At 64.9% G+C, this 57671-nt stretch carries 42 protein-coding genes (2 of these 42 cut by a window edge); 25 read left to right on the top strand and 17 right to left on the bottom strand.

The features are described from left to right. On the top strand, window positions 1–373 hold the 3' portion of the coding sequence (locus ACQ4WR_RS19020; protein WP_102298271.1) for a YceI family protein. Its footprint begins 194 nt before the window's first position; 373 of the gene's 567 nt are visible here — the last part of the coding sequence; the start codon falls outside the window, past its left edge; it ends in the stop codon at window positions 371–373. Window positions 374–833: 460 nt separating this feature from the next. On the opposite strand, the gene ACQ4WR_RS19015 is transcribed toward ACQ4WR_RS19020, so the two are convergent. Next, a complete protein-coding gene (locus ACQ4WR_RS19015) occupies window positions 834–2642 on the bottom strand; it encodes an NAD(P)-binding domain-containing protein (RefSeq protein ID WP_436489207.1) in 1809 nt (602 codons plus the stop codon). A gap of 144 nt (window positions 2643–2786) precedes the next feature. Beyond that, window positions 2787–3938 carry a sigma-54-dependent Fis family transcriptional regulator gene (locus tag ACQ4WR_RS19010; RefSeq protein ID WP_436489205.1) on the bottom strand — a complete coding sequence of 384 codons (1152 nt, stop codon included), beginning with the start codon at window positions 3936–3938 and terminating at the stop codon, window positions 2787–2789. A 210-nt stretch (window positions 3939–4148) separates the two neighbouring features. Here ACQ4WR_RS19010 and ACQ4WR_RS19005 point away from each other — a divergent pair, with 210 nt between their 5' ends. From ACQ4WR_RS19005 to ACQ4WR_RS18990, 4 genes are all read left to right on the top strand, one after another. Beyond that, window positions 4149–5645 carry an alginate export family protein gene (locus tag ACQ4WR_RS19005; RefSeq protein WP_436489203.1) on the top strand — a complete coding sequence of 499 codons (1497 nt, stop codon included), beginning with the start codon at window positions 4149–4151 and terminating at the stop codon, window positions 5643–5645. Between the two features lie 118 nt (window positions 5646–5763). Continuing rightward, on the top strand, window positions 5764–7053 hold the full coding sequence (locus tag ACQ4WR_RS19000; protein ID WP_436489265.1) for a serine hydrolase domain-containing protein: 1290 nt from the start codon (window positions 5764–5766) through the stop codon (window positions 7051–7053). Window positions 7054–7118: 65 nt separating this feature from the next. Further along, a complete protein-coding gene (locus tag ACQ4WR_RS18995) occupies window positions 7119–8729 on the top strand; it encodes an EAL domain-containing protein (protein ID WP_436489201.1) in 1611 nt (536 codons plus the stop codon). A gap of 75 nt (window positions 8730–8804) precedes the next feature. Next, window positions 8805–10346 (top strand): CHASE2 domain-containing protein, encoded by a 1542-nt coding sequence (locus ACQ4WR_RS18990; RefSeq protein WP_436489199.1) that lies wholly within the window; start codon window positions 8805–8807, stop codon window positions 10344–10346. Window positions 10347–10633: 287 nt separating this feature from the next. Here the strand turns inward: ACQ4WR_RS18990 and ACQ4WR_RS18985 are convergent, their stop codons facing one another. From ACQ4WR_RS18985 to ACQ4WR_RS18975, 3 genes are read right to left on the bottom strand one after another with little or no spacing between them, the layout of a single operon-like run. Next, window positions 10634–13429, bottom strand: a complete 2796-nt coding sequence (locus ACQ4WR_RS18985; RefSeq protein ID WP_436489197.1) for an Hsp70 family protein — start codon at window positions 13427–13429, stop codon at window positions 10634–10636. Between the two features lie 2 nt (window positions 13430–13431). Continuing rightward, window positions 13432–15300 (bottom strand): Hsp70 family protein, encoded by a 1869-nt coding sequence (locus ACQ4WR_RS18980; protein WP_436489195.1) that lies wholly within the window; start codon window positions 15298–15300, stop codon window positions 13432–13434. After that, window positions 15297–15893: a DUF2760 domain-containing protein gene (locus tag ACQ4WR_RS18975; RefSeq protein WP_436489193.1), complete on the bottom strand. Its 597-nt coding sequence runs from the start codon at window positions 15891–15893 to the stop codon at window positions 15297–15299. Before ACQ4WR_RS18975 ends, ACQ4WR_RS18980 begins: the two co-directional genes overlap by 4 nt. A 322-nt stretch (window positions 15894–16215) precedes the next feature. Between ACQ4WR_RS18975 and ACQ4WR_RS18970 the strand changes: the two genes are divergently transcribed. The 6 genes from ACQ4WR_RS18970 (at window position 16216) to urtE (ending at window position 22886) form a co-directional block, all read left to right on the top strand. After that, window positions 16216–17022, top strand: a complete 807-nt coding sequence (locus ACQ4WR_RS18970; RefSeq protein WP_436489191.1) for a DUF4349 domain-containing protein — start codon at window positions 16216–16218, stop codon at window positions 17020–17022. 211 nt (window positions 17023–17233) lie between these two features. Beyond that, window positions 17234–18487 carry an urea ABC transporter substrate-binding protein gene (gene urtA, locus ACQ4WR_RS18965; protein ID WP_436489189.1) on the top strand — a complete coding sequence of 418 codons (1254 nt, stop codon included), beginning with the start codon at window positions 17234–17236 and terminating at the stop codon, window positions 18485–18487. Between the two features lie 162 nt (window positions 18488–18649). Then, window positions 18650–20236: an urea ABC transporter permease subunit UrtB gene (gene urtB / locus ACQ4WR_RS18960; protein ID WP_436489187.1), complete on the top strand. Its 1587-nt coding sequence runs from the start codon at window positions 18650–18652 to the stop codon at window positions 20234–20236. Further along, on the top strand, window positions 20233–21354 hold the full coding sequence (urtC, locus tag ACQ4WR_RS18955; protein WP_436489185.1) for an urea ABC transporter permease subunit UrtC: 1122 nt from the start codon (window positions 20233–20235) through the stop codon (window positions 21352–21354). Before urtB ends, urtC begins: the two co-directional genes overlap by 4 nt. Next, window positions 21351–22181 (top strand): urea ABC transporter ATP-binding protein UrtD, encoded by an 831-nt coding sequence (gene urtD, locus ACQ4WR_RS18950; RefSeq protein ID WP_102295979.1) that lies wholly within the window; start codon window positions 21351–21353, stop codon window positions 22179–22181. Before urtC ends, urtD begins: the two co-directional genes overlap by 4 nt. Window positions 22182–22187: 6 nt before the next feature. Continuing rightward, window positions 22188–22886 carry an urea ABC transporter ATP-binding subunit UrtE gene (urtE, locus tag ACQ4WR_RS18945; RefSeq protein ID WP_102295981.1) on the top strand — a complete coding sequence of 233 codons (699 nt, stop codon included), beginning with the start codon at window positions 22188–22190 and terminating at the stop codon, window positions 22884–22886. Window positions 22887–22902: 16 nt separating this feature from the next. On the opposite strand, the gene ACQ4WR_RS18940 is transcribed toward urtE, so the two are convergent. The 3 genes from ACQ4WR_RS18940 to ACQ4WR_RS18930 all read right to left on the bottom strand — a co-directional run bounded on the left by ACQ4WR_RS18940 (window position 22903) and on the right by ACQ4WR_RS18930 (window position 24348). Beyond that, complete coding sequence (locus tag ACQ4WR_RS18940; RefSeq protein ID WP_436489182.1) at window positions 22903–23487, bottom strand: chromate transporter; 585 nt, start codon at window positions 23485–23487, stop codon at window positions 22903–22905. Beyond that, window positions 23484–24083, bottom strand: coding sequence for a chromate transporter (locus tag ACQ4WR_RS18935; protein ID WP_436489180.1), 600 nt, complete (start codon window positions 24081–24083; stop codon window positions 23484–23486). The genes ACQ4WR_RS18940 and ACQ4WR_RS18935 overlap by 4 nt, the downstream gene beginning before the upstream one ends. Window positions 24084–24159: 76 nt before the next feature. Beyond that, entirely contained in the window at window positions 24160–24348 is a 189-nt protein-coding gene (locus ACQ4WR_RS18930; protein WP_102295987.1) for a hypothetical protein, read from the bottom strand. A gap of 252 nt (window positions 24349–24600) precedes the next feature. Between ACQ4WR_RS18930 and ACQ4WR_RS18925 the strand changes: the two genes are divergently transcribed. Then, the gene (locus ACQ4WR_RS18925) at window positions 24601–24822 is read left to right on the top strand and encodes a hypothetical protein (RefSeq protein WP_102295988.1); all 222 of its coding nucleotides are present in this window, start codon (window positions 24601–24603) and stop codon (window positions 24820–24822) included. A 416-nt stretch (window positions 24823–25238) separates the two neighbouring features. Here ACQ4WR_RS18925 and ACQ4WR_RS18920 read toward each other — a convergent pair whose 3' ends face one another. Together ACQ4WR_RS18920 and ACQ4WR_RS18915 are read right to left on the bottom strand one after the other, a co-directional pair. Next, a complete protein-coding gene (locus ACQ4WR_RS18920; protein ID WP_436489177.1) occupies window positions 25239–25841 on the bottom strand; it encodes a response regulator in 603 nt (200 codons plus the stop codon). A 363-nt stretch (window positions 25842–26204) separates the two neighbouring features. Continuing rightward, the gene (locus ACQ4WR_RS18915; protein ID WP_102295990.1) at window positions 26205–26753 is read right to left on the bottom strand and encodes a phosphohydrolase; all 549 of its coding nucleotides are present in this window, start codon (window positions 26751–26753) and stop codon (window positions 26205–26207) included. Window positions 26754–26954: 201 nt separating this feature from the next. On the opposite strand from ACQ4WR_RS18915, the gene ACQ4WR_RS18910 reads away from it, so the two are divergent. Together ACQ4WR_RS18910 and ACQ4WR_RS18905 are read left to right on the top strand one after the other, a co-directional pair. After that, window positions 26955–30092 carry an NAD(P)-binding protein gene (locus ACQ4WR_RS18910; RefSeq protein WP_436489175.1) on the top strand — a complete coding sequence of 1046 codons (3138 nt, stop codon included), beginning with the start codon at window positions 26955–26957 and terminating at the stop codon, window positions 30090–30092. A gap of 45 nt (window positions 30093–30137) precedes the next feature. Beyond that, window positions 30138–31040, top strand: a complete 903-nt coding sequence (locus tag ACQ4WR_RS18905) for an alpha/beta hydrolase (RefSeq protein ID WP_436489173.1) — start codon at window positions 30138–30140, stop codon at window positions 31038–31040. On the opposite strand, the gene ACQ4WR_RS18900 is transcribed toward ACQ4WR_RS18905, so the two are convergent. Further along, the gene (locus tag ACQ4WR_RS18900) at window positions 31037–33946 is read right to left on the bottom strand and encodes a hybrid sensor histidine kinase/response regulator (RefSeq protein ID WP_436489171.1); all 2910 of its coding nucleotides are present in this window, start codon (window positions 33944–33946) and stop codon (window positions 31037–31039) included. The genes ACQ4WR_RS18905 and ACQ4WR_RS18900 overlap by 4 nt on opposite strands. Before the next feature lie 170 nt (window positions 33947–34116). On the opposite strand from ACQ4WR_RS18900, the gene ACQ4WR_RS18895 reads away from it, so the two are divergent. After that, window positions 34117–34746 carry a LysE family translocator gene (locus ACQ4WR_RS18895; RefSeq protein WP_436489169.1) on the top strand — a complete coding sequence of 210 codons (630 nt, stop codon included), beginning with the start codon at window positions 34117–34119 and terminating at the stop codon, window positions 34744–34746. Here ACQ4WR_RS18895 and ACQ4WR_RS18890 read toward each other — a convergent pair. Both ACQ4WR_RS18890 and ACQ4WR_RS18885 read right to left on the bottom strand, forming a co-directional pair. Next, complete coding sequence (locus tag ACQ4WR_RS18890; RefSeq protein WP_436489167.1) at window positions 34709–35491, bottom strand: YceI family protein; 783 nt, start codon at window positions 35489–35491, stop codon at window positions 34709–34711. The two genes, ACQ4WR_RS18895 and ACQ4WR_RS18890, sit on opposite strands and share 38 nt — an antisense overlap. Window positions 35492–35611: 120 nt before the next feature. Continuing rightward, a complete protein-coding gene (locus ACQ4WR_RS18885; protein ID WP_436489165.1) occupies window positions 35612–36505 on the bottom strand; it encodes an alpha/beta fold hydrolase in 894 nt (297 codons plus the stop codon). A gap of 110 nt (window positions 36506–36615) precedes the next feature. Here ACQ4WR_RS18885 and ACQ4WR_RS18880 point away from each other — a divergent pair, with 110 nt between their 5' ends. Next, window positions 36616–37497, top strand: coding sequence for a LysR substrate-binding domain-containing protein (locus ACQ4WR_RS18880; protein ID WP_436489163.1), 882 nt, complete (start codon window positions 36616–36618; stop codon window positions 37495–37497). Window positions 37498–38334: 837 nt separating this feature from the next. Here the strand turns inward: ACQ4WR_RS18880 and ACQ4WR_RS18875 are convergent. Next, complete coding sequence (locus ACQ4WR_RS18875) at window positions 38335–41058, bottom strand: M1 family metallopeptidase (RefSeq protein WP_436489161.1); 2724 nt, start codon at window positions 41056–41058, stop codon at window positions 38335–38337. Between the two features lie 207 nt (window positions 41059–41265). Between ACQ4WR_RS18875 and ACQ4WR_RS18870 the strand changes: the two genes are divergently transcribed. Together ACQ4WR_RS18870 and ACQ4WR_RS18865 are read left to right on the top strand one after the other, a co-directional pair. Further along, complete coding sequence (locus ACQ4WR_RS18870) at window positions 41266–41964, top strand: glutathione S-transferase family protein (protein ID WP_436489159.1); 699 nt, start codon at window positions 41266–41268, stop codon at window positions 41962–41964. A gap of 34 nt (window positions 41965–41998) precedes the next feature. Beyond that, on the top strand, window positions 41999–42622 hold the full coding sequence (locus ACQ4WR_RS18865; RefSeq protein ID WP_102296001.1) for a glutathione S-transferase family protein: 624 nt from the start codon (window positions 41999–42001) through the stop codon (window positions 42620–42622). Window positions 42623–43142: 520 nt separating this feature from the next. Here the strand turns inward: ACQ4WR_RS18865 and ACQ4WR_RS18860 are convergent. Both ACQ4WR_RS18860 and ACQ4WR_RS18855 read right to left on the bottom strand, forming a co-directional pair. Continuing rightward, complete coding sequence (locus ACQ4WR_RS18860) at window positions 43143–45248, bottom strand: prolyl oligopeptidase family serine peptidase (RefSeq protein ID WP_436489157.1); 2106 nt, start codon at window positions 45246–45248, stop codon at window positions 43143–43145. A gap of 215 nt (window positions 45249–45463) precedes the next feature. Next, window positions 45464–45889, bottom strand: coding sequence for a RidA family protein (locus ACQ4WR_RS18855; protein WP_102293180.1), 426 nt, complete (start codon window positions 45887–45889; stop codon window positions 45464–45466). A gap of 145 nt (window positions 45890–46034) precedes the next feature. On the opposite strand from ACQ4WR_RS18855, the gene ACQ4WR_RS18850 reads away from it, so the two are divergent. Beyond that, window positions 46035–47030: a LysR family transcriptional regulator gene (locus ACQ4WR_RS18850; RefSeq protein WP_436489155.1), complete on the top strand. Its 996-nt coding sequence runs from the start codon at window positions 46035–46037 to the stop codon at window positions 47028–47030. Here ACQ4WR_RS18850 and ACQ4WR_RS18845 read toward each other — a convergent pair. Then, window positions 46972–48756 (bottom strand): CehA/McbA family metallohydrolase, encoded by a 1785-nt coding sequence (locus ACQ4WR_RS18845; protein ID WP_436489153.1) that lies wholly within the window; start codon window positions 48754–48756, stop codon window positions 46972–46974. The genes ACQ4WR_RS18850 and ACQ4WR_RS18845 overlap by 59 nt on opposite strands. Window positions 48757–49224: 468 nt before the next feature. Here ACQ4WR_RS18845 and ACQ4WR_RS18840 point away from each other — a divergent pair, with 468 nt between their 5' ends. The 6 genes from ACQ4WR_RS18840 to cysC all read left to right on the top strand — a co-directional run. Beyond that, a complete protein-coding gene (locus ACQ4WR_RS18840) occupies window positions 49225–50520 on the top strand; it encodes an MFS transporter (protein WP_436489151.1) in 1296 nt (431 codons plus the stop codon). Between the two features lie 10 nt (window positions 50521–50530). After that, window positions 50531–53083 carry a nitrite reductase large subunit NirB gene (gene nirB, locus ACQ4WR_RS18835; protein ID WP_436489149.1) on the top strand — a complete coding sequence of 851 codons (2553 nt, stop codon included), beginning with the start codon at window positions 50531–50533 and terminating at the stop codon, window positions 53081–53083. Window positions 53084–53095: 12 nt separating this feature from the next. Further along, a complete protein-coding gene (gene nirD, locus ACQ4WR_RS18830) occupies window positions 53096–53449 on the top strand; it encodes a nitrite reductase small subunit NirD (protein WP_436489263.1) in 354 nt (117 codons plus the stop codon). Beyond that, complete coding sequence (locus tag ACQ4WR_RS18825) at window positions 53446–54684, top strand: NAD(P)/FAD-dependent oxidoreductase (protein WP_436489147.1); 1239 nt, start codon at window positions 53446–53448, stop codon at window positions 54682–54684. Before nirD ends, ACQ4WR_RS18825 begins: the two co-directional genes overlap by 4 nt. Window positions 54685–54706: 22 nt before the next feature. After that, the gene (locus ACQ4WR_RS18820; RefSeq protein ID WP_436489145.1) at window positions 54707–57376 is read left to right on the top strand and encodes a molybdopterin-dependent oxidoreductase; all 2670 of its coding nucleotides are present in this window, start codon (window positions 54707–54709) and stop codon (window positions 57374–57376) included. Window positions 57377–57438: 62 nt separating this feature from the next. Next, a protein-coding gene (gene cysC / locus ACQ4WR_RS18815) for an adenylyl-sulfate kinase (RefSeq protein ID WP_436489143.1) crosses the window boundary here: on the top strand, window positions 57439–57671 show its 5' portion. The gene runs 304 nt beyond the window's last position; the window shows 233 of its 537 coding nt (coding positions 1–233); the start codon lies at window positions 57439–57441; its stop codon lies beyond the right edge, outside the window.

Here is a 57671-nt window from a genome sequence, read left to right as displayed (position 1 = left end):
CGCCGTCGAAGTGCTGATCGACACCAAGTCCGTCGACACGGGTTCGACCCTGTTCAACTCGCACATCCAGGGCGAAGACTTCCTCGACACGGCCAAGTATCCAGTGGCCACCTACAAGTCGACCAAGTTCAATTTTGACGGCGACAAGCTGGCATCGGTGGAGGGCAACCTGACCCTGAAAGGCGTGACCAAGCCAGTGACCCTGACCGTCACCTCGTTCACCTGCGCCCCGCACCCGATGCTGAAAAAAGACGCCTGCGGCGCCAATGCCACCGCCAAGATCAAGCGCTCGGAATTCAACGCCGGCAAATATGCGCCAGCCGTCAGCGATGACGTGACCCTGACGTTTGCGATCGAAGCCATCAAGCAGTAAAACGTTTGGCAAAATCTGCTGCGCGTCGCGCTTTGCGGCCTGCGGTGCTCACCGCCTCGGCGGCCCCGTGCAAGCACGGTTGCGCTTCTTAGCCGCAAACCATCGCCGCTCGCTAGGATTTGTGTCAGACGTTTGTGTGGTGTTAGATGGATATCACTGCAAACCAAAAATGGCGGCGGACTTCGGTCCGCCGCCATTTTTTTGTGCGTGGTAGGTCGGATTAGTGCGGCGCAGCCGCGCGTAATCCGACATGCGCCGGTATGCGGCGACATGGGCCGGTTGCCAGCAATGTGTCGGATTACGCGCGTACCGCGCTAATCCGACCTACGCGGTTTTGCGTGTATCACGAGAAGCGGCGGACGTCGGTCCGCCGCCATTTTTTGTGCGTGGTAGGTCGGATTAGTGCGGCGCAGCCGCGCGTAATCCGACATGCGCCGGCATGCGCCCACGTGCAAGACGATCAGGCCAGGTGATGCACCTGCTGCTGCCCATACACGGGCGTCGCCAGCCCTTCCATGCGCGCCTTCAGCTGCAGCGACAGGTATTGCGAGTAGTGGCGCGACTGGTGCAGGTTACCGCCGTGGAACCACAGCGCCTGCTGCTGCGTGGGTTTCCACATATTGCGCTGCTCGCCCTCCCACGGACCCGGGTCCTTGGTCGTGCTTGATCCCAGTCCCCATACCTTGCCCACCTTGTTCGCCACTTCCGGCGAGATCAGGTCGGCCGCCCAGCCATTCATCGAACCATAGCCGGTGGCGTACACCACCAGGTCGGCTGGCAGTTCGGTGCCGTCGGACAGCACGATGGAACGGGCTTTGAGTTCCTGCACGCCGACACCGCTTTTCAGCTTGATCTTGCCGTCGGCGACCAGCTCAGAGGCGCCGACGTCGATGTAGTAGCCGGAGCCGCGCCGCAGGTATTTCATGAACAGGCCCGAATCGTCATCGCCAAAATCGAGCATGAAGCCGCGTTCTTCCAGGCGCGCATAAAAGTCGGCGTCGCGTTCGCGGATGGCCTGGAAGACGGGCTTCTGGAAGTCGGCCAGGATCTTGTACGGAATTGAAGCGAAGGTCAGGTCGGCCTTGGCCGTCGTCATGCCGGCCGCCAGCGCCCGCTCCGAATACAGGTTGCCCAGGGCCAGGTCCATCAGGGAATCGGATTTGACGATGTGCGTCGACGAGCGCTGCACCATGGTCACGTCCACGCCCGCTTCCCACAGGGCGGCGCAGATATCGTGCGCGGAATTGTTCGCGCCGACCACCACCACCTTCTTGCCCACATACGCGTCCGGGCCCGGATGCTGCGACGAGTGCTGCTGCTCGCCCTGGAACACGTCCATGCCCTTGAACTTCGGCATGTTCGCCTTGCCCGACATGCCGGTGGCCAGTACCAGCTGCTTCGGCTTCAGCGTGACGGGCTGGCCGTCGCGCAGCACCTGCACCGTCCACTCGCCGGTGGCTTCGTCGAAGCTGGCCGATTCACACGTGGTCGAACCCCAGTAATTGAGTTCCATCACCTTGGTGTACATTTCCAGCCAGTCGCCGACCTTGTCCTTCGGCGTGAAGACGGGCCAGTTGTCTGGAAACGGGATATACGGCATGTGGTCGTACCAGACCGGGTCGTGCAGGCACAGCGACTTGTAGCGCTTGCGCCAGCTGTCGCCGGGGCGGGCGTTTTTCTCGATGATGATGGTCGGGACGTTCAACTGGCGCAGGCGCGCACCCAGCGCGATGCCACCCTGGCCGCCGCCGATGATGACGCAGTAGGGCTGGCGCGCGTAGCCCAGTTCCTTTGCTTCCCGCTCGCGGTTTTCCAGCCAGCTGCTGCGGTCCGTGCGCGCGCCATGTTCGGCGCCCATGGGCCGGCGTGCCCCTTTCGCTTCTTCAAAACCCTTCAATTCGCCCATGGTGGTGAGCAGGGTCCAGATCTTGCCGTCGCGGATGCGGATGAAGCCTGCGCCGCGCCCGGCACTGGTCTCCACATGAATCCAGCATTGCAGCACGCCGCCTGCCTCGCTGGCATGTTCGCTGTCGGCGATGCGCATCGCCACCGGCTGCACGGCGCCCAGCTGCGCTGCCAGCATGGCGGCAATCTGTTCGCGGCCTTCCAGGGTTTTCAGGTTCCAGGTAAACAGCACCAGGTCGCGCCAGTAGCCGTCTGGCTCGAACAGCTGGGCGGCGCCGGTGCTGTCATTGGCGCGTAAGGTAGCTTCGAGCTGCTCCAGGATGCTGGCCACGGCCAGGTCGTGCGGGTTGCTATCGGTGTGCATCGTGTCTCCTCCAAGTCTGATGACTTTATGATGGGATGCGGCTGTGCTGCCGCTGACGATGTTGTAACACCGGCGTTTTGGCCACGCATCCTGCAGCGCAGCATGGCGGCTATTGAGACGGAAGTCTCAGTCCTTTTTACGTGTTCATTGCCGGTGCGGCGGGACGATTTTCAGGTGCTTGATGCGCCGGTACAGGGTGGCGCGCGACAGTCCCAGCATGGCTGCCGCCTGCAGCGGGCGCCATTTGGCGGCATTCATGGCGTGGACGATGCGCGTGCGCTCGGCCAGTTCCAGCGGCGTGTAGGCGTCCGTCGCCACCGGCTCCTGCGGCGCCGCTGCCGCACTGCCTGCGCGCGGGCGGGCGCTGGCCTGGCGCAGCGGTACGCGCACGCGCGCATGCAGCCAGGCGCTGCTGCCCGCCACGCGCAGGGACAGCAGCTTGTGGCCGGCACGCGCATCGAACAGGCGCTCGGCGCGCACTTCCAGCACCTCGCCGACGGGGCGGGGCAGGGTATCCATGCCGCCGATGAAGTGCCGCGCGCAGCGGTTGGCGGCCACGATATGGCCATGCTCGTCGACGGCGATCAGCATCTCTGGCTGCACTTCCACAAAATGGCGGTTGCGGTGCGCCAGCAGGATGCAGCAGTGGCCATACGACTTGAGGAAAAAGCCGTCCTCGATCAGGGTCGCGCTCTGGCGCACCAGCTGGTTCACCAGGCGCTGGCTGTCGCGCGCATCGGGCGAATTCAATGCCGACGCATCGAGCACGCCGATCAAGTCGCCGTGCGGCGAAAAGATGGGGGCCGCGCTGCAGGTCAGGCCCGTGAACGCGGCGCGGAAATGGTCGGTCTTGTGCACCGTGATGGCTTCCTGGTCAAGCAGCACGGAGGCGATGCCGCACGTGCCTTCCTCGTCTTCCGACCAGCACGAACCCGGGTACAGGCCCGCTTTCTTGAACTCCTTGCGCTGGTCCGCATCAACCGCGTAGTCGATCGTCACGCCATGCGCATTGGCCAGGATGACGCAGTAGCCGGCTTCGCGCACCATGGCGTGCAGCTGCGGCAGGCACTGGCCCGTCGAGCGCAAGAAATTTTCTTCTGACTGCTGCACCGCGCGCAGTTCGGCGCCAGTCAGGATGCGCGGCCCCGTGGTCGAGGCGGGGTCGAGGCGGTAGTCGTCCAGCGCGCGGCGATACGACGACGCCAGGCGGGCGATGTCGGCGCCCGGATTGACGACCCTGCCGGCAATCAGGTCGCGCACCCTGTCGAGATGGCTGGTCTGGCGGACGTATGGCATGGCACTCTCCCGTCTCTTTGGTATTTTTATGGTCCTTCCAGTTTGTAGCACGAAGCGCCCGTCCATGCATGGCGCGCTGCAGCATCGACTTGCCGTGAGACAGTCGTCTCACGGGACGGCTCCGCACAATAGGATGCTTTACAACAATAAAATAAAGCATCTCTGATAACATTCGCTCACATTGACTGGCCGCTATCGCAAGGGAATCCTATGGCAACGCAAGCGATGTTCCTGCGGCGCCGCTCGGCCGCGCTGGCCCTGCTGGGGTGGAGTGCCTTGTGCGGCGCTGCCGGCCAGCTCGATCCGGATGGCCTGAGCGCGATGGACAAGGAGGCGGCGCGGCGTGCCGCCGTCGAACCGTCCATCGGCGCCGACTGGCAGCTGACGCGCTCCGTCGAAGCGGGCGTGCAGATCGCCGGCGAAGGCAATCTGTTCTGGAAGTTGTCGAACACGCCGGCGCGCGATCCCGATTTTGATTTCAGGCCCTATTGGTACGAGTTCTACGTCAAGCCGGGACTCGGCTTCAAGCGTAACTTTGCCGATGGCAGGCAGCTGTATGCGCGCGTGTCCGCCGTCGCTTCGGGCACCGTGCGCCACGATCCGTTTGGCGCGGGCGACACGGGCCGCATCTCGATCGAGGAATTTGTCGCCGGCATCCGCATGCCGCTCGGCGGCGCCGGTGCGCTTCTGGACCTGTCGGCCGGCGCGCAAAATTTCACCCTCGGCACCGGCATGCTGATCGCCAATGGCGGCTCGAACGGTTTTGACCGGGGCGCGCTGAAACTGGGGCCGCGCAAGGCCTTCCAGAATTCCGTCGTGGCCAAGGTGAGCCAGGATGCTTTCAGCGCCCAGGCGTTTTACCTGGACCCGAATGAAAACCACGACAACGACAGCGGCACGCGCCTGGTGGGCGTGGATGCCAGCTACACGCTGGCCGATGACCGCAAGGCGGGCATCGCGTACGGCAAGGTGCCGCGTTCGCGCGCCGCCTATCCGCAGGCGGCACCGGGCGGCATCGGCGCGCCGCTGGCCGTGCCTGACGCGCGCAAGGATCTGCAGTTCGTGTACGGCTATGCGCGCGTGCCCTTGCTGCCTGCCGTACTGCCGAAAGGCTGGTTCGGCGTCGACGCCGCGCGCGAATGGAATACGCGCCAGCCGATGCGGGCCTGGGGCTGGCGCACGGAAGGGGGCTTTTCGCTGCCGGATGTGGCGTGGACGCCGAAATTCACCCTGGGCTACCAGAGTTTTTCCGGCGATGATCCGCGCACTGCGCGCAACGAGCGCTTCGACCCCCTGTTCTACGAAGGCACGCCGGGTGCCTGGGCCTCGGGCAGCAAGGCCACCTGGGTCTTCGTCAATTCCAACGTGAATGCGCTGCAGGCCACGCTCGAGCTGCACCCGACGCCGAAGGATACCGTGATCGCCTATCTGGCACAGGTGCGCGCCAACCAGATGGGCAGCCCGCTGCAGTTCGGCCAGGCCACGCGCCTCGACGTGCCGGGCGATGCGCCGGTGGTCATCTCGGGCGTGCTGCGCCCGATGCTGGCGAACGATGTTTACCTCAAGTACGTGCGCGTCATCAACACGAATACCTACCTGACCGTGGGCGTGAGCGCATCGTTCGCGCAGTCCGGCGTCAACCAGCTGGTGGGCGGCCAGGCCAGGACCTGGACGGGCTGGCTGGCGAATGTCGTCTGGATGTATTGAGACAGTTGTAGTTGGTTTTATCACAGGAGAACACCGCATGAACGTACTGCCGAATTTACTGCCGCGTATGAAACGCATGGCCCTGGCGGCCAGCTGCATGGCCCTTGCGACGGGCGGCATGCCGACGGGCGCGCATGCGGCCGAAGCGGCTGCCACGGCGAATGCCGCGCCCCTGTCGGCGGGCGCCAGCGATCCCGCTGCATTGAAATGGATGGTGGGTTCGCCGCCGCCGGCCGACAAGATCATCCGTTTCGACGACGGCAGCTATTTCATGTTTCCGCAGTTGCGCTGGAGCGTGTCGCATTTCCGCGAGCTGATGCCGACGGTGAATGTGTCGCGCGGCCTGGGTGCGCCGCTGCCTTTGCAGCGCGCGCTGCGCAAGGACATCGACAGCCTGCGTTTCACGCCGCTGGGAGCGAAGGAAACGATGACATGGGAGCAGTCGCTGGGTGCCAATTACACGGATGGCATCGTGGTGCTGCACCGGGGCCGCATCGTGTACGAGCGTTATTTCGGCGTGCTGAAGGACAATGGCCAGCATGGCGCCATGTCGGTGACGAAGTCCGTCATGGGCACCCTGGGCGCGGCGCTGGTGGCCGAAGGCAAGCTCGATCCGGCCAGGAAGGTGGCCGAGTACATTCCCGAACTGGGCAAGTCGGCGTTTGGCGACGCCACCGTGCGCCAGGTGCTCGACATGACCACGGGCCTGAAATTCAGCGAGGACTATGCCGATCCGGATGCCGAAGTGTGGCAGCACGCGGCGGCCGGCAATCCGCTGCCCAAGCCCAAGGATTACACGGGGCCGCGCAGCTATTTCGAGTACCTGCAAACGGTGCAGCATCAGGGCCGGCATGGCGAGGCATTCGGCTACCGCACGGTCAATGCCGATGTGCTGGGCTGGCTCATCGCCCGGGTCACGGGACAGAACGTCAACGACTACCTGTCCGAGCATGTGTGGAAAAAGCTCGGCGCCGAGCAGGATAGCTACATGAGCGTCGATTCGACGGGCACGCCGTTTGCCGGCGGCGGCTTGAGCGCCGGCCTGCGCGACCTGGCGCGCTTTGGCGAGATGCTGCGCAACGACGGCCGCTATAACGGCCAGCAGATCCTGCCGAAGGCGGCGGTGGCGGATATCCGCGGCGGCGGCGACAAGCAGCTGTTCGCCAAGGGCGGCTACGACCTGCTGAAAGGCTGGAGCTACCGCGACATGTGGTGGGTGACGCACAACGACCACGGCGCCTACATGGCGCGCGGCGTGTACGGCCAGCGCATCTATGTCGATCCGAAGGCGGAGATGGTGATCGTGCGCTTCGCCTCCACGCCGACGGCGGCCAACGCGGCCAACGACCCGACCACCACGCCCGCCTTTGAAGCGCTGGGCAAGCTGCTGCTGGCCAAGCCGAAGTAAGGAACGCCGCAACGCCGAATGGCCCGCGCGTGCGGGCCATTCGCACATTCAACGGGAGAGGTGGATTGAATCGTCGTCAAAAAGTCGTTGCGCTGGCAGTCGTTTGCGCCAGCGCGGTGGTGCTGCTGTCCTTCTGGGGCAGCCTGCATTTTTCCGGCATGCGGGCGCGGGAAGTGGAACAGCTACGCTTGCAGCGCGTGGCCGACAATGCCATGGCACGCGCCAGCAAATCGTTTGACGAGATTGGCACTGCGCTGGAATCGGTTGCGAGCCTGACGATGCGCCCCTGTTCCGACGAGCACATCGCGCTGATGCGGCAGTCGACCCTGGAGGCGCGCGGCGTCGCGGAAATCGATTATTTCGAGGACGGCAAGCTGAAATGCTCTTCCTGGGGGATGGCCGAGAAGGGACGCTCCATCTCCCTCGACAAGCCCGAATTCACCACCCAGGGCGGCGTCGACATCAACACGCGCACGCCACCGTCGGCAGGCAAGGGCATGGGCAAGCCGATGCTCGGCCTGTTCAAGGACAAGCACCGGGTGCTGGTCGATCCGGCCCACCTGGCCGATATCATTGCCGATCCCGACGTGCAGGTCGCCGTCGCCACGGCGGGCGGCGCCATGCTGGGCAGCCAGAACGCGCCGAACGCGGAACTGGTGGGCCGCCTGGTGCGCGACAAGGGCAATGACCGCGCCATCGCCAGCGCCGACAAGATGCAGGCTGCCGTGGCGCGTAAGGGCGAACTGGCCACAGTCGGCCTGGCACCCGAGAGCAGCATGCGCAAGCAGCTGCGCAACGAACAGCTGTACATCCTGCCCTTCGGCTTCCTGCTGGCCGCCGTGGCCATCAGCCTGCTGGTCTGGCTGACGCGCAGCCGCCTGTCGCTGCAGGGAGAAATGGCGCAGGCGCTGAAAAGACGTGAATTCATCGTGCACTACCAGCCGCTGGTACGGCTGCAGGATGGCGTTTGCGTGGGCGCCGAAGCGCTGATACGCTGGCCGCGACCCGATGGCACGATGATGCGTCCCGACTATTTCATTCCGCAAGCCGAGGAAAGCGGCTTGATCGAACCGATTACCGACCAGCTGGTGGAAACAGTGGTGCGCGAAATGCGCGAGCTGCTGCTGGCCCAGCCGCAGCTGCACATCGCCATCAATGTCTGCGCGTCCGATATCCAGACGGGCAGGCTGCTCGACGTGCTGGCCAGGGCGCTCGATGGCAGCGGCATCGCGGTGAGCCAGATATGGCTGGAGGCGACGGAGCGCGGCTTCATCGACGTGGCGGCGGCGCGCCAGGCGCTCGAGCGTGCGCGAGCCATGGGCTTTTCCGTCGCCATCGACGATTTCGGCACCGGCTATTCCAGCCTCGCCTACTTGCAGAATCTGCCCGTCGACGCGCTGAAAATCGACAAGTCCTTCATCGACACCATCGGCGGCGAGACGGTGACGAGCAGCGTGACCTCGCACATCATCGCCATGGCGCAGACCTTGCAGCTGGAAATCATCGCCGAAGGCGTGGAGACGCCGCAGCAGGCCGACTACCTGCGCGCGCGCGGCGTCGATTATGGCCAGGGCTGGCTGTTTTCCAGGGCCTTGCCGCCGGTGGAATTCATCGCTTACTGCGGCCAGCATGCCGTGAGGGAAAGCGGCGCCAGCCGTGCGGCGGCCCGGGCATAATTGCCCTACCATATGCTTTCGTCATTAACAGTTGCCAGATAGTACACTGGCAGCACCACCCGAGGGGAATGCACCGTGGATACCGGCCATCCTGAAAACGCGCCCCTGCCACTCTGGCGGCGCCTGCTGTGGCCCGTCGCCCAGGTCGGATCGGCATTCAAGCTGACAGGCACGCATTTGCTGCACCATGTGATCGGCGCCAGCCTGATCGCCTCGCTGATGCTGGCCCTGGAGGGGTTGCACGTGCTGGAATGGCTGGATGCGGCCATGCTGCGCGCCAGCGCGGAACAGGGCCAGTTGCTGGAGCGGGGCAAGGACCCGGGCGCCGCCTACCGGCCCGGCATCATCGAGATCGACCAGCCTGCGTTCGAACAGGTGTTCGACGAGCGCGAACCGCTGGAACGGGCGCGCCTGCAGCAGTTGCTGGCCAACGTGGCGCGGCGCGATGCCCGGGTGCTGGCCATCGACCTGGATCTGGCGCCGGCCGTCTACGAACAGCACGATGCCGGCGCGCGGCCGCTGGACCAGTTGCTCGACCGTCTGGCCGCGGATGGCCGGCAGCTGGTGCTGATCCTGCCCGAACAGTCTGACCGGAACGCGAACCTGCCGTGGATACGCGCGCGCTGCGCGGCGGGCGTGCATTTCGCCAGCCCGCGCATCCGCGAGCGCATGGGTGCCGTTACGCGCATCGAGCTGAAAAGCCCCGTGCTGGCGGCCGTGGCGTTCGAGCTGGCGCATGGCGCGCAGCAGCAGGAGCGCGCGCAGCCCATGCCTGCAGCGCTGTCCGAACAAAAGGCCGGCTATCGACTGGCGGACAGGGTTTGCCAGCTGGCGCAGCGCACGCGCAGCGAAAAGCAGCTGGCGCGCTGGGCCTTCGAACCCGTCATCCACGGCGACGCCAAGGATGCGGCGGAGCAGAACGCCGTCACGGCGCCATTTCATCCGGCCGCCGTGGCGCCCGCCTTTCTGGACCCCACGCGCAGCGGCGTGCGCCTGCTTGACGGCAAGGCGGGGGTGGCGGCCGATGCGCCGCGCAAGCAAGTGCTGTTTGTTGGCGCCACCTACGATGTGCGCGACCGCTACACGACGGCGGAGGGAGAGCAGGCCGGCTTGCACCTGCATGCGGCGGCCTATACCTCGCTGGGCATCGGCACGGCCGACGTGAATAAATACGTGGTCTTCGTCGCCGATATCATCTTCGGCGTGCTGCTGGGTTGCCTGTTCGGCGGCCTGTGGACCTTGTATGGCCGCGCCGAACTGGCCATCGACAAGCGCATGGAAGACCACGATTTCAGCCGTCTGCACCGCATGGGCACTCTGGCCGAATTCTATGGCATCCGCCTGATGCTGGTGCTGGTGTGGGCCTCGCCGTTTGCCATCGGCGCGCTGGCCATCTATCTGTCGCGCGGCTTGCTGGAGCAGGGCTGGTGGGTCAACCCCGGCCCCCTGATCGCCGGCATGTTCCTGCACGCGATGTCCTTGCGCGACGAGGCGCACCATCCGCACGAGGAGGTACCGGGCCTGAACGTGTGGGCCCAGCTGCGCCGCACGCATCCCGGCATCGTGCTGGTGCAGGCGCCGCTGGCGGTGCTGCTGTTTCTGGTGGCCGTGATCTAGCGCAAAGGGGCGGTTTGGAGGCTACGCGCGCAGCGACGGGTAGGTCGGATTAGGCCGCAGGCCGTAATCCGACAGGCGCCGCTGACAATATTGTCGGATTACGCGCTCCGGGCTAATCCGACCTACGCGCCCAGGGTGGGTACGGTTGGCCGATGGTTAGCTGCCGTATTGCGACGCGCAGCGACCGGTAGGTCGGATTAGGCCGCAGGCCGTAATCCGACAGGCGCCGCTGACAATATTGTCGGATTACGCCCTCTGGGCTAATCCGACCTACGCGATGAATTTTCTTAGCCGATCAGCTTCAGCCCCGGCGGCAGCGCTTCGCCCAGCATGCGCTTGGTGGCCGCCTCGTCCAGCTGCGTCACTTCGCTGACCATGGCGTGCCACAGGGGCGGGGCGCCGACGGCCTTCAGGCGCCCGAGAATCGTGGCGCGCAGCTCGTCGGCGATGTCGCGCGAGCGGTCGCCCGTCATGCGTGCCAAGTGGGTGGCGGCGAAGGCGGCCGGTTCGGTCTTCTTCCAGTCCAGCGCCAGCAGCACCTGCAGCCATTCGGCCACGGTGGCGCTGTCGACCACTTCATGCGCGCTGCCGTGGAAGGGCTGGCGCGCGCCGACCCTGGCCAGCGCCCACAGGGTGTTGGTGTCCGCCGCTTCGCCTTTTTTACTGGCCTTGTCCAGGCGCTTCAGCAGCCAGGCCCCCACTTCCGCCTTGTAGGCGCCGGGGATGCGTTCCAGCGAGGCGCCCAGGCGCAGCATGTCGTCGTCGCTGCCGCCCACCAGGGTGACGGGGCGGTTGCCGCGCTGCGCCGCATCGGCTTGCAGGTTGAAGGCGAAATCGTCGAGCAGGCGCAATTGCTGCTCCACGCTCAAGCCACCGGCCACGCGGCGCCACAGGGTCCACCATTCGGCGCACACCTGGCTATCCTTGTGGTGCTGCACGCCCGCGTCGAACATCGCCCACAGCTGCTCGATGCGCCACGGGTCGAGCGCGTCGCCGTAGCCGGGACGCAAACAATAGCCGGCCAGGTTCAGCCAGACACGCTCATGTTCGGCCGACCGGCGCCGGCCACGCGCGCGCAGCATGAGGGCGTCGAACAGCTGGCGTAGCAGCGGCGTGTCCCAGCTGTCGCGCCCGCCCAGTCCCCGCTCCAGGTGCTGGCGCAGCTGGCGCACCTCTTTCGTTTCGACTTTCTGCGCCTTGCCGCCGAAGATGCGCTCGATTTTGTCGACTGCTTCTTTTATCCGCGGCGAGACTGCGGGGGCGTTGCCGTCGCCACCGCCGGGACCTTGCTCTTCCTCGCTACCGCGTAACTGGAATTCCAGCAGCCAGCGTTGGCTGGCATCCGCTTCGGCCACGCAATGCACTTCCAGGGTGCCCACCTCCGTCATGACGGTGGCCAGCTGCACGGTGATTTCGCGTTTGTCGTTGGCATCCTGTTTGTCGTGCAGCACGCTGGCCAGCGGCGGCAGGCGCAGGTACTCGCCTTCGCCCAGGTCGACGATGTCGCCCAGCTTGGGCGGCGTGCCTGCCTCCGCAATGGAAGAGGCCAGGTGAAAGCGCACGGGCCGGCCCAGGCGCAGCGCAAACAGGCGTTCGTGCAGGCGGATTTCTTCGCCGCTGGCGCTGCCACGGGGCAGGATGCAGACGGCGCGGTTGTCCTTGCCCGGCTCGCCCAGCACGAGGAAATAGCTGCGCGGCGAACCGCCGCCGATGCGCGGCGCCTGGCCACGCCGGGCCAGCGCGTAGGCGACGGCGCCACGCGCCACGGCCACGTCTGGATTGTCGTTGTGCAGGATGGTGAGGGGCGCGCCGCGCCAGTGTGCCAGGGTCTCGGCCAAGCGGCGGGCCAGCGCGTCGGCGCGGAATACGCCGCCGTTCAGCAGCAGCGTATCGGGCAGTGCGCCCTGATGCTGCTGCAAAAAGCTGGCCAGATGGCGCGTGATGGCCGCGTCCTGCGCGTAGGGCAGGCCGAATTCGACGATGCCGGCGCGGCCCTTTTTCGCCGTCTCGCTGATTGCTACCTGCGGGAAGAAGCCGTCGACCACCATGGCCGCCACTTCCTCGCGCGTGACGTCGGCGGAACGGCTGCCTTTGACCAGGCGCGAGCCGGCGCCCAGCAAGGTGACGGTCGCCTTGTCGGGTGCGTCGCTGGAGAGCAGCAGTTCCTTGGCGGCGCGGCAGCGTTCCATCAGCTGCGACAGGCGCGCGGCGGACAGCTTCATGCCGCCTTCGACACCGGCGGCCAGGCGCGTTTCCACCAGGTGCGCCAGCGCCAGGTCCATATTGTCGCCGCCGAGTATCAAATGATTGCCGACGCTGCTGCGTTCAAGCTGCGGTTCGCCGTCGTCATCGAAAGCCACGTCGATCAGGCTGAAATCGGTGGTGCCGCCGCCCACGTCGCACACCAGGATGCGGCGCGTAGCGGCCAGGTCCGCGCGCAGGTTGGCGCGCCGGCGCTGCAGGTAGTCATAAAAAGCCGCCTGCGGTTCTTCGACCAGCCGCAAGGCGGGCAGGCCGGCCATGCGCGCCGCTTGCAGGGTGAGTGCGCGCGCACCCTCGTCGAACGAGGCGGGAATGGTCAGCACCAGTTCCTGCGCTTCCAGGGGCGCGTCGGGAAAGCGCTGGTCCCACGCGGCGCGCACGTGGGCCAGATAGCTGGCGCTGGCCGCCACGGGCGATACCTTGGCCACATCGGCATCCGCGCCCCACGGCAGGATGGGCGCCTGGCGGTCCACGCTGGCATGCGACAGCCAGCTCTTCGCGCTGGACACGAGCCGTCCCGGCACCTGCGCGCCGAGCTGGCGTGCCAGGGCGCCCAGCACGGGCTGCGCCGCGCCGGCCACATCATCCTGCCGCCACGGCAGCTGCAAGTCGCCCGCCGCCAGTTCGCCGGCGGCGGGGTGGTAGCGCAGGGAAGGCAGTAGCGGGCGTGCGCCCACTTCGCCGGGCGCGACCAGCTGCTCGATGGCGAACAGGTTTATTTCAGCCTGCGCATCATTGGCCTTGGCATAGGCGACCACCGTGTTGGTGGTGCCCAGGTCGATGCCGACCAGGAAGGCCGGCTTGTCCACCGCGCTGGCCATGCCTAGTGCTGTGGCGTGCCGCGCACGTCGAATTCCACTTTCCAGCGCTCGGCGCCATCAGGGGAAACGGCCAGCAGTTCCAGGGTGCCCGCTTCCGTCACGCGCGCATGCAGTTTCACTTGCACGACGTCGCCGGCCGAGCGGCCTTCGGCGGATAAGGTCGCCTGGATTTCGCTCAGTTCCTGCAATTCGTCCGGGCCCCAGAAATCGAGCAGGTCGCTGATCTGGTCGTTGCGGCGCGTGGACGAGGCGAAGAAGCGGAAGTGCACGGGTTCGCCCACCACCAGGCCGAATTGCTGGCCGGGCAGTTCCAGTTCGCTGCCTTCTTCCATGCCGAACGGCGCCACGCACAGGGCCTGGATCGGCGGCTCCATGCCGGGGATGGCGGGCATGGCCGATTCGATGGCCACGTAGAACGAGCTGGCCGTGCCGCCGCGGATGCGCACGCCATGGCCGCGCCTTACATAGCTGTAGTAGGCCGCGCCACGCGCCACGGCCAGGTCCAGGTCGGCCCCGGCCAGCATGCGCGCCGGTTCCGCGCCTTCCATGTACAGCCAGTCGTTGACGGTCGCCATGATGCGCTGGACCAGCAGGTCGGACTTGAAGACGCCGCCGTTGAACAGCACGGCCGTCGGGTGCAAAAAGCTGGCGCCCTCCGCCTGGCGGCCGGCAAAGCCTTCCAGTTCGGCCGTTGCCGCCACTTGGCGGCCCAGGAACGCGGCCAGGTGGCGCGTGATGGCCGCGTCCTGCGCATACGGCAAGCCCAGTTGCGTCAGGCCGGCGCGCGTGCGCACGGCAGGGCGGCTCGACGCTTCCACTTGCGGGAAGAAACCGTCGAGGATGAAGGTGGACACTTCCGCGCGCGTCAGTTCCGTGCGGATCGAGCCGCCGATCAGTTTCGAGCCGCGGCTCGGCACGACGATGGGCGCCGTTTCCATGCCGCTGTCGGCCAGCAGGCTTTCCTTGGCGCTGCGGCAGCCGTAGGTCAGCGCGCGCATTTGCCAGGCGTCCAGCTGGGTGCCGTTGGCGGCCAGCTTGCGGGCCACCAGGTGGGCCAGTGCCAGGTCCATATTGTCGCCGCCCAGCAGGATGTGTTCACCGACTGCCACGCGGTGCGGTTCCAGCACGCCGTCGCGTTCCAGCACGGCGATCAGCGAAAAGTCGCTGGTGCCGCCGCCCACGTCGACCACTAAAATGATGTCGCCCGGCTTGACTTCCTTGCGCCAGCGGCCTTCGCTGGTCTGGATCCAGCTGTACAGCGCCGCTTGCGGCTCTTCCAGCAAGGTGAGCGAGGTGTAGCCTGCCGCCTGCGCCGCTTCCATCGTCAGCTCGCGCGCGGCCGGGTCGAACGAGGCGGGAATGGTGACCGTGATTTCCTGCTGCGCGAACGGCGCTTGCGGGTGGGCGTTGTCCCAGGCCTGGCGCAAATGCGTCAGGTAGCGCGTGGCCGCCGTGATGGGCGAAATGCGCGGTACTTCGGCCGGCGCGTCGTTCGGCAGGATGGCCGCGCGGCGGTCTACGCCAGGGTGGCACAGCCAGCTTTTCGCGCTCGACACTAAACGGATGGGCGTGGTGGCGCCGCGGCTGCGGGCCATTTCGCCGACGACGAACGGTGCTTCGGCTTCCTCGGTGACCCAGGGCAGGGCCAGGTCGCCCGCCGCCACTTCATCGGCGTGCGGCAGGTAGACGAACGATGGCAGCAAGGAGAGTTCTTCGACCGTGCCCGGTGCCGACAACTGCGGCACTTTCAGCACGCCGTGGCTGGACTTTTCGCCGTCGCTCTCGGTCAGGTTCACATACGACAGGGCGCTGTGGGTGGTGCCCAGGTCGATGCCGATGGCGTAGCGCGCGGTGTTTGTGGTGCCGTTCACAGTTCCACCTCGGCTGGCGCCAGGATGCTCGCGTCGTGCTGTTCGCTCAGTTTCGGCAGGCGCACACTGGACGCGCGCCAGCCGCGATGGCTGAGGGTACCCGTGAACGGCGCGGAGCCGACCACGTTGCCCGTCAGGCGCACCTGGGCGGAGTCAAAACCTTCCGGCAGCACGATGCGGCTGCCCTCAAGCTCCTGGCGCACGGGGGCGATGGTGAAGTATTCGCGCATGACCTTGGCGCAGCCTTCGTGCACCACGCGGGCCGCCGCGCCGATGTCGGCGTCCGCATGGCTGCCCAGGTTTTCCTGGGTAAAGTCGATCAAACGCGCTTCACGCTGCAGCAGGGCCAGCAACTGCAGGGCCGCATCGGGCGTGGCTTCCTTCAAAATGACGGGCGCGGCGGCCGGCGTCGGCACGGGGGCTGGCGCCGGGGCAGGGGCCACGGGCGCGACCGGAGCGACAGGGGTAACCTCGGGCAAGGACAGCTTTTCCACGCGGGCCGCATAGGCGGCGTCCGACAGGGTGCTGAAGAAGGCGCCGAAGGCCAGCGGGACACGGCGCCAGAACGATGGGTGGGACGATGATGTGCTCATAGGAACTCGTTTCTCTGATCTGTAGGGAGGCGTCGGCGGCCGCCGGGTGGCCGGGCCGCTTCGCAAGATGGTGCATGCGCCGGCCCTGTTGCACAGGCGCCGGCTGGCGTTTGCCCGCATGATACCAGCTACGGCGCCGCTGCCAAAGCCGCAGCGGCCGCTTACTGCGGGGAAAAGTCGGCATTTTTATTGCGCTGGCGCAGAAGAACAGCGGATAGACCTGTCTTTCGACTAAAATCGCCCCTTGTTTTTTCCTTATGGTTTTCATGTGGCAATAAACTTGGCACCAGCAGGAACCCGCATCATTTTAATGAAGGATTTTATGAACAAGCGTCTACACACAAGCCTGCGGCTGCTGGCAATGGCTGGCCTGGTTGTGCTGGCCGGTTGCGCCGGCAAGGGCGAGAGCGGCGGCCAATCCAGCGCCGCGCGCCTCGATGGCAAGGAAAAAGGCAGCGAGTTTCTGGCCTATGAACACAATGTGAGTGTCGACGCCGGCGAAGCGCAGGTGCGCCCCCTGTATGAAAAAGTCGTGGCCGCCTGCAAGGCCGATACGGAAAACGCCTGCCTGTTGCTCGATTCCAGCCTCGACAGCGGCCGCTATGTGCATGCGCGCATCAGCATGCGCGCCAAGCCGGCCGGCATCAGGAAGCTCGTCGCGCTGGTCGCCGCCGAAGGCGAGGTGACGAGCCAGGGCACCAAGGTGGAAGACCTGGGCCGTCCCGTGCTCGACAGCAAGAAGCGCCTGGAAATGCTCAAGCAATACCAGGCGCAATTGCAGGACCTGGAAAAGCGCTCGGGCACGAATGTGGACGCGCTGATCAAGGTAACCAAGGAACTGGCCACCGTGCAGGTGGAACTGGAGCAGGCGACGGCGGCCAACGCGCTGCTGATGCAGCGCATCGACACGGACTTGCTGAACGTGGCAATCAGCGCGGAAGGCAAGCAATCGTTCTGGACGCCCGTCAAGCGCGCGCTGGGCAATTTCACGGATAACCTGTCGGAAGGCGTGGCCAACGCCATCACGGCCATGGCCTACATCCTGCCATGGCTGATCGCTTTCGTGCTGCTGTTCCCGCTGGGACGCAAGGGCTGGCGCCGCTTGAGAGGCGCGCCGCGCAAGGATTAACGGCGCGCACGCACCGTTTTGCCGCATGAATCAACCTGGCTGCACAGTCCTTGTGCAGCCAGGTTTTTTTTCGTGCGGCAATCTCTCACACGCACCAAAGCGTGGCACGCGTGGCATGGCCTTGCGCTGCTGATGCTGGCATGCATTCTGCTTTAACAACATCGTATGCCCATCCATTGATACTCATGCAGTTCTTCACTCAGGAGTCCACATGTCACGACGCATCATCTTGAAAGCGGCAGCAGCAGGCGCACTGGCCTTGACCACCTCCATCTACACGCAGACGGCCTGGGCCGCCGACACGATCAAGGTGGGCATCCTGCACTCCTTGTCGGGCACCATGGCCATTTCGGAAACGTCGCTGAAAGACGTGGCCTTGATGACGATCGCCGAGATCAATGCGAAGGGCGGCGTTCTGGGCAGGAAGCTGGAGCCGGTCGTCGTCGATCCGGCATCGAACTGGCCCTTGTTTGCGGAAAAAGCGCGCCAGCTGGTGGCGCAGGACAAGGTCGCCGTCGTGTTTGGCTGCTGGACATCCGTGTCGCGCAAGTCGGTGTTGCCGGTGTTCAAGGAACTCAACAGCCTGTTGTTCTACCCCGTGCAATACGAGGGCGAGGAACTGGAAAAGAATGTGTTTTATACGGGCGCCGCGCCCAACCAGCAGGCGATCCCGGCCGTGGAATACCTGATGAGCAAGGATGGCGGCGGCGCCAGGCGCTTCGTGCTGCTGGGCACGGATTATGTGTATCCGCGCACCACCAACAAGATCCTGCGCGCCTTTTTGAAAAGCAAGGGTGTGAAAGATAGCGATATCAGCGAGGTCTACACGCCGTTCGGCCACGCCGACTATCAAACCATCGTCGCCAACATCAAGAAGTTTTCCACGGGCGGCAAGACGGCCGTCATTTCCACCATCAATGGCGATTCGAACGTGCCTTTCTACAAGGAACTGGGCAATGCGGGCCTGAAAGCCGCGGACGTGCCCGTCGTCGCGTTTTCCGTCGGCGAGGAAGAGCTGCGCGGCATCGACACCAAGCCGCTGCTCGGTCACCTGGCGGCGTGGAATTATTTTGAATCCGTCAAGAACCCTGTGAATGCCGCATTCATCAAGCAGTGGAAAGCCTACGCCGTGGCGCAAAAGCTGCCGAACGCGGCTTCGGTGGTGACGAACGACCCGATGGAAGCGACCTATGTCGGCATCCACATGTGGGCGCAGGCCGTGGAAAAGGCCAAGTCGACGGACACGGACAAGGTCATCGCCGCCATGGCGGGCCAGAGCGTGAAGGCGCCATCGGGCTTCACCCTGACCATGGATGCGACCAATCACCATTTGCACAAGCCCGTGATGATCGGCGAAATCAAGGCCGATGGGCAATTCAATGTCGTGTGGAAAACCAAGGAACCGATCCGCGCCCAGCCGTGGAGCCCGTTTATCAAGGGTAATGAGGGCAAGCAGAAGTTGTAGGCGCTTGTGCGTCGAATCGTTATCGCAACCCCGGGCAAAGAGCTGGGGTCTGACCCCTGTCCTTCACCAGCAAATGCCGGGGTCGGACCCTGAGGGGCCGACCCCAGTCCTCGCCTTTGGGGTAAGCAATTTGCCCCGTGCAGCCTTTCCTTGGAACTTACAATGAGGTTCATTCCCAAACTGCTCGTCCTCGCCTGCCTGCTGTTCTCCCCGCTGGCGCAGGCAGCCATTCCCCCTGATCTGCTCAAACCGCTGTCCGGCGACGATCCCGACGCCAGGGTTGCCGCCGTGGCGCAGATCGCCGCCCTGGCCACGCCCGAGGCCGCCAAGCTGCTGCAAGCCTTGCAGGACGAGGCCCTGTATGCGGCGCCCGATGGCAAGGTCTACATCGTCGATGGCGAACAGGCCTACGATCCGTCAATAAACAAGAGCGTGCCGCTGCCGGACGGCATCGATGGCGTGATGGTCAACAACCGCTTGCGCTCGGCCGTGGCGGGCGCCTTGTCGGGGCTGAAACTGCTGGCGCCCGAGCGGACCACGCGCCTGGCCGCCGCGCAGGCGCTGCAGCAGTCCGTCGATCCCGCGCAGCTGCCGCTGATCCACAAGGCGCTGGCACAGGAAACCGATGCCGACATCCAGCAAGTCCTGCAGGTGCTGATCGCCAGCGCCAACTTGCACGCGCCCGATGCGGCCACGCGCAAGCAGGCCGTGCGGGACCTGGCCGGCAGCAGCGACGCGCGCCTGCTGCCCGTGCTGCAAGCCATGCTGGAAAAAGGGGGCGAGCCCGACGAAGCCGTGCAGCTGGCTGCCATCGACACCATGGGCCAGATCAAGGGCAGGGTGGCGCGCATGGAATTCGCCGGCAACGTGTTTTACGGCATTTCCCTGGGTAGCGTGCTGCTGCTGGCCGCGCTGGGGCTGGCCATCACGTTCGGCTTGATGGGCATCATCAACATGGCGCATGGCGAACTGCTGATGATAGGCGCCTACACCACTTATTTGTGCCAGCTGTTCTTCCGCACCTACCTGCCCGGCATGCAGGATGTGTATCTGCTGGCCGCCTTGCCGGCCGCTTTTTTTGTCGCCGGCCTGGTCGGCGTGGTGCTCGAGCGCACGGTGATCCGCTGGCTGTACGGGCGGCCGCTGGAAACCCTGCTGGCCACCTGGGGCATCAGCCTGATCCTCATGCAGCTGGTGCGCACCGTCTTCGGCGCGCAAAACGTGGAAGTGGCCAACCCTGCGTGGATGTCGGGCGGCGTGACGGTGCTGGGCGGCCTGGTGCTGCCGTACAACCGGCTGGCCATCATCGCCTTTGCCGTCATCGTCGTGGTGGCCGTGTGGCTCATTCTCAACAAGACACGCCTGGGCCTGTTCGTGCGCGCCGTCACGCAAAACCGCCGCATGGCCGATTGCGTGGGCGTGGCCACGGGCAAGGTCGACATGCTGACCTTTGGCCTCGGTTCCGGCATCGCCGGGCTGGGCGGCGTGGCCCTGTCGCAGCTGGGCAACGTGGGGCCGGACCTGGGCCAAAGCTACATCGTCGACTCCTTCATGGTGGTGGTGCTCGGCGGCGTGGGCCAGCTGGCCGGCACCGTGATCGCCGCGCTGGGCCTGGGTGAAGTCAACAAATTCCTCGAACCGGTGGCGGGCGCCGTGCTGGCGAAGATCGCCATCCTCGTGTTCATCATCATTTTCATCCAGCGCCGGCCGCAGGGCCTGTTTGCCATGAAGGGACGCAGCGTCGAATGATTACCTCCTGTCAAACCAAGCAGGGCCTGTTTACACGGCCCGTCTGGCTGGCGCTTGCCGCATGCACGGTGCTGGCGGCGCTGTTGCCGATTTTTAATCTGGCGTTTGCCGAAGGGCACGCCTTGCACGTGTCCGCCTACACGGTGGCGCTGGTGGGCAAATTCATGTGCTACGCGCTGGCCGCGCTGGCGCTGGACCTGGTGTGGGGCTACACGGGCATCCTGTCGCTGGGCCACGGCGTGTTCTTTGCGCTGGGCGCGTATGCGCACGGCATGTATCTGATGCGCGCCATCGGCGAGCAGGGCCAGTACCACAGCAGCTTGCCCGATTTCATGGTATTTCTCGACTGGAAAACCTATCCCTGGTACTGGGCCTTCACGGAGCATTTCTGGTACTGCATGGCCCTCGTCGTGCTGGTGCCGGGCGTGCTGGCCTTTGTCTTCGGTTATTTCGCCTTCCGCTCGCGCATCAAGGGCGTGTATTTTTCCATCATCACGCAGGCGATGACGTATGCCTTCATGCTCTTGTTCTTCCGCAATGACACCGGCTTTGGCGGCAACAACGGTTTTACGGATTTCAAGACCATTCTCGGCCACGACGTCACGGCGCCCGCCACCAAGGCCGTGCTGTTCCTGCTGACCCTGGCCATCCTGCTGGCGGCATTGATCGGCGCGCGCGCCATTGTCACGTCGAAACTGGGCCGCGTGCTGCAGGGCGTGCGCGACAGCGAAGCACGGCTGATGTTCCTGGGCTACAACCCGCTGTGGTTCAAGCTGTTTGTCTGGACCCTGTCGGCCGTGCTGTGCGGCATCGCCGGCGCCCTGTACGTGCCGCAGGTGGGCATCATTAACCCGTCCGAGATGTCGCCGGCCAATTCCATCGAAATGGTGGTGTGGGTGGCCGTCGGCGGACGCGGTACCTTGATCGGTCCCATCCTGGGCGCCTTCACCGTCAACGGACTGAAAAGCTGGTTCACGGCCGCCTTGCCGGAACTGTGGCTGTTTGCGCTGGGCCTGCTGTTCATCGGCGTGACCCTGTTCATGCAGCAGGGCATGCTCGGTGTGTTGAGCAAGCTCAAACGCAAGAAAGCCGTTGCCGCGGCAGAGGGGGCAGCATGAGTATCCGCATGTTGCCCGGCATGGCCAGCGCCGAAGCGGGCGCCACGTATTCGCGCGTGAAAGGCGAGGGCGTCGACACGACGCATGGCGCCATCCTCTACCTGGAAGACATCAGCGTGTCGTTTGACGGCTTCAAGGCCATCAACAAGCTGAGCCTCGATATTTCCGTGGGCGAGCTGCGCTGCATCATCGGCCCGAATGGCGCCGGCAAGACGACGATGATGGACGTGATCACCGGCAAGACGCGGCCCACGTCCGGCACGGCCTGGTTCGGCCAGACCATGAACCTGGCGACGATGACGGAAGCGCAGATCGCCCACGCCGGCATCGGCCGCAAGTTCCAGCGTCCCACGGTGTTCGAACAGCACACGGTGTTCGACAACCTGGAACTGGCCATGAAGATGGACAAGCGCGTGGCGCCGACCCTGTTTGCCCGCCTCACTTCCGAGCAGGCGGGCAAGATCGAATCGATATTGCGCCTGATCCGCCTGAATGGCCAGGAGGCGCGCCTGGCGGGCTTGCTGTCGCACGGGCAAAAGCAATGGCTGGAAATCGGCATGCTGCTGATGCAGGAGCCGCAGCTGATCCTGCTCGACGAACCCGTGGCCGGCATGTCGGATGCGGAAACGGCGCGCACGGCGGAATTGCTCAATGAGTTGCGCGGCAAGCATTCCATCATGGTGGTAGAGCACGACATGGGGTTCGTGACGGAAATCGCCCAGCAAGGCATCGTCACCGTGCTGCACGAGGGCGCCGTGCTGGCGCAGGGGCGCATGGAGCAGGTGCAAGCCGACGAACGCGTCATCGAAGTCTATCTGGGAAGGTGAGCACACATGCTGGAAGTCGAACAACTGAATCAATACTATGGCTCCTCGCACACCTTGCGCGGCGTCAATCTGGCGGCGCGCAAGGGCGAATGCCTGGCCTTGCTGGGCAGGAATGGTGTGGGCAAGACGACCCTGTTGAAATGCCTGATGGGCGTGCTGCCCGTGGCGCAGGGCAAGGTGGTGTTCAACGGCCGCGACATCACCAAACTGGCACCGCATGCGCGGGCAAAGCTGGGCATCGCCTACGTGCCGCAGGGGCGCGACATTTTCGCGCGCCTGACGGTGGAGGAGAATTTGCTCATGGGCATGGCGGTGAAACGCGGCAGGCACGCCTCGCGCATCGATCCCCACGTGTATGAACTGTTTCCCGTGCTAAAGGAGATGCTGCAGCGGCGCGGCGGTGATTTGTCCGGCGGGCAACAGCAGCAGCTGGCCATCGCGCGCGCCCTGCTGGCCGAACCGCAGCTGATCATCTTTGACGAGCCGACGGAAGGCATCCAGCCGTCCGTCATCAAGGATATCGGCAGGGTCATTTCCCTGCTGAAGCAGCGCGGCGACATGGCCATCGTGCTGTGTGAACAGTATTTCGATTTCGCCCGCGAACTGGCCGATGAATTCATCGTGCTGTCGCGCGGCAGCGTGGTGGCCAGCGGCAAGGCCGAGCAGATGGATGGCGAGGACGTGAAACGCCACCTGGCCGTGTAGCGGGGCGCTGCCGCGGCTAGATGAGCTGCAGCCAGCCCAGCACGGCGCCGCCCGCCAGCAGCCACAGCAAATGAATTTTCGTGCGCCAGATGAGGATGCCGGCCACGATGGACAGGCTCCACACGGGCCAGTCCGTGGCAAGATTGTGGTTGGCGCCGCCCAGGATCATGCCGGTGGAAATCAGCAGGGCGACGACGATGGGCGCCATGCCTTGCTTGAAGGCGCGCACGGCGCGCAAGTCGCGGTTGCGGTAGCCCCACTGGGCCGCCATGTAAGTCAGGGTCGTGCTGGGCAGCATGATGCCGACCATTGTCACCAGCACGCCCAGATACGCGGCCGCATAGCTGCCCGCGTTCATGCCCACGTTCCAGCCCATCAGGGCGACGAACAGCACGTTGGGGCCGGGCGCCGCCTGCGCGATGGCGATCGATTCATTGAACTGGGCCTGCGTCAGCCAGCCGTGCTGCTCCACCAGGAAACGGTGCATTTCGGAGGTGGTGGAGATGGCGCCGCCGATCGACATCAGCGACAGCATCAGGTAATGGCTAAACAGGTTCAGCCAGTCGCCCGTGCTCAGCACCAGCTGCAGCGGTGGATTCATGTGGAAAGCTTTCTATACGTCAACAGGCAGCCGATGCCGCCCAGGCCCAGCAGGATGTAGATGAGGGGCCAGCGGAGGATCGCCACCATCAGCACGCCCAGCACGCAGATGGACAAGGTCAGCCACAGGGGCAGCGGATGCTTGCCCAGCGCGGCGGCCAGTTTGACGCCCGTGGCGGCGATCATGCCGGCCGAGACGGCCGCCATGCCGCGCAAGGCGCCGGCCATCTGCGCATTGTCGCCAAAGCGCGTGTACAGCACGCCCAGCACGAGCACGATGACGAGGGGCACGGCCAGCATGCCGGCCAGCGCCGCCAGCGCGCCCTTCAAGCCGAAATAGCGCCCGCCCACCATCAGCGACAGGTTGACCACGTTGGGCCCGGGCATGATTTGCGCCACGGCCCAGTCTTCCAGAAATTCTTCCTGCGTCAGCCAGCGCTTGCGTTCCACCATCTCGCGCTGGATCACGGCCAGCACGCCGCCAAACCCCTGCAGGGCCAGCCAGGTGAACGAGAAAAACAGGTCGGCCAGCGAACTGGGCCGGGGGCGGGGAAAGTCGGTGCCGTCAGGCAGGGCGGGAGCGTCGGGGGCGGTCATGCCCGATTATCGCCGTGCCGGCTTCGCCTTGTCCATGTCTATTCCTGCAGCCGGTTTTTCGCGCCATGCCCGCGCATCAGGCGCCGCCGATGCCGGCAATGACCACGCCGGTGCCGGCGCACATGGGACAGGCTTGTCCGTCCGCCATGGCGCCCCGGCCCTGGCAGTGCGTGCAGACGTTTTCGCCCGTGCCCGGGGTACCGGGCGGCGCGATGTCGCCGGGATTTTTGGCAGGGTCGGGTGGTGTATTCGGCTTGGTTTCCATGTGCGTCTCCTCATGCCTGCGCCGCGCGACGGCGGCGCTATCCCATGGTAGGCGGGCGCCATGCGCCGTGTTTGATCTGCATAAGACGTGCGGCCTTGAATATCAGAAAAAAACTGCATTGCAATGGCTGGCTGGCATTGACATCGTGCGTTTATCGGCAATACTTTCGCTGTCACTTCCGCGCTGGCGTCCCAGTGCCGGTCCCCGCAGCCGCTTCCCGCCATGTCTGCATTTTCTCAGGAGTCATCCATCATGCCGAGTTCCACCGAAACCTTGCATATGCCCGTCACGCCCATGGTGCGCCATGTGCGGGTCGATCAGAAGATGTGCGATATCGTCAACCTGGGCATTGCCGTCCAGGCGGCCTTCAGTACCTTGTGCGCGCTGGAATACCTGAAGTCATACAATGTCGCACCCGAACTGATCGAAAGAGTGCTGCTGCATCCGGAGCAGCGCCGCCAGCTACTGCACTGACTGGTTGCCGTGGCAACTGTGTTGCCATGGGTCACTGTCGTACGTTGTTGAATTGATCATTACAGCTCAGTTATGCACAAATGATGGGCTAGCGAAATTGCTGAAATTATTTTCTCGTGATTATCTGTTAGATTCTAAGTCATTGATTTTACTCTGTTATTTTTTTGCTGTTTGATTGAGCAGTTTATTGAAAGCCGCACTGGCTGTGGCTTTGAGGCCTGTCAATAGGCGCTTATCCACAAAGATATCCACAGTCCGTGTGGATATCTGAAAAAGCGCTTAACAATCCGCCACTTAGATTATTTTGGCAAATCCGCGCGCGCCTGCGGCCATGGCGAAGCGCCAAAATGGGGCATCGCGCAAGCCTGTATGCCTATCCAGTGCTCTTGTTTTATGACTGAAAGTAGGCGGATGGTTCAGGGCGTGCCTGCCGGTGGCGCCGGTGGCGTGCCGTCGCGCTGGGCCAGCGCCGCGGCGAGGTCGGCCAGTTGCTGCTGCGCTTCGCGCAGGGTGGCATAGGTGCGCAGCGAGGCGATCACGGTGGTGAACAATTTGCGTGTCGTCAGGTCGGTCTTGCACCAGAAATCGTTGATGTCGTAATCGATGATGATGCGGTGCTCCAGCGCCTGGCCAGGCTGGCCCGTGCGCAGGATGATGCGCACTGCGCTGTTGTGCAGATCCTCGCGGATCTGGCGCGCCACTTGCAGGCCGGCATCCTGCGTTTCCATGATGACATCCAGCAGCACCACGGCGATATCGGGTGTGCCGCGCAGCACGGTGAGCGCCTCGGCGCCCGAATAGGCATGCAGAAAGCTCAGCCGGCGCCCCTGGAAGCTGGCCTGGCTGAGGGCGAATTTGGTGACCACGTGCACGTCGACATCGTCGTCGACGATCAGCACGCGCCACGGCGCCGGCGCATTGGCCGCGTCGGACGCCGCGCCGCCACGCGCCAGCGGTTCATCGACCAGCCAGTCGGGTTCGTCCGGTGCCTTGGCGCCGTTATCGGTATCCATAGTCATGCCATTATCCAGCGTTGATGGTGCCCATTCACTCCACACTATGCCAGTCCGCAAGGTTTGTCAAAACAATGCTGTTCTTGCAAGGCCATGCTTGCCCTTGATGCTCAGGGCGTCAAAAAATATATTTTGGTGTTGCTTGAGAAAGTTTGTTCAAGCGCAAATGCGGCATCACAAGTCGTTGATTTCATTGGGATAAAAAATTGCCTGTGAAATCAGCAAATTGTTGAAACCCGCATCAATACTGGTGTTGCGGCTTGTCAAGAGGGGCTTATCAACAACTTTATCCACAGTTGCTGTGGATATCTAAAAAAGCCGTGCAAAAACCGTGGCTTAGGGCGCGGCTGGCAGTGTGGCGCGCGGCACTCAAGCGGCCATGCCTTCGCCGCTCAGTTCGGCAAACGCCTGCAAAAAACGCTGCTTGGCTTCGGCCGGACCCATGGCGTCAATTATACCGGGCAAGGGGGCGATGCCGTCAAGGTAGGCCCAGCGCTCGGCCGAATGCGGCATCAGGTCGCGCTTTTCCGTGGCCAGCGCAATCAGGTCGGCCTGCTTGATGGGCGCGTAGTCGGAAAAGTCCAGGCCGTAGGTGGCGGCGATGATGGCGCTCACCTTGTCTTCCAGCGCGGCAAATTCCGGCAGCAGCACTTTCAATGGTTTCACCATGTCTCCCAGATAGGCTTCGGCCGCGTCGTGCAGCAGGGCCGCCAGGCGCATGCGCGGCGGCACCAGGCTGGCGACGATCAGGCTGTGCTGGGCGATCGAATAAAACACTTGCGTCTGGCCATTGAAACGGCACTGGTAGGCCAGGCCATGCGCGATGTCTTCGATGGCGACCTTGTCGATATGCGGGCGCAAGGGATAAAAACGGTTGCCTGAATAAGTGGAAACATAATCGGTGGTAATCATTGCCATGACAGGGTGCTCGGAACGCTGACGATGCTGCATCGTACACCCGATGCCGGCAGCTTGCCCCGGCCGCCGTGCGCCCGCCGCTTGGCGTCGCAGCCTATGCATCTTGGCATATCCTTTAATTTATTTCATATCATTCATTGTTCTTTCTCAAATACACTATCTCAATCTTGTTTGTCTGAAACTTAAATAGGGAGCAGGGCAATGACGGCGAAACCTTCGGCAAGACCTTCGTATATCTACCAGGGCGGTTCGGTGATGATGCACTCGCCGCTGCAATTGAAACAGTCGGAAATGTACGGGTATTTCGTCAAGGGCGACCTGGCCAAGCTGCAGGCTACCGTCAACACTACCCTGAACCAGGTGGCGGGCCAGCGCATGACCCTGAAAGCCCTGTCGCCGTATGTGATGCTGACCTTTACGCGCGTCAACCATGCGGACTCCGCCAACCCCGTCGACCAGGCCAAGGGCTGGATCACGGAAGTCGACATCGTCACCTGGATCATGGTCGGCCAGATGGATGACGCGGGCAAGCTCGCGCATATCTACTGGTACCCCTGCCATATTTTCGTCGACGACGCCATGGCCCTGATCAACGGGCGCGAACTGTTTGGCTACCCGAAATACTTGTGCGAATACGAGATTCCCGCCGCGGGCAGCGAGCCGCTGCGCTGTTCCGTCGCCGCCAAGGGCTTCCAGCATTTCTCACCGGAAACGAAACTGGCCCTGCACCCGCTGCTGGAAGTCAATGCCACCGTGCAGACGGGGCCGCACAAGCCCGTCAACAGTTTTTTGGAACTGATCGAGCAGGCCTTCAAGATTTTCCTTTCCATCCCCGACTTTTTCGACATGGACCAGGCCGGCTGGGCCGATATCCTGTCCCTGCTGCGCAATCCCCGCATCGACCAGATTTTCCTCAAGCAATTCCCCGACAGCGCGGGCGTGAAGGCCGTGTACCAGGCGCTGGTGGCCGCGCCGGCCGAAATCAACCGCCTGCACAGCGCGCGCCTGCTCGGCTATGAATATGCATGCACGGTGCACGCCTTCGACAGCTTCCCGCTGGACCAGACCCTGGGCTTGCAGCTGGGACCGCAGGCGGCCATCCTGCCGTTCAACGTGAACTTCGATTTCACGGCCATGCCGGGCGAGGAGCTGGTCGACAATTCGCAGATCGCACCAGAAAAGATCGCCATCCTCGGCGGCGGCGTGGCGGCCATGACGGCCGCATATTATCTGACCAACCAGCCGGGCTGGCAAAACCAGCATGCCATCACCGTGTATCAACTGGGCTGGCGCCTGGGCGGCAAGGGCGCCAGCGGACGCAATGCGCAAGCGGGCCAGCGCATCGAGGAACACGGCCTGCATATCTGGTTCGGCTTTTATGCCAACGCCTTCAAGATGATCAAGGAAGCTTACGCCAGCCTGGAGCGTCCGCCCGGCGCGCCGCTGGCCACCTGGCGCGACGCCTTCAAGCAGCACGATTACGTGGCCCTGTCCGAGGACGTGAAGGGGCAGTGGCGCAACTGGTCCATCGTCTTCCCCACCTTGCCGGGCGAGCCGGGCGAGGGCGGCGAAGACATCACCCTGTGGCAGATGGCCGTGGCCATGGTGGGCTGGATCGAGCAGTGGATACGCCAGATCCGCCAAGTGGCCGATGCCGACGCGCGCATCGTGCGCGCCAGCGCCTCGCAAGGTGAGGGAGTGTGGCCGGGCTGGCTGCGCCGCCTGGCCGATGAAGTGGTGGGGCAGGCCGATGAACTGGGGCTGGACGTGGGTCTGTCCGTGGGCGCGCTGGTGGCGCTGGTGGCCGACCTGGCGCCCGATTCCACGCGCCATGACCAGGCCCGCCACCAGCTGCTGGCCAGCACCCTGAACGGCATCCGCGCCTGGCTGCGCCTGCGCTACCGCGCGCTGATCGACGGCGACGATGAATTGCGCCGCCTGTTCATCTGCCTGGACCTGGGCATCACCGTCATGAAGGGCATGTTCCAGGATGGCGTGTTCAAGAACGGCTTCGACGTCATCAACGATATCGACTTCCGCGACTGGCTGCGCAAGCATGGCGGCGACGAGCAGTTCAGCGTCAACTCGGCGCCCGTGCGCGGCTTCTACGACCTGGTGTTCGCCTACGAGGGCGGCGATTTTTCCAAACCGAACATCGAGGCAGGCACCCTGCTGCGGGCGATGGCGCGCATCGGCCTGGCCTACAAGGGCGGCATCATGTTCAAGATGCAGGCCGGCATGGGCGACACGATTTTCACGCCGCTGTACGAAGTGCTGCAAAAACGGGGGGTGGAATTCAAGTTCTTCCAGCGCGTGGAAGAACTGGTGCCGGGCGCGGGCGACATAGCCAGCATCCGCATCACCGAGCAGGTGCAATTGAAGGATCCGGCCGAAGGCTACGCGCCGCTGGTGAATGTGAAAGGCCTCGATTGCTGGCCCAGCGCGCCCGATTACGCGCAGCTCGATCCCGCGCAGGCGGCCCTGCTGCAGGAAAAAGGCGTCAACCTGGAGTCGTACTGGAGCGACTGGCCGCAGCAGTACCAGCAGGCGTTCGGCCAGCCGCTGCCTGTCACCGTCCTGAAGAAGGGCGTCGATTTTGACAAGGTGGTGTTCGGCATTTCCATCGGTTCGCTGGAGGCGCTGTGCCCGCAGTTGCTGGCGCACAGCCCGGCCCTGCGCCTGACGACCGAGAAGGTGAAAACGGTGGCCACGCAAGCCTACCAGGTGTGGCTCAACAAGAACCTGTCGCAGATGGGCTGGACCACGCAGCCGCAAGGCCAGCAGCCCGTGCTGTCGGCCTTCACGGAGCCGTACGACACGTGGGCGCCGATGGACCAGTTGCTGGCGCACGAAGACTGGCCGGCGGGGCTCGAGCCAAAAAACGTTTCCTACTTTTGCAGCGCCTTCCCCGTCGACAGTTATCCACCCGTGACGGACACGGGCTTTCCGGCCCGCTGTGCGGAAAAGGCCAAGCAGGGCGCGCTGCACCAGCTGGAGCGGGAAATCGGTGCCCTGTGGGCCGAGGCAGGGGCACCGGGCGCGTTTCCGTGGCAATGGCTGGTCGATGCCAAGGCCGGCACGGGGCCGGCGCGTTTCGACAGCCAGTACTGGCGCGCCAACGTCGACCCGTCCGAGCGCTACGTCATGTCGGTGGTGGGCAGCACGCAGTACCGCCTGGCCACCGACCAGTCGGGCTTCAGCAACCTGTTCCTCACGGGCGACTGGATCAGGACGGGCATCAACGCGGGCTGCGTGGAGGCGGCCGTTATGGCCGGCATGCAGACCTCGCGCGCCATGACGGGCTATCCGGCCGTGATCCAGGGCGAGACGGATTTTTAACCTGCCCTTATGATGGCGTTTCATCGTCCCTGCGCGAGCCTGCCCATGAAACGCCTGCTGCTTTGTCTGGTCTTCCTTCCCCTGCACGCCGGCGCCGCGCCGGCCGGCGCGGTTCTGCTGTGGCCCGGCACGCCGCCCGGTGGCGCGGCGCCCGGCCCGCAGCGCGACAGCGCCAAAGGCTCGATCACCCAGGTCGAGCAGCCCTACCTGCTCGTGCACCGCCCGGCGCGGCCAAACGGCGTGGCCATCCTGCTGGCCAGCGGCGGCGGCTATGCGCATATCGAGGCGGGCAAGGAAAGCGGCCCGGCCGCCGCCTGGCTGCAGGCGCAGGGCATCACGGCCTTTGAGCTGGTGTACCGCTTGCCGCAGGAAGGCGGCGGGGTGGACGCGCCGTTTCAGGATGGCCAGCGCGCCATGCGCCTGATCCGCGCGCGCGCCGCCGAATGGAAAATCGAACCGGCGCGCATCGGCATGCTGGGTTTTTCCGCCGGCGCGCACCTGGCCGGCATGACGGCCGTGCAGCCGCACGCCGTGCGTTATGCGCCCGTCGATGCGGCGGACAAGGTGTCGGCGCGGCCCGATTTTGCCGTGCTGCTGTATCCCGTGCTGACCATGCAGCCGCCGTTCGACACGACGCATGCGAAAAAGGAGCTGCTGGGCGCGCATCCGGCGCAGGCCGCGCGCGACGCCATGTCGGTCGAGCTGCAGGTAGACGCGCAAACGCCGCCCGCCTTCATCGCGCAAGCCCTCGATGATCCGATTGCGCCGCTCGAAAACAGCCAGCTGATGGCCAGCGCCCTGCACCGCGCGGGCGTGCCCGTGGAACTGCACCTGTTCCGGCACGGCGGCCATGGCTGGGGCCTGGGCAAGCCGGGCAGCGAACCGGCCGCCTGGCCGCAGCTGCTGCTGGCGTGGCTGCAAGCGCACGGCTGGATGACGGCGCCCTAAGACGTGCTGCCGGCGTGTTCTTCCAGGTCGCGCCGCGCCACGTCCAGCGCTTCCTGCAGTTGCGGCAGATACTGCTCGACGTTATCGAGCTGGCCGTTCGACGCCAGCGTTTCCATCTGGTGGCACAGGCTGTGCAGGGTGGGGCGGCTCAGGTAGCCGGCGCTGCCTTTCAATGCATGAAAAGCGGCGGCCGCGGCGCTGGCGTTGCCATTGCGCACGGCGTGGCAAGCCAGGTCCAGACGCCGTGGCGCTTCCATCAAGAAGGCTTGCGCGATGCGCTGCAAGTGCTGCGGCGACAGGCCCGCCAGCGGCAGGATGTGCACGGGCACGCTCATCGGATCGACGGGCGGCGGCGTGTCCGGTGGCGCGGCGCTGGCCGTATCCAGGCCGAACTGGCGCGCCAGCGCGTCTTCTTCGGCCGGCAGGGCCGGTGGCAGCGCCTGGCCGCGCGCCAGCAGCAGGTCGATGATGGCGTCGATCTTTTCAAACAGCAGCGCTTCATCGACAGGTTTGCTGAGGAAGTCGTCCATGCCGGCCGCCAGGTAGCGCTGGCGGTCATGTTCGCTGGCGTTGGCCGTCAGGGCGATGATGGGGATGTGCGCGTCGGGAATCGGGAAGTGCGCATTGCCGCCGTCGCGCACCAGGCGCGCGGCCTGCTCGCCGTCCATCAGCGGCATGCGGCCATCCATCAGCACGCAGTCATAGGCGCCGGAGCCCAGCGCGCGCAGTGCTTCTTCGCCATTGTCAACGATGCTCACGGCATGGCCCATGGCTTCGAGCAGGGTGCCGATGATGATCTGGTTGGTGCGCACGTCTTCTGCGCACAGGATGCGCAGGCGGCAGGCGTGGCGCGCGTGACGCGGCAGCTGGCGCGCATTCGCGGCCGGAGCGCTGCCATCGAGCAGTGGCAGGCTGAAATGAAAGCGCGAGCCGATGCCGACCCGGCTTTCGACGCCGATGCTGCCGCCCATCAGTTCGACCAGTTCCTTGCAGATGGCCAGGCCCAGGCCCGTGCCGCCATAGCGGCGCGTGGTGGAATGGTCGGCCTGTTCGAACTTCTGGAACAGACGCGGCAAGGTGTCGGCATCGATGCCTGGCCCCGTGTCGCTGATGATGAATTCGATCTGGCTGCGGCCATCGCCGCGCGGCGGCGTGCGCGCGCGCCGCACCTCCAGCAGTACCTCGCCGTTCGCCGTGAATTTCAAGGCGTTCCCCAGCAGGTTGATGAGGATCTGGCGCAGGCGCGTGGGATCGGCGCGCACATAGCGGGGCAGGTCGAGCGCCAGTTCGCGGCGTAGCAGCAGGCTCTTGGCGTCGGCCTGGCCCTGCACGATGCCGGCCGCGTCGCCGACCAGGGCCAGCAAGTCGAAGTCCAGCGTTTCCAGGGTCAGCTTGCCCGCGTCGATCTTCGAGAAGTCGAGGATGTCGTTGAGGATGGTCAGCAGCGATTCGCCATTGTGCAGGCCGATGCGCAAATATTCCTGCGTGCGCCCGCGAACCGACTGGTCGCGCAGGGCGAATTTCAGCATGCCGATGACGCCGGCCAGCGGCGTGCGGATGTCGTGGCTCATGGCGGAAAGAAAATCGATGCGGTGGCGGCTGACCACTTCCGCGTGCTCCTTGGCCGTCAGCAGGGCGTCGTTGCTGAGGGTCAGGGCCAGGGTGCGCTCGCGCACGCGCTGCTCCAGGTTGTTGCGCAGCAGCCGGATCTGGTCGGCCAGGGCAAAGGCCAGCAGCAGGCCGTCCAGGGTGCCGCCCAGCAGGGTCACCAGCTGGGCGTTGGCCACCATGGCCGGCATCAGGCCCAGGTTGGCCGGCAGGATCAGGAAACCGGGCAGCATGAGGGCGACGAAGGCCAGCACGAAAAAGCGCGCCGGCTGGTAGCCGTGGCGCCAGACAACGATGCCGCAGGTCAGCGCCAGCAGCATCCAGATGGTGATGGCGATGGTGGCCAGCGCATGCGCATATTGCAGGGCGAAGAAACAGCTGGGCAGCAGCAGCAGGGGCAGCACCAGGTTGATCTTGCTGATGCGGTAGAGCAGCGGCGAGTAATTGCGCAGGTGCAAAAAATGCATGTAGAACAGGGTGCTGAAGACGGGCAGCAGGAAGAACGGCACGTAATGCAGCTGCAGCATGTGCCAGTCGAACAGGTCGGCGAAGACATGGAAAGTCATGGCCCAGGCCAGGCCATAGGTCAGCACATACAGCGCGTAATACGCCGAGGCTTTTTCCAGGGTGATGGAAAAGATGAAGAAGTTGAACAGGCCCAGCGCCAGCAGGGCGCCGATGGACGCGACCATCAGGAAATTCTCTTTTCCTACCAGCTTGCGGTAGTCCTGCTGCGTCTTGACGCCAAACATGGGCGCGCGCGCGTAATACGGGCTGGAAAAGCGGATCAGGATGGTGTACGTGGCGCCCGGCTGCAGCTGCACGTTTTTACCATAGTGCAGCAGGTACTCGTGCGGGCGCTGGTAGCCCGTCAGCAGGGTGCGCGGTGCGTCGTGCTGGCCGGGGCCATACACATGCATGTCGACCAGGTCGATCAGGGTATCGTTGGGATCGATGACCCAGGCCGTCTCGCGCGTCTCGTTGCGCACCTGCGCCAGCAGCCAGTAGGCGCCGCCGAACAGGTCGATGTCGGTGGTCGGGCGCTGCTGCGCCAGCCACGCGGGCAGGGCGGCCGCATCGGCGGGCGCGGCCGTGTCGCTGGCCAGAAACAGCCGTGCGCCGCTGCCCAGGCTGTGGATGCCCTGCATGCCCAGGGACAGCGGCAGGCCCGGCGCTTGCGCCGCGCTGACCAGTCCCAGCAGGCCGAACAGGCCGAACAGGCACAGCCACCGGCCTAGCCACGCGCTGACGCGAAAGCTGGAAGCGCTGTGGCTGGACGGTGGCGGATGGGCTGGCATCGGGGAGTCGGTTGGTGGTCGCGCAAGGCAGGGCGGCGATTGTGCTTGGGATCGCTCATTTTAATCGACTCTTGGTGACGCACGCTCAATTTCATCGCCTGCAGGCAGGCTGCCGATGGCCACCGCGGCCGGCTCCGGTATCATGTGGCTTTTTCGTCCGCGAGTCATGCATGCTTAGTCCCGACCAGTTCCTGGCCTTCCTGGCCGCCGCCGTCCTCATCACCGCCAGCCCCGGTCCCGACAACCTGATGGTGCTGGGCGTGGGCATGTCGCGCGGGCGGCGCCAGGGCATGGCGTTCGGCCTGGGCTGCGCCCTTGGCTGCCTCACGCATACCTTGCTGGCGACCATCGGCGTGTCGGCCCTGCTGGCCGCTTCGCCCACGGCCTTTACGGCGCTGAAGGTGGCAGGCGGCCTGTACCTGGTGTGGCTGGGCATCGGCGCGCTGCGCAGCCGGGGCGGCGCAAAAGTCGATGGCGCGGCGGCCTTGCCTGACGAATCTCTGCTGCGCCTGTTCGGCAAGGGGCTGTTCGCCAACAGTATCAATCCGAAAGTCGTGCTGTTTTTCCTGTCGTTCCTGCCGCAGTTCATCGTCGCGGGACGGGGCGATGCCAGCTGGCAGACGGCGCAGCTGGGCCTGGTGTTTACGGCGCAGGCTTGCGTGCTGTTCAGCCTGCTCGGCTACTTTTCCGGCGCCGTCGGCACCTGGCTGAACCGCCGCCCGCGTGCCGGCCTGTGGCTGGACCGCGTGGCCGGCGGCATCTTCATTGCCCTGGGCTTGCGCCTGATCCTGGCGCGCTGATCTGCCGCCGTGCCGTGATGCGAAACGCCAGTTCCATCTGGTCCTGCACGGCCATGGCGCCGCCCAGGATGGCGAACGGCACGATGCCGAAATCGCTCTGCTTCAACAGCAGGCTGCCGCTGGCCTGCAGGCTTTTTCCGTCAGTCGTTTCCTCGATCCGCACGGGCAGCTGCACCGAGCGGGTCACGCCATGCAGGGTGATGTCGGCGTCCAGCAGCGCGCTGTCGCCCGCGCGCCGGGCGTCGACACGCCGGGCGTCGACACGCACCCACGGATAACGCTCCGCATCGAGCACGCGCACCAGCATGTTGTGGCGCGTGCCGGCGATGGCGTCGGCCGATGGCGTGCTCGTCAGCCCAGCCGCCTGGCGCAGGCCCTCTTCATCCACACGCATTTCATCGAGCCGGAACTGGAAGGCGGCGCGTCCCTGCGCGGGCGCCACCACGCCTTGCAGGCTGCGGCTGGCGATCACATGGTCGTGCCCCAGGCGCGCCAGCGCGCCGCTGCGGCGCACGGTAATGGTCAGCAGGGATTCCTGCGGCACGATGTGCAGCGCCTGCGTGCCGCGCCGCAGCCAGGCTGGCGTCTGCGTGGCCGCCATGGCTGTTGTATCGGCCGCGGGCGCAGGCGGCTGCGCGGCGGGCGGCGTGGCGAACGGCGAGCAGGCCGCCAGCAAAGCACCGGCACAGGCATAAGCGCAGGCATGGACCCAGGCGCGCAGCGCGCTGGGGTGGACATGTTGCATCGGTGACGGCTGCTGGCGTGGCATGGCAAAGGCTCGATAGGCGCAAGGCGCGATACGGCCATAGTAAGCGATCCACCCTGCCAGGCGATAGTCCCGAGTGCGCCGCGCGCGGCTGGGCGATTACAAATTTCCCTCGACAAACATCAGGATGGCGCCTGCCACGGCTTGCGGCGCTTCGCGCTGGGGGAAGTGGCCGATGCCTTCGAGCAGCACGCGCTGGTACGCTCCGCTGAAATGGTGTTCGCGCCCGGCCGAGCTGTCCGGATGGTTGCAGCTGTCGGCCGCGCCATGCAGCACCAGGGTGGGAAGATGCAGCACGGGCGCCGGCTGCAGCAGCGCTTCGTCGGCAGCGTAGGCTGGGTCGCCCTCGACGAAGGCCCAGCGGTGGCGGTAGGAATGCAGCACCACCTCGGCCCAGTCGGGTCCGTCGAACGCCCGGCTGGCCTGCGCGAAATCGGCTGGCGCATACCAGCCGGCGGGCGACCAGCTGTCCCACATCATGCGGGCAAAGGCGTGGCGGTCAAGCTCGACGGCTTGCCGGCCCCGGGGCGTTGCCATGAACCAGTGGTACCAGTAATTGCGCGCCTGCCGGTAAGACAATGCTTGTCGCGGGTCATTCGTGCCATAGCCAACCGACAGCATCACCAGGCCGCAGGCCGCATCGTGGCGCAGGCCGCAGGCGTTGGCGACGGCGCGCGCGCCCCAGTCATGGCCCACCAGCAAGGGTTGATGCAGTTGCATGGCATCGATAAAGTCGAGCAAGTCGCGTCCCAGCGCGGCCAGCTGGCCGCTGCGCGGCGTGTCCGCGTGGCGAAAGCGCGTGGGCGCGAAGCCGCGCAGGGCGGGCGCCAGCACGCGGTAGCCGGCGGCGGCCAGCGCCGTGGCCGTGGCGGCCCAGCTTTCCGGACTGTCCGGCCAGCCGTGCACCAGCACGGCGCAGCGCCTGCCGGACGGGTTCCATTCCAGATAGGCCACATCCAGCAGCGGGGTGGCGATGTAATGATAGTCTTGCATGGCATTCCTGACGAATTGAAGTGAGGAATTCATGGTAGTCCCGGTAAACTGTTTGATTCGTGAGGAATTCATCGATATTATGCACATATCTTGATGAGTTGGGGAGCCTGATGCACGCCTTGCCGGCAATCACCCTGGACATCGTCCTCTTGCGCAGCCTGCTCGAAGTGGTCGATGCGGGCGGCTTCGCGCTGGCTGCGCAAAACCTGGCGCTGACACCGTCGGCCGTCAGCGGACATATCAAGCGCCTGGAACACAGTGCCGGCAAACAATTACTGACACGCACGACGCGCAGCCTGGAACTGACGGCCGCCGGCGAAGTGCTGTACATGTATGCGCGCAATATCGTCGACCTGGAGCGCGAAGCGCGCGCCCGGCTCAGCGGTGCCGCCGTGCAGGGACGGCTGGTGCTGGGCGCGTCGGAAGATTTCGCGGGCACCTGGCTGCCGCAAGTGCTGCAAACCTTCCAGCGCTGGCATCCGCAGGCGTCGATCGAATTGAAGGTGGGCATCACGGCCGACTTGCTGCGGCGCCAGGCGCATGAACAGATCGATGTGATTTTCGGCAAGCAATGCAGCCGTACGGAAGCTGCGGGCGAATTGCTGTGGGCAGAACCTCTGGTGTGGGCCTACGCGGCCGGGCGTGCGCCTGATCCCGGACTGCCAGTGCCGCTGGCGCTGTTTCCCGCGCCTTGCGTCTACCGCGAAGCGGCACTGGCCGCATTGGCGCAGGCGGGGCGCGCCTGGCGGCTGGCGTTTGACAGCGGCAGCATGGCCGGCTGTGTGGCGGCCGCGCTGGCCGGCTTTGCCGTCACGCCCGTGGCGCGCAGCCAGCTGCGCGACGGCTTGCGCGTGCTGGGCACGGAAGAGGGCTTGCCGGCGCTGCCCGATGCGCGCTTTTACGCATTCCCGCGCAACAATACGTCGGCCGTGCGGGCGCTGGTGGACACCGTGCGTGGCGCGGGGCAGCGGCAGCAATTCCATGCGCGATGACTGATTTTCTGAAAAACTGGCAATGAAAGCGCCGATGTTTAGCCTGCGTCATATGCCCGTCATATGCCGCTGTTATGATGCTTTCGTTGGCACACAGCATGCATTGCGCACATTACTACGCTCCGGGAGCGATAGGATGCAGGCATGACTCAACAGCTTAGCCGGTGAGCTCAACCATCGGCACCAGACACGTCAAACTTGTTTTGACAGCAATGAATGCAGGGCAGGGAACAGGAAAAACGGACATCAGGCCGGGGATTTAATGAAGTCCTAAGCCTGCCGCGAAGAAGGGCTGGCATAGTGGATACATGGCGCACGGAAACCCCGGGCCCAAGGTTGCCGGACACCTCAATGACCGGCACGATTTCCGCTGTGTTGGTTTTACCAGCGTTCCCAGTTTATCCCTGCGCTCTGAAACAGCGTTTCAACCGGCTGCCGCGACTAGCGAAGCCGGTTTTTTTTTGCCTGCCGTTTTCTCCCTGCTGGCGCAAGCCGACAACATCGTCAGCCCATGCCGCTGGCCTTGTCGGATGACGCGCTCGCGCTAATCCGACCTGGCTGCTGGCATACGTCGGCGCAGGTCGGCGTAGGTTGCCGTAGATCAGTGCAGGTCGGCGTAGGTCGGCGTAGGTCGGCTTAGCCCAACGGGCGTAAGCCGACAACATTGTTGGCCCAAGCCGTCAGCCCACAACATCGTTAGCCCAAGCCGCTGGCCTTGTCGGATTACGCGCTCGCGCTAATCCGACCTACCCGGCTGCTGGCGTACGTCGGCATACGTCGGCGTAGGTCGGCTTAGCCCAACGGGCGTAAGCCGACACCATTGTTGGCCCAAGCCGCTCAACTCGACTGCTGCGCCAGCCACGCATCGATGGCCGGCAGGCGCTCCGTACGTAGCTTGATGCGCCAGGCGATGCCGGCCACGGCGCTGTCGGCGTCGCCGCGCGCGCCATCGGGCAGGTTGGCTTGCGCATAGGCTTGCAGCTTGGCGATCATCTCGGGTTGCGCCGAGCCGGCGGCCAGGCGCGGGAAATAGCGGCTGCGCGAGCTGGCGTCGACGCGCGCATTGACTTGCTCCAGGTGCGCCAGCGCGAAATCGAAAGCCAGTTCCGGATGCGTGCGCGCCACGCGCGAAATCATGGCGGGACTGTTGGTCACGCCCGGCTCATCCGTCAGCGCCAGGGCCAGGGCGCGCTGCGCCAGTGCCGTGTCGTCGCTGGACGCCAGCAAGTCGTACAGCTGGTTCTTGATCAGCGGCGTCTTTTCCTCGCGCGCCCTGGCGTGCAGTTGCTCCCACGTGGCGCTGTCGGCATGCTGCGCCACTACGCCCAGGATGGCGCGGCGCAGCGGCGCCGGCATGGCGGCCACATCTTGCTCACCGGCCTGTTCGCTGGCCGTGTAGCGGCGGCGCGCTTCGGCCAGCACGCCGGGTTCGCCCATGTCGCCGAGGATGGCGATCAGCTGGGCGCGCAGGGTGGCCACGCTGGACGCTTCGCCGGCGCGCGCTTCCCAGCCCGTCTGCGCCATCATCGGCGCCAGGCGCGCCATGGCGTAGCGGCCAAACGCCTGCTGGCGCGCGTCGTCTCCCGCATATTGCTCATACAGGCTGTTCAGGGATGCAGCCACCTTGCCCAGCACTTGCGGGTCGGCCGACAGCGGCGTGGCTTTCACCAGCTCGAGGAAGTCGGACGGCGCCTGCAGGCCGGCCATGCCCAGCGACTGGCTGTCCGCCAGCAGGCCCAGTTGATCAATGGGCGCCAGGCGCGCAAAGCTGGCTGCCAGTGCGCGCGTGTTGGCCGGGGCGTACAAGGTGCGGTAGTAGCCGCTCTGGCCCGCGTTCACCAGCAGGGCGCCGCAGCCCGGCACGTTCAAGGTCGCCTTGCCATTTTTCACCAGCACCCTGGCCTGTTTGGCGCTGCCGACCGTCGAGGCGATGACGGGCACTTGCCACGACAGCGGTTTCTTGTCCGCCTGGTCCTTGGAAAATTCCGTCTGGCGCAATGTCACGCGCGTGCTGCCCTTGCGGCACACGGCGTCGCTCACCCTGATCATCGGCACGCCGGGCTGCAGGGTGAAATCATGGGCGATGGCGCTGACGGGTTTGCGGGCCGCCGCGTCGACTTCGCGCCACAGGTCGTCGGAGACGGTATTGCCATACGCGTGCTTGCGCATGTAGCTGCGCACGGCCGTGCGCCAGGTGTCCGCGCCCACGTAGGCTTCAAGCATGCCGATCACCGCCTTGCCCTTCTGGTAGGTGATGCCGTCGAAGGCCTGGCTGGCCTGTTCCACCGTGGCGATGCGCTGGATCACCGGGTGCGTGGTGCGCAGCGCGTCCTGGCTCATGGCCGACTCGCGTCCGGCAACGTTGGCCAGGGCCGTGTTCCACTCTGGGTGCAAGCGCTGCGTGGTGCGCCCTTCCATCCACGAGGCAAAGCCTTCGTTGAGCCACAGGTCGTCCCACCAGCGCATGGTGACCAGGTCGCCGAACCACTGGTGCGCCATTTCATGCGACAGGGTGGTGTAGATGTTTTCCTTGTCCGCCTGGGTCGAGATGGCCGGGTCGAGCAGCAGGCCGTATTCGAAAGTGAAGACGGCGCCCCAGTTTTCCATGGCGCCGAAGAACTGGCTGCGGCCAGGCGCGGCGATGTTGTCGAGCTTGGGCAGCGGGTAGCGCACGCCGAAATAATCGTTATATTCGCGCAGCAGGGCGGCTGACTCGTCAAGCGCGAAGCGGCTTTGCGCCAGCGCGCCTTTCTTGGTGATGACGCCGATCTCCGTGCCCTCGCTCATTGCCGTGGCCCGCTCGAAGTCGCCCAGGCCGAAGAACAGCAGATAGGTCGACATGCGCGGCGTGGTGGCGAAGTACACATGCTTCATGCCATAACCCATCTCCTCGCTGCGGGCAATCGGCATGTTGCCGACAGCCATCTGGCCGCTCGGCACGACCACGTCGAGATCGAAAGTGGCCTTGTAGTCCGGTTCATCCCACGATGGCAGCATGCTGCGCGCGTCCGAGTTCTCGAACTGCGTGTACAGCGCGCGCTTGCGGCCTTCTGGCGTATCGTAGTCGAGCGAGAACAGGCCCGTCGCCTGCGTGCCGATCTTGCCGCTGTAGTCGATGCGCAGCAGGTACTCGCCCTTGTCCAGCGGCGCGGCGAAATGCACGGTGGCCGTCTGCTTGTCCGCATCGAAATCGATCTTGCGCGTCACCTGCTTGCTGCCGCCCGCGCCTTCGATGGCGGCGGCGGGAAACGCCAGGTTCAGCGCGTTGAAAGTGATGCTGGCCGTCGGCTTGTCGATGGCCACCTTGATGGCGACCTGGCCCTTGAAGGTGGCCGCGGCGGCATCCGGCATGATTGACACGATGTAGTGCAAAGGCCGCACGCCGCGCGGCAGCTGCGTGGTGGTGCCGGGGGCATGGCTGGCCGAGAGGTACCTGGCCTTGACGGGTGCGGCGTGGGCCGCATTGGCCACGCTGGCGCCGCTGATGGCGGTGGCGGTCAGTGCCAGGACGGCGGCGGCCAGCTGGCTGCGGCGGATACGGGGAGTCGGAGTGCGATGCATGGTAGGCCCTGAATACATGGAATTAACGCCCGCTGGCCGGACAGGCCGCAGGCGTGGCTGACGGTGGCGGGACCTCGCTGGAGCTGTCGGCCAGCGTTCCCGTCCAGCAATCTAAGGCGAAATGGGGGCAAAGTCAACGCGCCAGGGGCGCCGCAGCGCGACCGGGCGCTGGTATGATGGGCGCCTGATCATCCGCCGGGAGTACGCATGATTGATTTGTATACGGCCGCCACGCCCAATGGCCACAAGATTTCCGTCGCGCTGGAGGAACTGGCGCTGCCCTACACCTTGCACGCGCTGGAGCTGTCGCAGCATCAGCAAAAGGAAGCGTGGTTTTTGGCCATCAACCCGAATGGCCGCATCCCGGCCATCGTAGACCGCGCGAATGACGATTTCGCCGTCTTCGAGTCGGGCGCCATCCTTGTCTACCTGGCGGAAAAGACGGGCCAGCTGATGCCGCAGGATGCCAAGGGCCGCTCGCGCGTGATGCAGTGGCTGATGTTCCAGATGGGCGGCGTCGGTCCCATGATGGGGCAGGCGAATGTGTTTTACCGCTATTTCCCGGAAAAGATCCAGCCCGCCATCGACCGCTACCAGGGCGAGAGCCGGCGTTTGCTGCGCGTGCTCGACACGCACCTGGAACAGCACGAATACCTGGTCGGCGATTATTCGATTGCCGACATCGCCAACTGGGCCTGGGTGCGCACGCACAAATGGTCGGGCGTGGCCATCGACGACATGCCGCATCTGCGGCGCTGGCTGGCCGCCATCTACGCGCGCCCGGCGGCGCAGCGCGGCATTCTGCTGCCGCCGTCGCCCATCGACAGCGATGCCGATGCCGCCAGCACGGCTGCCTTTGCCGCGCAGGCGCGTGCCATCGTCGAAACGGGCAAGCAGCCATCCTGATTTTCAACCAACATAATAAAGCGAGACCCAGCACATGAAACTGTATATCAGCCCCCGCACGCCGAACCCACGCCGCGTCACCATGTTCATTGCCGAAAAGGGCATCACCGGCATCGAGGAAGTGGCGCTCGACCTCATGGCGGGCCAGCACCGCGACCCCGCTTTCCTGGAAAAAAATCCCATGGGCCGCGTGCCGGCGCTGGAGTTGCCGGACGGCCGCGTGCTGGCCGAGACGCGCGCCATCTGCACCTACCTGGAAGGCGTGCAGCCGCAGCCAAACCTGATGGGCGAGGGCTTTGAAGAGCGTGCTTTCATTGAAATGGCCGACCGCCGCGTGGAACTGCATCTGTTCATGGGCATCGCCAACTGCATCCGCCACAGCCATCCGGCCCTGGTGGCGCTGGAAAACCCGCAGTTCCCCGACTTTGGCGCGGCGCAGGGCAGCAAGATGCGCGAGACGGCGCAATGGCTGGACCAGCTGCTGGCCAGCCAGCCCTACATCGCCGGCGAACGGTTTACGATCGCCGACATCACGGCCTTCTGCGCGCTGGAATTCGCGCGCGGCCTGATGAAATACAAACCGGGCGCGGAAGGACTCGCGCACCTGCAAGCCTACCGCGACCGCATCGCCGAGCGCCCCAGCGCGCAGGCAAAGTAGGGCATTTTGTCGTCGCGCAGGCCGGATTGGCGGTACGCGTAATCTGATACCGCCACCGGGTTGGGTCAACAATGTTGTCGGCTTACGGCCGTTGGCGGTGCCATGCGAGGGTACGCAGGTTGGATTAGCGGCGTAGCTGCGTAATCCGATCACACCACCGGGTTGGGTCAACAATGTTGTCGGCTTACGCCCGTTGGGCTAAGCCGACCTACGCCGATCTACGCCGGCCTACGGCCGATGGCGGTGCCATGCGATGGGCACGTAGGTCGGATTAGCGGTACGCGTAATCCGACAATACCACGGGCGTACGCCAACAATGTTGTCGGCTTACGCCCGTTGGGCTAAGCCGACCTACGCCGATTTACGCTGGCCTACGCTGGCCTACGGCCGATGGCGGTGTGAGATGCGATGGGTACGTAGGTCGGATTAGCGGTACGCGTAATCCGACGACACCACGGGCGCAGGCCAACAATGTTGTCGGCTTATGTCGACCTACGCCTACCGATGGCGATCCACCGCTTTACTTCAGCTGCTCCTGCAGGAAGGTGTAGGTCAGTGCCCACATCAGCGCCTGCTGGTCGTTGTTGGCGGCGCCGGCATGGCCGCCTTCCGTGTTTTCCCAGTACAGCACGTCGTGGCCTTGCTCTTCCATCTTGGCCACCATCTTGCGCGCGTGGCCGGGGTGGACCCGGTCGTCGCGCGTGGATGTGGTAAACAGCACGCGCGGGTATTTCTTGTCCTTGAAGACGTTCTGGTATGGCGAGTACTTGCTGATGTACGCCCATTGTTCCGGCACGTCCGGGTCGCCATATTCTCCCATCCACGAGGCGCCCGCCAGCAGCTTGTTATAGCGGCGCATGTCAAGCAGCGGCACCTGGCTGACGACGGCGTTGAACAGGTCGGGACGCTGGGTCAGCACGGCGCCCGTCAGCAGGCCGCCATTGCTGCCGCCCATGATGCCCAGGTGGCGCGGGGTGGTGATCTTGCGGGCGATCAGGTCCTGCGCCACGGAGATGAAGTCGTCATACGCGCGCTGGCGGTTTTCCTTCAGCGCCGCCTGATGCCAGCGGGGGCCGAATTCGCCGCCACCGCGGATGTTCGCCAGCACGTACACGCCGCCTTTTTCCAGCCAGGCCACGCCGGTGGTGCCGCTGTAGCTTGGTTTCAGCGACACTTCAAAGCCGCCGTAGCCATACAGCACGGTGGGATTGCTGCCGTCGAACTTCGTCTTCTTGTTCATGATGGCGAAATACGGCACCTTGGTGCCATCCTTCGACGTCGATTCGAACTGTTCCACCTTGTAGGGCGTGGCGTCGTAGAAGGCCGGCAGCGACTTGATTTTCGTGCGCTTGTCGCTCTGCGCCGTGCCCAGGTACAGGGTGGTGGGGTTGAGGAAGTCGGTCACCGTCAGGAAGTACTGGTCCGAATCGACCGGGTCGAGCGCGTTCGTCGCCAGGGTGCCCAGTTTCGGCGCGTCGACCTCGCGGCGCAGCCACTTGCCGTTCACGTGGCGCAGTTCCGTCAGGCGGTTTTTCACTTTATCCAGGATGGTCACGAGGATGGCCGATTTGGTCGGCGTGACATTGTCCAGCGACGTCGTCGCGGTGGGCGCGAACAGCACTTCCAGATCCTGCTTGCCCTGCATGAAGGCCTTGAAATCGGTGGCCAGCAGGGCGCCTTGCGGATAGGTCTTGCCCTTGACTTTCCAGTCCGAGCGCAAGGTGATGATCAGCTGGTCGCGCACGGTGAAGGCCGTGGCATCGTCCGGCTTCGGCACTTTTGTCAGCTTGGCGCCGTCGCGCAGGAACATCTCGCCGCTGTAGAAATCGATCTGCCGTTCGATGAACTGGTGTTCGTGGCCGGGTGTGAAATCCTTGTAGGCTGCCGCGCTCAAGTCGTCGGCCTTGGCTTCATATACGGTTTGCGCCTGCGGCAGTGGCGTGCCGCGCTGCCACTGCTTGATGATGCGCGGGTAGCCGGAGCTGGTCATCGAGCCGGGGCCGAAATCGGTGGAGACGAACAGGGTATCCTGGTCGATCCAGCTGACGCTGCCTTTCGCTTCGGGCAAGGTGAAGCCGCCATCGACGAAGGCGCGCTTGGCCACGTCGTATTCGCGCACCACCTTGGCGTCGCCGCCGCCGCGCGACAGGGAAATGAGGCAGCGTTCGCCCTTCGGATACAGGCATGACGCGCCGCCCCAGACCCAGTTTTCATTCTCGCCGGCGGCCAGCTGGTCGAGGTCGATCACGGTTTCCCAGGCTGGCTCGGCCAGCTGATACTGCGCCAGGGTCGTGCGGCGCCAGATGCCGCGCACGTGCTGGGCATCGCGCCAGAAATTATAGTAATACTCGCCTTCCTTGCTGACGAAGGGAATGCGCTCTTTTGAATTGAGGATGGTTTTCAGACTCGCCTGCAGCGCCGCGAAACCAGGCTGGCTTTCCAGTTCCTTGACGGTGACGGCATTGTGCTGTTTGACCCAGGCCAGCGGCTTGTCGCCGAGGACTTCTTCCAGCCATTGATGGGGATCGGTATTGGCGGCGGCGGGGGAGGGGGCTTGTGCGTGGGCAATGCCCGCTGCGGCCAGGCCGAGCAGCATGCTGCTGGCGAAGGTACGATATGACGACATGTAGGATTCCTTGATGGTCCGGGTGGAAGCCGTGTTGCTGATCAAAACGGCGCATTCATGGTGCCATGGATTGCTCAAGGGAACCAGTGTCAGGTGGATATCAGTAAAGGAGTGGCATGTTTTTCCTATAATATTCGCCATGCCTGCGCCAGACCGTATTTTCTGCGGCAAGGGGCGCAGGCGGCGTATGTTAATTTCGTGCCTACAGGAAAGTACTAGCCCGGCAGCCTGGCCACCACCTTGATCTCGAACTGGAAACCGTACAGCCAGGTGACGCCCACGGCCGTGACGGCGGGATGCGGCGCCACGCCCCAGTATTCGGCCTGCACGATATCCCAGATGCGCTGGAAAGTCGCTTCCGGGTTGACGATAAACACCGTCACGTCGACCACGTCGTCGAAGGTGCAATCGGCGGCGTGCAGGATGGCGTTCAGGTTCTCGAAGGCCAGCCGGACTTGCGCTTCCAGTTCCGGTTCCGGCGAACCATCCGCGCGGCTGCCCACCTGGCCCGAGACGAACAGCAAGCCACCGGCCCGCACGGCGGGGGAATAGCGGTTCTTTTCATACAAGGCCTGGCGGCCTGGCGGGAACACCACGTCGCGTTGCTGCGTGTTGCGCGTGTTTGTCTTGCTATCGTTCATTGTATTGCTCCTGTGTTGATGGCGATCGTCTGTGGCCAGACTGGCCGCCTGGAACACACTGTAGCCTTCCGCACCGTGCAGATAAACAGGCAAGTGCCCTCAAGACTGTTTGTATAATTCAAACAATCGAGTGAAGGAGGTGGCGATGGACAAGCTGGATGCGATGCGGGTGTTCGTGCGGGTGGTCGAGACGGGCAGCTTTACCCGCGCGGCCCAGACCTTGCACATGAGCCGCACGAGCGTGACGCAGCTGGTGCAGCAGCTGGAAGCGCGGCTGCGCCTGAAATTGCTCAACCGCACGACGCGCAAGGTCAATGTCACGGCCGATGGCGCCGCCTATTACGAGCGCATCGTGCCCGTGCTGGCCACCCTGGACGAGATTGAAACCACCCTGCCCGGCGCCGCCGCGCTGCCCCGTGGCCAGCTGCGCGTAGATGTGCCCAGTCCGTTCGCCAGCCTGCTGCTGGTGCCGGCGCTGCCGCGCTTTCACGCACGCTACCCGGACATCCAGCTGGACCTGGGGGCCAGCGACCGCATGGTCGATGTGATTGGCGACAATGTCGACTGCGTGATCCGTGGCGGCGAGATACGCGACCAGTCGCTGGTGGCACGCAAGATCGGCGACTTGCAACTGGCCGTGTATGCGGCGCCCGCCTACCTGGCAAGAGCAGGCACGCCTATCCATCCGGAGCAGCTGCACGAGGCACAGCACCGCATCGTGCGCTTTCGCTGGGGGCGCGATGGCACTTTCCCTGCCGTGATGCAGCACGGCGGCACGCGGGTAACGATAGCAGGCCAGCACATTCTGTCCATCGACGATGGTAACGCCTATCTGGCGGCAGGGCTGGCGGGCCTGGGCGCGTTATGGCTGCCCGACTACATGGCCAAGCCCCATGTGGCAACCGGGGCCTTGCTACCCCTGTTCACGGAGTGGCAGATTGCACCGATGCCGCTGTATCTGGCGTATGCGCCCAAGCGCCACGTCAGCAAGAAGCTGCGCGTCTTCATCGACTGGGTGCTGGAATTGATGGCAGAGCATGCGCCGCTAGTGTCGCAGTTGCCGCCCGCCGTGGCCTCGCGTGCTACATCGGCGGCTCCTTCCACGGCTGCTGATCAGACCGCTGAACAGGCAGCTGATTGACCCAGACGGGCGCCGACCAGACGAGATTGCCGTCGTCCTGCGTCAGGCGTACATAATAGAAATGCGGACCGGGCGCCGGCGTGACGGTGACGCTGGCCTGGTCGGCGATGGCCGTGACGGAACCGTTGCCGCCCGGTACGCCGTGGAAGATGGCGACGGCCGCCGCCTCGCGTCCGGCGCTGTTGCTGAAATGGGTGGCCAGGTGCAACGGCCCCCGGTTGTCGAAGCGTTCGCCCATCAGTTTGCCGTTGGCCGTGAACAGCAGCTGTGCATGCTTGTCCATGGTGGCAAACACGCGGCGTGCGCGCAGCGCTTCCAGGAAACTGTCGCGTGTCAATGCCTGCGGCGTAGCGGTGCCGGTGGCGCCCGCTGGCATGCTGGACACCAGCACGGCCGTGCGGTTGCCATACGCGGCGCCCCAGTTGGCGCAGTGATTGTCCTGGTTGCTGCTGAGTGCCACGTGGTAGCCGGCCGCCAGCGCACGGTTGCAGGCCGCCTCGTAATTGCTGTGCCGTGTTTCCGTTTCGTGGTCGTTGGTGGAAAACGCGGACGTGTTCATCACTTCGCACAAGACCATGGCCGCGTCGCCATCGGCCGTGAAACCCAGCGGCTGGCCATTCACGAGAAACTGTCCCGCAGACGCAGGATGGTTGAACTGGCCCAGCCAGCCCCGTGTGCGCATCAAGCTGTACAGGGCGGCGTAGCCGCCCTTCGGCGTGTCGATATCGGCCAGCAGTTCACCGCGCCCGTTCCTTTCCCAGCCCAGCAACTGGTCGCTGTTCAGAATATTCAGGTGCCCGCCCTTGTTGATGACGCCCCATTCCATGCCGTACAGGGCCAGGAAGCCAGGGTGGGCGGCCGAATACGCGGCCGCTTCGGCCAGTCCAGTCTGGTACAGGGCCTTCGCTTCAGACGGTTCCGCCGCGCTGTTGGTGCCGTCGGAACCGTCATACATATGATTGTGCTCGGACGTCAGCAGGGCGTCGAGGCCATGCTGCTGCGCATATCGATAGGCATCGATGGGACCGAACGGCGCTGTTTGCGGTTCCTGCGCGCCACGGCAAGCGTCCAGCGCCGCGCCGCCATCGCTGTGGCGCGTCTGGCTGTGCAGGTTGGCATGAACGATGCGGTAGTCGGCCTGGCCCTCAAGGCCCGGCAGTTGCTGCATGCCGGCCTGGAAGGCGGGAACGCTGGGCGCCGCGCTGCGCTCCCGCTGCACCTGGATTTGCCATCGCTGCTCCACTTGCTCCGCTTGCGCCGCCTGCTCCCCTTGCTCCCCTTGCTCCTCATGCGTCCCCTGCGGCGTGCCCGCATCGGCCACGGCAAGCAAGCGCAGCTGGTACATGCCGTCAGGGACCAAGGCACGGCGTTCGCGCGCATCGGCGTCCGCGCGGCCATCCCAGGGCAGGCGGATGCTGCGGCCGCTGGCGCCCACCTGCTCCGTGCCCGACCAGCGCCGCAGCACGGCGCCTTGCGGACCGGGACCGGACAAGGTCAGGCTCCAGCGCACCGCATGCAGGCGCCCGCCATCGGGAAAGTCCAGGCGCACGATAAAGGTGCGTGCCTGCGTTGCCCGTGCACCGGCTGTGGCGCGGAATGGCGCTTGCACGGTGGCATCGAGTTCGCTGTGTTCCTTCGGCTCGGCACCGGCTTGGGCTTGTGCTGCCGCGCTGCTGCTCCAGGCAAACAGGACGGCGCCGACGCACGCGCACGCCATCCGTGGCATTTGGCGGTAATGTTGGCGCCGATGTTGCTGCCAAGCTAGCCGCCAGGACATGCCTTCTGACGGCTTGCTCATGCACTTGCTGATTCGCCTCCTTACTGGCTCGCGCACCTGATTGCTTGCTTGATCGCCGCTCTGATCGCTCACCTGATCCTCCCGGCAAGTTATCCAATAACTATTTAGACCAGCCAGCAACCCCGCCAGTTCCCGCTTGCACCAGGAAGTGGCGTGCGTGCACCGTCAGCTACCATGATCTGGCGCAAAGGCAGTGCTGATAAGGACCCTAGCCCCTGCGGTGAGCTGGCACGGCGTTTGCTACACAGGAGGTACGGATCAACGGCGATCCCCTGAATAAACGCACAACGGTCCAACGACGGACCACCTGGACAACGGCGTCCGCCCTGGCTGATTTTTCATCGGCAGGGGCGGGCGCCGTTTTGTTTTATCAACGGGATACTTCGGGAACCAATCATGGCCAGCCAAAAAGCAACGCGCATCGCGCTCTTCTCCCTCGCCACGCCGCCCATGCGCGCATTCCACCTGACGTGGATGGCATTTTTCGTGTGTTTCTTCGCCTGGTTCGCCTGCGCGCCGCTGATGCCGGTCATCAAGGGCGAGTTTGGTCTTTCCTTGGCGCAAGTGGCCAATATCAATATCGCGGCCGTCGCCATCACCATCCTCGTGCGCCTGATCGTGGGGCCGCTGTGCGACCGCTACGGCCCGCGCAAGACCTACACGGGATTGCTATTGCTGGGCGCCATCCCCGTGCTGGGCGTGGCGGCTTCGCAGAGCTATGAAAGCTTTCTGTTCTTTCGCCTGGGCATCGGCGCCGTCGGTGCCAGCTTTGTCATCACGCAATATCACACCTCCGTGATGTTCGCCCCGCGTGTCGTCGGCACGGCGAATGCGGCCGCCGCCGGTTGGGGCAATGCGGGCGGCGGCGCGGCGCAGGCGCTGATGCCGCTATTGCTGGGCGCCGTGCTGATGCTGGGCGTGTCCGAATCGATGGGCTGGCGCGTGGCCTTGCTGGTACCGGGCGTACTGATGCTGGTGATGGCGGCCCTCTACTGGCGCTATACGCAGGATTGCCCTGAAGGCAATTACTCGGACTTGCGCAAGGCTGGCGTGTCTATCGAGGGTGGAAAGAAAGGTGGCTGGGACAGCTTCAAGGCGGCCAGTTCCAACTACCGCGTGTGGCTGCTGTTCGTCACCTACGGCGCCTGTTTCGGCATCGAGATTTTCATCCACAATATCGCCGCCGTGTACTACGTCGACCATTTCGGCCTGTCCCTGAAATCGGCCGGCCTGGCCGCCGGCAGCTTCGGCTTGCTGGCCCTGTTTGCCCGCGCCCTGGGCGGCTGGATGTCCGACAAGCTGGCGCTGCGCGGCAACCTGAACAGCCGCGTCACCCTGCTGTTCATGCTGATGATCGGCGAAGGCGTGGGCCTGCTGTGGTTTGCCAAGGTCGACAGCGTCACCTGGGCCGTCATCGCCATGCTGGTCTTCGGCCTGTTCACCCACATGGCCTGCGGCGCCACCTATGCGCTGGTGCCCTTCATCGACAGCCGCGCCCTGGGCGGCGTGGCAGGGATTATCGGCGCCGGCGGCAACGTGGGCGCCGTGGCGGCCGGTTTCCTGATGAAGGGCACGGGCGACATCCGCCAGACCCTGATCATCCTGAGCGTGCTGGTGGTGATCTCGGCGCTGTGCGCCATCGCCGTGCGTTTTACCCGCGAGGCGGCCGAACCAAGCATGGCCGCGGCCTGAGGAGACAGTAATGACTCACCCTTTGAACATCGTCGTCCTTGGCCATGGCATGGTCGGGCATAAATTCCTCGAACGGCTGGCGCTGGAGAACAATACGCGCCTGCGCGTGACCGTGCTGTGCGAAGAGCCGCGCCCCGCCTACGACAGGGTGCACCTGTCCGAATTTTTCAGCGGCAAATCGGCGGACGAGCTGTCGCTGGTGGCGCCCGGATTCTTCGACAAGGACAACCTGGTTCTAAAGCTCAACGCGCGCGCCGCGTCCATCGACCGGACGGCGAAAACCGTCACCGCCAGCACGGGTGAAGTACTGGCTTATGACAAGTTGGTGTTCGCCACCGGCTCGACGCCGTTCGTGCCGCCGCTGCCGGGCAAGGACAGGGAAGGCTGCTTCGTCTACCGCACCATCGAAGACCTGGAAGCCATGCTGGCTTGGGGTGGAAAGTCCAGAACGGGTGTGGTGATCGGCGGCGGACTGTTGGGCCTCGAATGCGCGAAAGCCTTGCGCGACCTGAAACTCGACACCCACGTGGTGGAATTCGCGCCGCGCCTGATGGCCGTGCAGGTCGATGAAGGCGGCGCGCGCGTCCTGCGCCGCAAGATCGAGGAACTGGGCGTGACCGTGCACACGCAAAAGAACACGCTGGCCATCGTCGACGGTGAAGCGGCCACGCACCGCATGCAGTTCGCCGACGGCAGCCACCTGGAAGCGGACATGATCGTCTTTTCGGCCGGCATCCGTCCGCGCGACGAACTGGCGCGCGCCTGCGGCCTGGAGGTGGGACCGCGCGGTGGCATCGCCATCGACGACAGCTGCGTCACCTCCGACCCGGATATTTACGCGATCGGCGAATGCGCGCTGTGGGGCGGCCTGGTCTTCGGCCTGGTGGCGCCCGGCTACGAAATGGCCCGCATCGCGGCGCGCCATGTGCTGCAGGAAGAGGGCGAAGCCTCGTTCAAGGGCGCCGACATGAGCACCAAGCTCAAACTCATGGGCGTGGACGTGGCCAGCCTGGGCGACCCGCACGGCAATGCGCCGGGCAGCCGTTCCTACCAGTTCATGGACGAGCGCAAGCAGATCTACAAGAAAATCGTCGTTTCCGATTGCGGCAAGTATTTGCTGGGCGGCGTGATGGTGGGCGACGCCAGCGAGTACGGCACCTTGCTGCAGATGATGCTCAATAAAATCGAGCTGCCGGAGTTCCCCGAATTCCTCATCCTGCCGCAGGCCGATGGCCAGCAAAAGGCGGCCCTGGGCGTGGATGCCTTGCCGGAGTCGGCGCAGATCTGCTCGTGCAACGACGTCTCGAAAGGCGCGCTGTGCGCGGCCGTCGCCGGCGGCGCCACGACCATCGGCGCCTTGAAGACCTGCACGAAAGCGGGCACGGCGTGCGGCGGCTGCGTGCCGCTGGTGACGCAGATCATGAAGGCAGAGATGCAGAAGCAGGGCCTGGCCGTGAATAATCACGTGTGCGAACACTTTGCCTACTCGCGCCAGGAACTGCACCACCTGGTGCGGGTCGGCAAAATCCGCAGCTTCGGCGCGCTGCTGGCGGCGCATGGCCAGGGTCTCGGTTGCGACGTGTGCAAGCCCGTGGCGGCGAATATCCTCGCCTCGTGCTGGAACGATTTCGTGCTCTCTCCCGTCCACGCCAGCCTGCAGGACAGCAACGACTACTTCCTTGGCAATATCCAGAAGGACGGCACGTACTCGGTGGTGCCGCGCATGCCGGGCGGCGAAGTGACGGCCGACGGCTTGATCGCCGTGGGCATGGTGGCGAAAAAATACGGTTTATATACAAAAATCACGGGCGGCCAGCGGGTCGACCTGTTCGGCGCGCGCGTGGACCAGTTGCCGGCCATCTGGGAAGAACTGATCGCGGCCGGCTTCGAGTCGGGCCACGCCTACGGAAAATCCTTGCGCACGGTGAAATCGTGCGTCGGTTCCACCTGGTGCCGCTACGGCGTGGCCGACAGCGTGGGCTTTGCGATTCAGCTGGAAAACCGCTACAAGGGCTTGCGCACGCCGCACAAGATCAAGTTCGGCGTCTCCGGCTGCACGCGCGAATGCGCCGAAGCGCAGGGCAAGGACATCGGCCTGATCGCCACGGAAAAGGGCTGGAATTTGTACGTGTGCGGCAATGGCGGCATGAAGCCGCGCCATGCGGAACTGATCGCCTCCGATCTCGATGAAGCCACCCTGGTGCGCTATGTCGACCGCTTCCTGATGTTTTACGTGCGCACGGCCGACCGCCTGCAGCGCACCAGCGTGTGGCGCGACAACCTGGAAGGGGGCCTCGATTACCTCAAGCGCGTCATCATCGACGACAGCCTGGGCATGGCGGCGGAACTGGAAGCGGACATGCAGCACGTGGTCGACACCTATGCCTGCGAATGGAAGGAAGCCGTGTCCAACCCCGCCGTGCGCCAGCGTTTCCGCCACTTCGTCAACAGCGAGAAGAACGATGAAAACGTGGTGTTCGTCGAAGAGCGGGGCCAGATCCGGCCCGCCACTGAAACTGAACGCCGCAGCACCGTGATCCCCATCCTTGCCGTGGAGGCGTGAGCCATGAATGCGATGAATGAACTTTCCGGCGCCAGCGCCGACAACTGGGTGGCCATCTGTCCCTTGACCGATATCGTGCCCGACACGGGCGTGTGCGCATTGCTGGGTGGCCGCCACGTGGCCGTGTTCCGCGTCGGCGATGCCAGCCCAAAAATCTTCGCCATCGACAATGTCGACCCGAACGCGGGCGCCTCCGTATTGTCGCGCGGCCTCGTGGGCAGCATCGGCGAGCGCATCGTCGTTGCGTCGCCCATCTACAAGCAGCACTTCGACCTGGCCAGCGGCGAATGCATCGAAGCGCCCGAACACTCGGTAGCCACCTGGCCCGCGCGCGTGTTTGCCGACATGGTGTGGGTGGCGCTGTGAGCACGCCGGGCAAGGCCAGCGCGCGTCCCTCGCTGGTGGTGGTCGGCAACGGCATGGCGGGCATGCGCACGGTCGAGGAACTCCTGAAACTGGCGCCGGACCTGTATGACATCACGGTGTTTGGCGCCGAACCGCATGGCAATTACAACCGCATCCTGCTGTCGCCAGTGCTGGCCGGCGAAAAGACGGTGGACGACATCATGCTGCACACGCGCGCCTGGTATGCGCAGCATGGCATCACGCTGCACGCGGGCGACCCGGTGGTGCGCATCGACCGCCAGGCGCGCACCGTGCAGGCGCAGTCGGGCATCACGGTTGCCTACGACCGGCTGCTGCTGGCCACGGGGTCGACGCCCTTCATTGTGCCCGTGCCGGGTCATGAACTGCCGGGCGTGATCGGCTTTCGCGATATCGCCGACGTCGATACCATGCTGCAGGCGGCGCGCCGGCACCGCCACGCGGTGGTCATCGGCGGCGGCTTGCTGGGGCTGGAAGCGGCCAATGGCTTGCAGCGCCAGGGCATGGATGTGACGGTGGTGCACATGAGCGGTTCGCTGATGAACCAGCAGCTCGACGCGCCCGCATCCATGCTGCTGAAAACGGCGCTGGAAGCGCGCGGCCTGCGGTTTTTGATGCACGCGCAGACGGCGGAAATCCTCGGCACCGACCGCGTGCAGGGAGTTCGCTTTGCCGATAGCACGTCGATCCCCGCCGACCTGGTGGTGATGACGGCCGGCGTGCGCCCCAACATCGCGCTGGCGCAAGCGGCCGGCCTGCATTGCGAACGGGCCATCGTCGTCGACGACTGCCTGCAAAGCTACGATCCGCGCGTGTACGCCGTCGGCGAATGCGTGCAGCACCGGCGCGCCACGTTTGGCCTGGTGGCACCGATATGGGAGCAGGCGCGCGTGTGCGGCGCGCACCTGGCGGGCGCGGGCCACCGCCGCTACGTGCAGCAGGCCAGCGCCACCAAACTGAAAGTGACGGGCATCGACCTGTACTCGGCCGGCGACATCCTCGGCGGCGAAGGCAGCGAAGACCTGGTGCTGCGCGACCCGCGCCGCGGCATCTACAAGCGCCTGGTGGTGCAGGGCAACCGCCTGGTCGGCGCCGTGCTGTATGGCGAGGTGCAGGACGGCCCCTGGTATTTCGACCTGATCCAGCAGCGCCGCGATATCGGCAAGCTGCGCTCCCATTTGCTGTTTGGCCAGGCGCTGTGCGCCCAGGCCGCCTGACAGCCACCAACAGGACACTTTCATGACTAGCTGCACACCCGTGAAAACCACTTGCCCGTATTGCGGCGTCGGCTGCGGCGTGGAAGCCACAACCTTGCCCGGTGGCGCCATCCGCATCGCCGGCGATGCCAGCCACCCGGCCAACCAGGGCAAGCTGTGCGTGAAAGGCTCTGCGCTGGGCGATACGCTGGGCCTCGACAAGCGGCTGCTGCAACCGCAGGTGCGCGTCGACGGCGTGCTGCAGCCGTCTTCCTGGGATGCGGCGCTGGAGCACGTGGCTGGCGGCCTGCGCGCCATCATCGATGCACACGGCCCCGACGCCGTGGCCCTGTATGTCTCGGGCCAGCTGCTGACGGAAGATTATTATGTCGCCAATAAATTCATGAAGGGCTATGTGGGCAGCGCGAATATCGACACCAATTCGCGCCTGTGCATGTCGTCGGCCGTGGCCGGCCACAAGCGGGCGTTTGGCGAGGATATCGTGCCTGGCTGCTATGAAGACCTGGAACTGGCCGACATGATCGTGCTGGTCGGCTCGAACACGGCCTGGTGCCACCCCATCCTGTTCCAGCGCATCGCCCGCATCAAGGAAAGCCGGCCGGAAATGACACTGGTGGTGATCGACCCGCGCCGCACGGCCACTTGCGAACTGGCCGATATGCATTTGCCCGTGAAGCCGGGCACGGACGTGTGGCTGTTCAACGGCTTGTTGTGTCATCTGGCGAAAGAGGGCGTGATCGACGACGCCTTCGTCACGCAGCACAGTTCCGGGCTGGATGCGGCGCTGGCCGCCGCGCATGTCGATTGCGGCGATCCGCTGCAGGTGGCGAAAATCTGCAAGGTTGACCCGCACGCCTTGCTGGCGTTTTACCAGGCGTTCGTCGCCACGCGCAAGGTCGTGACGGCCTTTTCGCAGGGCGTGAACCAGTCGTCTTCCGGCACGGACAAGGTCAACAGCATCATCAACTGCCACTTGGCAACGGGGCGCATCGGCCAGCCGGGCATGGGACCGTTTTCGCTGACGGGCCAGCCCAACGCCATGGGCGGGCGCGAAGTGGGCGGCCTGGCCAACGTGCTGGCTGCCCACCTGGAGCTGGATAATCCACTGCACCGCGATACCGTGCAAGCGTTCTGGGACGCGCCCCGCATCGCCAGCAAGCCTGGCTTGAAGGCGGTGGAGCTGTTCCAGGCCATCGAAGCGGGCAAGGTCAAGGCCGTGTGGATCATCGCCACCAATCCGCTGGTCAGCATGCCGGACGCCGACCAGGTGCGCCGCGCGCTCGATCAGTGCGAGCTGGTGGTGGTGTCGGACATCAGCGCGCAGTCGGACACGAATGCGCATGCGCACGTGCTGCTGCCAGCGCTGGGCTGGGGCGAGAAGGATGGCATGGTGACGAACTCGGAGCGGCGCATTTCGCGCCAGCGCGCATTCCTGCCGGCGCCGGGCGAAGCGCGGGCCGACTGGCAAGTGCTGTGCCAGGTAGCCACGCGCATGGGCTATGCGGGCTTTGCATTCACCTCGCCGCACGCCATTTTCGATGAACACGCGCGCCTGTCCGCCTTCCGCAACGCGGCAGCCACAAAGCGCCTGTTCAATCTGTCGCACCTGGTGGCGCTGAATGGCGCGCAGTACGATGCCTTGCCGCCGCAGCAGTGGCCGCAGGGCCAGGCGCGCCTGTTCGGCAACGGCCGTTTCGCGCATGCGGACGGGCGCGCGCGTTTCATTCCCACGCCGCCGCGCGCGCCGCGCAACGTGCCCGACGAAGACTATCCGCTGATCCTCAACACGGGCCGGGTGCGCGACCAGTGGCATACCATGACGCGCACGGGCAAGGCGGCAAAACTGTCGGGCCACGTCGCCGAAGCCTTCATCGACATCCACCCGCAGGACGCGCTGCTGTACAGCGTGCGCGAAGGCGAGCTGGCGCGCGTTTCCAGCGCCTGGGGCGCGATGGTGGCGCGGGTCGTGCATGGCGGCGGCATCGCGCGCGGCCAGGTCTTCGTGCCGATCCACTGGAGCGGCGCGAATGCGTCCGACGCGCGCGTGGGCGCCGTCGTCAACCCGGTGGTCGATCCCGTCTCGGGCGAACCGGAATTCAAGCACACGCCCGTACGCATCGAGCAGTTCCGCGTGCACTGGCATGCATTTGTGCTCAGCCGCACGCCCTTGAACCTGGACGGCGTGGCGCACTGGACGCGCATCCAGGGCGAACAGTTCCTGCGCTACGAGCTGGCTGGCCGCCAGCGCATCAGTGACCTGGGCGCCTGGGCGCGCGCGCTGCTGGGCGCCACGGACGACAACGCCGACTGGCTCGATTACGCGGACGCCAGCGCCGGCGTGTACCGCGCCGTGCACCTGGAAGACGGACGCATCGCGCAATGCGTGTATGTGTCGCCGCGGCCCGACCTGCCGTCGCGCAGCTGGCTGGCCGGCCTGTTCGCGCATGCGCAGCTTGATGCGGCGGACCGCGCCGGCGTGCTGCTGGGCCAGCCCATCGGCAAGGGCGCGGATGCCGGCCCCACCGTGTGCGCGTGCTTTGGCGTGGGACGCAACAGCATCTGCGCGGCCATCCGCGAGCAAGGCATGACGACAACGGCGCAGGTGACGGCCTGCCTCAAGGCGGGCGGCAATTGCGGCTCCTGCGTACCGGAGATACGACAGTTGCTGCTTGAGGCGCGCAGCGCGGCCTGATATTCTGTCCTTTCCCGCGCGGCTTTGCTATATTGCCAGCTCTATAAGGGAGAGGCAGTGTGATGACAGCAGCACAACACCCGACGCTCTGGCTGACGGGCTTGAGCGGCGCAGGCAAGACCAGTATCGCCCTGGCACTGGCGCAGACGCTGAAGGCGCAGGGAAGGGCCGTGACGGTGCTCGATGGCGACCAGTTGCGCCATGGCCTGAACCGCGACCTGGGTTTTACGCCGCAAGACCGGCATGAAAACATCCGCCGCACGGCCGAAGTGGCGCGCCTGATGAATGACGCGGG

Origin of the sequence: Janthinobacterium amylolyticum (assembly GCF_051380655.1) — a bacterium.
In the GTDB taxonomy this organism is placed as follows: Bacteria; Pseudomonadota; Gammaproteobacteria; order Burkholderiales; family Burkholderiaceae_D; genus Janthinobacterium.
Note: the sequence above shows the minus strand (reverse complement) of the source record. Positions and strands in the feature narration are given on the sequence as shown.

Coding starts and splice junctions, on each gene's coding strand:
- ACQ4WR_RS19015 (WP_436489207.1), bottom strand. CDS start 2,642: ATGCACACCGATAGCAACCCGCACGACCTGGCCGTGGCCAGCATCCTG.
- ACQ4WR_RS19010 (WP_436489205.1), bottom strand. CDS start 3,938: ATGCCATACGTCCGCCAGACCAGCCATCTCGACAGGGTGCGCGACCTG.
- ACQ4WR_RS19005 (WP_436489203.1), top strand. CDS start 4,149: ATGGCAACGCAAGCGATGTTCCTGCGGCGCCGCTCGGCCGCGCTGGCC.
- ACQ4WR_RS19000 (WP_436489265.1), top strand. CDS start 5,764: ATGCCGACGGGCGCGCATGCGGCCGAAGCGGCTGCCACGGCGAATGCC.
- ACQ4WR_RS18985 (WP_436489197.1), bottom strand. CDS start 13,429: ATGGCCAGCGCGGTGGACAAGCCGGCCTTCCTGGTCGGCATCGACCTG.
- ACQ4WR_RS18975 (WP_436489193.1), bottom strand. CDS start 15,893: ATGAGCACATCATCGTCCCACCCATCGTTCTGGCGCCGTGTCCCGCTG.
- ACQ4WR_RS18970 (WP_436489191.1), top strand. CDS start 16,216: ATGAACAAGCGTCTACACACAAGCCTGCGGCTGCTGGCAATGGCTGGC.
- urtA (WP_436489189.1), top strand. CDS start 17,234: ATGTCACGACGCATCATCTTGAAAGCGGCAGCAGCAGGCGCACTGGCC.
- urtB (WP_436489187.1), top strand. CDS start 18,650: ATGAGGTTCATTCCCAAACTGCTCGTCCTCGCCTGCCTGCTGTTCTCC.
- urtC (WP_436489185.1), top strand. CDS start 20,233: ATGATTACCTCCTGTCAAACCAAGCAGGGCCTGTTTACACGGCCCGTC.
- urtD (WP_102295979.1), top strand. CDS start 21,351: ATGAGTATCCGCATGTTGCCCGGCATGGCCAGCGCCGAAGCGGGCGCC.
- urtE (WP_102295981.1), top strand. CDS start 22,188: ATGCTGGAAGTCGAACAACTGAATCAATACTATGGCTCCTCGCACACC.
- ACQ4WR_RS18940 (WP_436489182.1), bottom strand. CDS start 23,487: ATGAATCCACCGCTGCAGCTGGTGCTGAGCACGGGCGACTGGCTGAAC.
- ACQ4WR_RS18935 (WP_436489180.1), bottom strand. CDS start 24,083: ATGACCGCCCCCGACGCTCCCGCCCTGCCTGACGGCACCGACTTTCCC.
- ACQ4WR_RS18930 (WP_102295987.1), bottom strand. CDS start 24,348: ATGGAAACCAAGCCGAATACACCACCCGACCCTGCCAAAAATCCCGGC.
- ACQ4WR_RS18925 (WP_102295988.1), top strand. CDS start 24,601: ATGCCGAGTTCCACCGAAACCTTGCATATGCCCGTCACGCCCATGGTG.
- ACQ4WR_RS18920 (WP_436489177.1), bottom strand. CDS start 25,841: ATGACTATGGATACCGATAACGGCGCCAAGGCACCGGACGAACCCGAC.
- ACQ4WR_RS18915 (WP_102295990.1), bottom strand. CDS start 26,753: ATGGCAATGATTACCACCGATTATGTTTCCACTTATTCAGGCAACCGT.
- ACQ4WR_RS18910 (WP_436489175.1), top strand. CDS start 26,955: ATGACGGCGAAACCTTCGGCAAGACCTTCGTATATCTACCAGGGCGGT.
- ACQ4WR_RS18905 (WP_436489173.1), top strand. CDS start 30,138: ATGAAACGCCTGCTGCTTTGTCTGGTCTTCCTTCCCCTGCACGCCGGC.
- ACQ4WR_RS18900 (WP_436489171.1), bottom strand. CDS start 33,946: ATGCCAGCCCATCCGCCACCGTCCAGCCACAGCGCTTCCAGCTTTCGC.
- ACQ4WR_RS18895 (WP_436489169.1), top strand. CDS start 34,117: ATGCTTAGTCCCGACCAGTTCCTGGCCTTCCTGGCCGCCGCCGTCCTC.
- ACQ4WR_RS18890 (WP_436489167.1), bottom strand. CDS start 35,491: ATGCAACATGTCCACCCCAGCGCGCTGCGCGCCTGGGTCCATGCCTGC.
- ACQ4WR_RS18885 (WP_436489165.1), bottom strand. CDS start 36,505: ATGCAAGACTATCATTACATCGCCACCCCGCTGCTGGATGTGGCCTAT.
- ACQ4WR_RS18880 (WP_436489163.1), top strand. CDS start 36,616: ATGCACGCCTTGCCGGCAATCACCCTGGACATCGTCCTCTTGCGCAGC.
- ACQ4WR_RS18875 (WP_436489161.1), bottom strand. CDS start 41,058: ATGCATCGCACTCCGACTCCCCGTATCCGCCGCAGCCAGCTGGCCGCC.
- ACQ4WR_RS18870 (WP_436489159.1), top strand. CDS start 41,266: ATGATTGATTTGTATACGGCCGCCACGCCCAATGGCCACAAGATTTCC.
- ACQ4WR_RS18865 (WP_102296001.1), top strand. CDS start 41,999: ATGAAACTGTATATCAGCCCCCGCACGCCGAACCCACGCCGCGTCACC.
- ACQ4WR_RS18860 (WP_436489157.1), bottom strand. CDS start 45,248: ATGTCGTCATATCGTACCTTCGCCAGCAGCATGCTGCTCGGCCTGGCC.
- ACQ4WR_RS18855 (WP_102293180.1), bottom strand. CDS start 45,889: ATGAACGATAGCAAGACAAACACGCGCAACACGCAGCAACGCGACGTG.
- ACQ4WR_RS18850 (WP_436489155.1), top strand. CDS start 46,035: ATGGACAAGCTGGATGCGATGCGGGTGTTCGTGCGGGTGGTCGAGACG.
- ACQ4WR_RS18845 (WP_436489153.1), bottom strand. CDS start 48,756: ATGCCACGGATGGCGTGCGCGTGCGTCGGCGCCGTCCTGTTTGCCTGG.
- ACQ4WR_RS18840 (WP_436489151.1), top strand. CDS start 49,225: ATGGCCAGCCAAAAAGCAACGCGCATCGCGCTCTTCTCCCTCGCCACG.
- nirB (WP_436489149.1), top strand. CDS start 50,531: ATGACTCACCCTTTGAACATCGTCGTCCTTGGCCATGGCATGGTCGGG.
- nirD (WP_436489263.1), top strand. CDS start 53,096: ATGAATGAACTTTCCGGCGCCAGCGCCGACAACTGGGTGGCCATCTGT.
- ACQ4WR_RS18820 (WP_436489145.1), top strand. CDS start 54,707: ATGACTAGCTGCACACCCGTGAAAACCACTTGCCCGTATTGCGGCGTC.